The organism is Burkholderia sp. MSMB1835 (assembly GCF_001526365.1).
Classification (GTDB): domain Bacteria; phylum Pseudomonadota; class Gammaproteobacteria; order Burkholderiales; family Burkholderiaceae; genus Burkholderia.
Genome location: NZ_LOYP01000004.1, coordinates 228,547 through 285,356 on the forward strand (window position 1 = coordinate 228,547; position 56,810 = coordinate 285,356).

Consider the following 56,810-nt stretch of genomic DNA (forward strand, 5'->3'; position numbering starts at 1 on the left):
GCTGCGATTGCTGGAAGAGCCGCAGGCCGCGTTCTACGACTGGCTGTACGGCCAGCGCGACACGCTGCGCGACACCTTCGCCACCGCGCGGCGCGTGCTGATCTGCGACGTCGGCGGCGGCACGACCGACCTCACGCTCGTCGACGTCGCGCCGGGCGACGATGGCGAGCCGACCTTCACGCGCGTCGGCGTCGGCAATCACCTGATGCTCGGCGGCGACAACATGGACCTCGCGCTCGCGCGCCTGATCGAGACGCGGCTGACCGAGCCCGGTACGCGACTGTCGGCCGCGAGCCTGTCGCAGCTCGTCGAGCGCTGCCGCGCGGCGAAGGAGCGGCTGCTCGGCGACGACGCGCCGGCGTCCGTCACCGTCACGCTGCTCGGCGCGGGCAGCAAGCTCGTCGGCGGCGCGCGCTCGGCCGAGCTGACGCGCGACGAAGTCGAACGGATCGTCGTCGACGGTTTCTTTCCGCAGGTCGATGCCGGCGAGCTGCCGCGCCGTGCGCGCGCGGCGATCGTCGAATTCGGCTTGCCGTATGCGAGCGACGCGGCCGTCACGCGCCACGTCGCCGCATTCCTGACGCGTCATGCGGAAGGCCCGCTGCCGGACACGCTGCTGCTCAACGGCGGCGTGTTCCGCGCGGGCGCGCTCGCCGGCCGTCTCGCGCAGACGCTCGGCGCGTGGCGCGGCGCGCCGCTCGACGTACTGCACAACGCGCATCCCGACGTGGCCGTCGCGCGCGGCGCGGTGGCCTACGGGCTCGCGCGTGCCGGGCATGCGCCGCGCATCGGCGGCGGCTCCGCGCGCAGCTATTTCCTCGTGCTCGACGATGGCGCGGACGATGCGGCCGCACGCGGCGTCTGCCTGCTGCCGCGCGGCGCGGAAGAGGGCCGCGAGATCCGGCTCGACGATCGCACGTTCGCGCTGCAGCTCGGGCAGCCGGTGCGTTTTCACCTCGTGTCGACGGTGGCCGACACGCAATATCGACCGGGCGATCTCGTCGATCTCGACGGCGGCGATTTCGTGCGGCTGCCGCCGATCGCGACGGTCGTCGATGCGAAGGCGGGCAGCGACGCGCGCGCAACGCCGGTGAAGCTCACCGCGTCGCTGACCGAGGTCGGCACGCTCGAAATGCATTGCATCGCGACCGACGACGCGACGCGCCGCTGGCGGCTCGAATTCCAGTTGCGCGGCGATGCGCCGGTTCACGGCGACGATGCCGCGGTCACGCGGCATCCGCGTCTCGACCAGGCGATCGCGTTGATCGAGCGCTCGTTCGGCAGCAAGGCCGCGGGCGTGACGCCGAAGGACACGCGCCGGTTGCGCGCGCAACTCGAACAGGTGCTCGGCGCGCGCGAAGACTGGGACGTCGCGCTCGCACGCGAACTGTTCGACGCTTTGCTCGCGCGGGCGCGGCGGCGGCGTCGCTCGGCCGATCACGAGCGCGCCTGGCTGAATCTTGCCGGGTATTGCCTGCGTCCGGGTTTCGGCCATCCGCTCGACGCGTGGCGTATCGAGCAGCTGTGGCCGTTGTTCGACGACGGCATTCAATACGTGACCGACGCCCAGGTGTGGTCCGAGTGGTGGACGCTGTGGCGGCGCGTGGCCGGCGGCCTCGACGATGCTGCGCAGACGCAGGTGCGCGACGCGATCGCGTTCCTCGAACCGTGCGACGACAAGCGGCGCAAGCTGCCGTTCGATCCGGCCAAGGTCGGGCCGGCCGACATGACGCGGCTGTCCGCGTCGCTCGAACGGCTGCCCGTCGAGCGCAAGGTCGAGCTTGCCGAGCGCCTGATCGTGCAATTGCAGAAGCCGGCCGAACGTGCGTTGTGTGCGTGGGCGCTCGGGCGGATCGGTGCGCGTCGGCCGTTCTACGGCAGCGCGCACGGCGTCGTGCCGCCGGAAATCGTCATCGGCTGGCTCGATGCGCTGTTCGCGCTCGACTGGAAGCAGGTCGAGCCCGCGGCGTTCGCGGCGGCACAGATCGCGCGGATGACGGGCGACCGCTCGCGCGACCTGCCGGACGACACGCGCGAGGCCGTCATCAAGCGCCTGGCGGCCGCGAATGCATCGGCGGCGTGGATCGACATGGTTCGTGAAGCGATCGCGTTCGACGAAGCCGACACGGTGCGCGTATTCGGCGAGACGCTGCCGGCAGGGTTGAAGCTGTTGGCCGATTGAAAGCGCGACAGGGTGCTTCGATCTTGTTCGGAGACCGAAGCATCACGTCGAGCGTCAAGCGCCAACCGCGGCGCGATGCCGGAGCCTCGCTTCGTTCAGGCGTGCGACACCGCATCGTGCCGCTTTTCCGCCGGTTCGACTGCGACGCCGTCACGCGCCGCTGTCGAACGCCGCGCCAGATGAATCCCCGCGAGCATGCAGCGCACCGACCCGCCGGCCAGTTCGATCGTCGGCACGTCGAGCGGCAGCAATCGCGCGGAGCGCTCGATCGTCGCACGCTGCGCCGGCGCGAGGCAATCGTATGCGCGCCGCGACAATGCGAGCACGCGGCCATCCTTCCCCGACAATTCCAGCGTATTGCCCGCGAAATTCGCGATCTGCGCGTGATCGAGCGCGATCACCGCGCGCCCCGTTTCGGTCAGGCGTTGCGCGATCTCGCCGCGGCGGCGGCTGTCGGCGATCAGGTCGAGGCCGACCATCGCGAACTCGGTGGCGATGCTCATCATCACGTTCGTGTGATAGATCGGCTTGCCGTTCGCATCGGCCGTGTCGAAGCAGATCGGCTCGAAGTTGAAATTCGTGCAGAAGCGTTCGAGCGCGACCGGATCGGCACGGCGCGAGCGCGCGGCGTACGCGATCCGCGCGACGTGGTCGAGCACCATCGCGCCGGTGCCTTCCAGGAACACGTCGTCGTATTCGAGGCCCGAGTAGTCGATCACGTCCTGCACGCGATACTCGGCCTTCAGCATCTCGATCACGTCCGCACGCCGCTCGCGGCGGCGGTTCGGGCTGTGCATCGGATACAGCGCGACATGGCCGCCCGGGTGCGTCGAGAACCAGTTGTTCGGGAACACGGAGTCGGGCGTGTCGCGCTCGCCGTGGTCGTCGAACACGTGCACGCGCACACCCGCATCGGCGAGCGTGCGCGCGGCGGCCGTGACTTCGTCGCGCGCGGCGGCCGACACCGCCGGCGCGTCGCCCGCGCCGCCGCCGGCCGTGCGCTGGAACGCGTTGTCGGCCGCGGTCTGCGGGTTCGGCAGGAAGCGGTGCGGCCGGATCATCACGACGGCGGACGGCGCCTGGATCGATACGAGATTCATGAAGGGCGGGAGCGAAGAGCAGGAAAACGGGCGGCGCACGGGCCGCCCGCGCGGAACGGTCAGCGCGCGAACGCGGCGACGGCTTCGGTCACGAACGCCGCGTGACCGTGCGCGATCGCGGCCGGATCGTCGATCAGCGCGAACAGGTTCTTCGGATCGACGGCCGGCGGAATCAGCGCGATCTCGACGCCCGCGTTGTGCTGCCGCGCGAGCGCATACAGGTAGCGCAGCGCCGAGTAATCCTCGAGTGCGAACCCGACCGAGTCGAACACCGTGACTTCGCTCGCACGCTCGCGGCCGGCCGCCTCGCCTTGCAGCACGCGCCACAACTCGACGACGGGGAAGTCGGCCGGCATCTGCTGGATCTCGCCCTCGATGCGCGACTGCGGCTCGAATTCGACGAATACGCGGCCCGCGTTCAGCACGCCCGCCTCGAGCTCGGTCTTGCCCGGGCAATCGCCGCCGACGGCGTTCAGATGCATGCCGGGCTCGATCATGTCGGCCGTGACGATCGTCGCGTACGCCTTGTCGGCGGTGACGGTCGTCACGATGTCGGCGCCGCGCACGGCGTCGGCGGTCGATGCCGCGCGCACGACGCGCAATTTCGGGTACGCGGCGAGGTTCTGCACGAGCTTGTCGGTTGCGCGCGGATCGACGTCGAACACGCGGATTTCGTCGATGCCGAGCAGCGTGTGGAACGCGATCGCCTGGAATTCGCTTTCCGCGCCGTTGCCGATCAGCGCCATCGTGCGCGAATCGGGCCGGGCGAGCGCCTGCGCGGCGAGGACCGACGTCGCGGCCGTGCGCAGCGCGGTAGTGAGCGTAAGTTCGGCGAGCAGCAGCGGGTAGCCGGTATCGACTTCGGCGAGCGCGCCGAACGCCATCACCGTGTGCATGCCGCGCGCCGCATTGACGGGGTGGCCGTTCACGTACTTGAACGCGAACAACGACGCGTTCGCGACGGGCATCAGTTCGATCACGCCGTCGCGCGAGTGGCACGCGACGCGCGGCGATTTGTCGAAATCGGCCCAGTGCAGGTAATCGGCGCGCAGCGTGTCGACGAGTTCGCGCAAGAACGTCGTGACGCCGGTTCGGGCGACCAGGCGGGCGGTGGCGGGAACGTCGAGGAAGCGAGTCATCGGTCTGTCTCCATATTCGGTGCCGGTACGGGTGTCCGGGCGTTCGGGTCGGCCGGGCAGGGCGTCGGCGCGAATCCGGGCTTTCCGAAAAAGCGGCGGCGCGGCGCGTCGGCCGGTCGATGGAGTCATTATTTCCGCGAGTCGAGCCAACAAAAAGACGGCAAAAGTGGCAGATTCCTCGGTAGACTTTGCAGATTGCCAACCCATTCCGGCAGTTTGACCAGTTTGCGCGGGCCGCAAGCTGGCGGCCGGTTCACGCTCAACAGGAAGGCCGTTCATGATCACGCTCGACGACGTCGACCGTCAGCTCATCGCACTGCTGCGCGACAACGCGCGACTGCCCGTCGTCGCGTTGGCGAAGGCATTGCGCGTGGCGCGCGCGACCGTGCAGAACCGGCTCACGCGGCTCGAGAAGAACGGCGTGATCGTCGGCTATACGGTGCGGCTCAAGCCGGCGGCCGACCGGCACCGGATCCGCGCGCTGATGTCGATCGCGGTGCAGGGCAATCGCGGCGCGGAAGTGGTGAAGGTGCTGCGCGGGCACCCGAACGTCGCGTCGATCCACAGTACGAACGGGCGCTGGGATCTTGTTGCCGAACTGCATGCCGATTCGCTCGAGCACTTCGATCGCGTGCTCGGCGCGATCCGGTTGATCGACGGGATCGCGAATACCGAGACCAGCATTTTGTTGTCGACGCATAAGATGTGAGCGATTGGGGCGCGCGGTGTCGCACGCGTGGTATGGATGTTGCCCTTGAGCATGATGGCAGTCGGGTTCGATGGTCGTTTACGCTATATTTGATTCGGATAACGATGTATTTTATCGAACATGAAAAGGAAGCCGATAGACCATGAAGATGAAACCCGTCCTGACGAACGACGACGTGAAAATGATCGCCGCCGCATCGGAGGCCTATGCGCTCGCCCGTCGGTGGCCCGTGACGATTGCGATTCTCGATGATGGCGGCCACCTACTGCATCTGCAGCGACTCGACGGCGCGACGCCGAGTTCGGTCGATATGGCGATCGCGAAAGGGCGAACGGCCGCACTCGGGCGGCGCGAGAGCAAGGTCTACGAGGACATCGTGATGCAGGGCCGCGTGTCGTTCCTCAGTGCGCCGATGGCGGGTTTCCTTGAGGGCGGCGTGCCGATCGTCGTCGACGGCGAGACGGTCGGCGCGGTCAGCGTGTCCGGCGTGAAGTCGCCCGAGGATGCCGAGGTTGCCCGCGCTGGCATCGCGGCGCTTGCGTAACGCAGGTCCCGCCCGCTGCGGCGGGCGGGTGTCAGCGTCTGTCGTGTCCGAGCAGCGGCGCGATCCGGCGGTCGAGTGATGTGCCGGCCGCGCCGAGATCGAAGACGAGATCGAAATGGTTACGACCCGGAATCTCGCCGGACGAACACAGCAGTCCGCCGCGCGCGAGCCGTCCGACCAAGTTGCGGCTTTGCCGCCGGAATTCGTCGGTTTCATGTTCTCCCCAGCAAACCGTCACAGGCACTTGCGTGCGCAGCGGCCTGTATTGAGGGCTCAGATCGAATGCGTCGCGCTCGTCGAGCTGCAGCGCCTCGTTAATGTAGGTGCCGACGAGCGGGCGCAGGTCGTAGATGCCGGACAGCAGGATCGCACCGTCGAACGGCGGTGTGCCGGATGCACGCGCGCCCCAGTCGAGCGTCAGCAGCATCGCGGCGAGATGCGCGCCGGCCGAACTGCCGGCGATGACGATCCGGGGGGCAGGCATTCGCGGGGCGTCCGTAAAGCGTCGCAGCGCACTGACGGAATTGGCGGCCTGATCGACGATCTGCCGCAGCGTTGCGTGCGGCGCGAGCGTGTAGCCGACCGCTGCATAGGCGACGCGTCGATCGATGAAATCGACTGCCGGAAACAGTGAATCGTCCAGGGACAGTTCTTGCCAGTACCCGCCGTGGAAGTAGACGACCAGCACATCGGCTGCACCGTCGGTCGGTTCGAAAAGCACGATGCGCTGCGCGGCTTCGGCGCCGTAGCGCAGCAGCGTCGGCGGTGATAGGTGGAGCATTGCGGCTCGACTGCGCGCGCGATAGTGGGACAGGATCGCGCGGAAATCCGGCGCCTTCGAGCTCGGCGAATATTCGCGAGTGCGCTCGGCCTCGTCGAGCCTGCGCCATGCGGGCCGAATGCCGTCGGCCAGCGGTATCGCGGCAGCGGTCATGCGGCGGACAGCACCGGAAGGCGATCGCGAAGGTCGCGCTCGACGGCGCGCAGGTCGATCTGGTGGAACGTATCGCAGCCGGCCGTGCCGGCGCGCAGGATGTCAGCCTGGATCTTGCCGCGCTCGTAGGCCAGCGTATAGGGCACGCGCTGGAACGTCACCATGCTGTAGCGTGGTACGAAGCGCTCCGGATGGCGTTCGGCGAGCCACGCCGACAACTCGCGTTCGAGCGCATACCCCGGCGTCGCGACGCGCGCGCGCATTTCGATATAGTTCTCGAGCGCCATCGCTTGGATCGCCAGCGCGTTGGGGCGCCGTTCGGCTTCAAACGCAGCGAGCGCAGTGGCACGCTCATGCGGATGCGCGTCGAGTTGGCGGGCGAGCGCGACCGCGTCTTCCAGCGCGCAGTTCATGCCCTGACCATGGAACGGGACCATCGCGTGCGCGGCATCGCCGAGCAGCACGGTGTGCCCGTGCGCATGCCAGCGCTGCAGCCGCAGCGTACCGAGCGTGCCGACGGGATGCGTGTCGAAATCGGCCTCGAGCGCCGGCACGTGTGGTGACAGGTCGGGAAACACGCGCTCGAACAGCCGGCGCGCGGCGCGGCCGTCGGGCAGGCTCGCGAAGCTCGGCGTGTCGCGGTCGTCGTGATCGCTGCCGTCGACCGGCAGGAACAGCGTCGTCGTGAAGCTGCCTTCGGTATTCGGCAGCGCAATGCACATGTAGCCGCCGCGCGGCCACAGATGCAGCGCATGCGGCTCGAGCCGGAAGCCGCCGTCCGCCGTGGCCGGGATTTCCAGTTCTTTGTAGCCGTGCGGCTGACGCTCGCAGTCGATGCCCAGATCGGCGGTATGCGCGAGCGCGGCACGCACGCGCGAGTCCGCACCGTCGGCGCCGATCAGCAGGTCGAAGCGTGCACGCCGTCCGCTGGACAAGATCAGCTCGCGCGTGCGGCAATCGACGTGCTCGACCGCCGCGCCGTGATGCACGCACGCGCCCGCGCGCTCGGCTGCGTCGAGCAGCAGCCGGTTCAGGCGGCCGCGATGGATCGACCAGATCACGTCCTGCGGGTCTCGACCGTATGGATGCAGCTGCGGAAATGAGCCAGCCACGTGCACCATACGGCCGCGCATCGCGACCGTATGGCGCATCGTTTCGATGTCGAGCCGCGCGGCTCGCAGCGCATGGATGCCGCGCGTTGCGAGCGCGAGGTTGATCGAGCGGCCGCCCGAGTCGCCGTGGCGTCGCGGGTCGAGACGTCGTTCGAATACGTCGACGCGCCAGCCGCGCGCGGCGAGCAGGCAGGCGGTGAGGGTGCCGGCGAGACCGGCGCCGGCGATCGCGACACGACCACGCGAAGCGGGCCGGCCGGAAGGCATGGTCTCGATTTCGTGCATATCGATAGTCCGGTGATGAGCGGAATTCAGAGCGCGGTGCGCATTTGCCACAGCTCGGGAAACAGTACGACGTCGAGCGTCCTGCGCAGATAGTTCGCGCCTTCACTGCCGCCGGTGCCGCGCCGAAGGCCGATCGTGCGCTCGACGGCGCCGATATGCCGGAAGCGCCACTGGCGGATACCTTCCTCGAGATCGATCAGGCGTTCACCCAGCTCGTACAACGGCCAGTGCGCATTCGGGTCGCGATAAACCATGCACCACGCGGCCTCGACCGACGGATCGTAGCGGTGCGGCGTGACCGGGTCGGCGTCGAGTCGCGCGCGGGAAATCGGCAATCCGGCGCGCGCGAGTGCACCGACGACCTCGTCATAAAGCGACGGCGCGTGCAGCCGTTTGAGCAACGCATCGCGTGCGACCGGATGCGCGTCGTGATCGGCGATCAGCGCCGCATTCTTGTTGCCGAGCAGGAATTCGATCTCGCGAAACTGGAACGATTGATGGCCCGACGCAGACCCGAGTGCCGGCCGCATGGCGAGAAACTCGACCGGCGTGAGCGTCGCGAGCACGTTCCAGCCATGTACGAGATGCTCCATCGTCCGCTGCGCACGCGCAACGGTCTTCGATGCCTGGGGCAGCTGCGATGCGTGAAGCTGCTCGCATGCATGCGTCAGCTCGTGAAGCAGCAGTTTCATCCACAACTCCGACGTCTGATGCTGGATGATGAACAGCATCTCGTCGTGCGTGCCGGACAGCGGCGCCTGGCTGTCGAGCAGGCTATCCAGCTGCAGATAGCCGCTGTAGCGCAGCCCGGGGCGCGGCTTCGCGGCCGACGCGTCGAGCGTGCTCATGAAAGGACATTGCTGCATGGTCGGCTCCTTGACGAGGCGAGACGTCGCGGCGGCGAGGCTCAGTATCGGCCGCCGGCGACGGCCGGCAGGATCGTGATGGTGTCGCTGTCCGCGATCGCGGCAGACAGGCCGCCCTTGAAGCGAATGTCATCGTCGTTCACATAGACGTTGACGAAGCGGTGCAGTCGGTCGTCCTGGACGAGCCGCTGCCGAAGACCTGGATAAGCCGACTCGAGCGAGTCGATCACTTCACCGAGCGTGCCGCCGTGTGCCTCGACGACCTTCCGGTCGCCGGTCAGCGGGCGCATGATCGTCGGAATGCAGATGATGGCCATGGGTAATCCTTAATATATTCGAGTGATGGACGTCGGGATGACGCTTGCCGAACGCTATCCGTCGATACAGACGGCGACTTCGGTTGCCGTGCCGTCGACGATCCGGTAGCAGCGCAGAACCGGCGTGTAACGCGGATCGGTCGACACTATCAGGTGGTACGCGTCCGGATATGCGGCCGCATACGCGATGTCGGTGCGACTCGGGCGTGCGGCCGACGCGGTGTGCGAGTGATAGATCACCGACGGCGCTTCGTCGCGGGCGTCGAGGTCGCGCCACACGCGCAGTTGTTCGGCCGCGTCGAACTGGAAGAACGTGGCCGATTGCGCGGTGTTGCGCATCGGAATTACGCGCGACGGCGCGGCGTCGCCGGGCGCACCCGCGATGATGCCGCAGCATTCGATCGGATGCGTATCGCGCGCATGGCGGACGATCGCGTCGGCGATATTGGTCGACAGGATCAGCATAGGTGTCGCCTCAGTACTGTGGCAGCGAAGGGTCGACGATGCGGATCCACGACAGGATTCCGCCGTCGAGGTTGCTGACGTCCGCGAAGCCCGCGCCGCGCATCGCCTGTACGACATCGCGTGAGCGTGCGCCGCCCTTGCAGTACACGACGGTGCGACGCGTCTGATCGAGTCGGGCCAGCCCGTTTTCGTCCAGCAATTGCCGTTTCGGCATCAGCTTTGCGCCCGGAATGCGCACGAGTTCCCATTCGTTCGGCTCGCGTACGTCGATGAGTTCGACCGGCTGACCCGCGTCGAGAAGCTGCTTGAGCGCGAGCGCGTCGATGGCTGGCACGCGCACCGGCTCGGCATGTGTCGAGAGACCGCAGAAGCGCGGGTAGTCGTCGAGCGCAACGATCGGCCGGCGCCGCGGCGCACGTCGCAACGGCAGAAACCGGTAGCGCATGTCGAGTGCGTCATAGACGGCGAGGCGCCCGAGCAGCGAATCGCCGGCGCCCGTGATCAGCTTGACGGCTTCGGTCGCCATGATCGACGCGATCGATGCGCACAGTACGCCGAGCACGCCGCCTTCGGCGCACGATGGCGCGAGATGCGGCGGCGGCGGTTCAGGGTAGAGGTCGCGGTAGTTGAGGCCCGCGCTGTCCGGCGCGTCCTCCCAGAACACCGACGCCTGGCCTTCGAACCGGTAGATCGAGCCCCACACGTACGGCTTGCCGGCCAGCACGCACGCGTCGTTGACGAGGTAGCGCGTCGCGAAGTTGTCGGTGCCGTCGACGATCAAATCGTACTGCGAGAACAAGGCGATCGCGTTGTCGTTGTCGAGTCGTTCGTCGTGCAGCCGTACGTCGACGTGCGGATTGAGAGCGACGATCGCGTTGCGGGCGCTGGCCGTCTTCGGCATGCCGACTGTCGACATTCGGTGGATCACCTGCCGCTGCAGGTTCGATACGTCGACGCGGTCGAAGTCGATCACGCCGAGCGCGCCGACACCGGCGGCGGCGAGGTAGAGCAACGCTGGCGAACCCAGTCCGCCCGCCCCGACCACGAGCACTCGGGCGGCCTTCAGGCGTTGCTGGCCCGTCAGGCCGATTTCCGGCAGCAGGATGTGCCGGCTGTAGCGGGTCAACTCGTCGCCGGAGAGCGGCGCAAGCGTCGTGACGAGAGGTGGTAGTTTCATGATGGATCGGCGTAGGGCGGTTGAACGGAAAGACCTCGCGCGGCGCGCTCAGGCAGCGTTGCGCGCGGCCGGTTCGGCGAGTACCTCTGCGAGCGCTTCCTTCAGCGCGTCCATTTCGTCGCACGCGCCGATCGTGATGCGCATCCCGTTCGGCATGTCGGGCCAACTGCGGCCGACATGGACGCCGCGCGCGGCGAGCGCCGCGATTACGGGCGTTCCGGCGCGACCGAGATCGACCATCACGCAGTTCGAGCGCGATGGCAGGCACGCGAGCCCGCGTTCGGCGAGCCAGCCCACCAGGTTGTTGCGGAGGGTCGCCGTGTGGGCCTTGCGCGCGCCGAGCCGGTCGCGCAGCGCAAGGCTCGCGAGCCCCGCGGCGGCGGCGGGCACGGGCACGTCGTGCGGCGGCATCGTATGAATGCGCGCGATCGCGTCGGGCTGCGCGATTGCATAGCCGAGCCGCAGGCCGGCCATCCCGTAGATCTTCGAGAACGTGCGCGCGACGATCAGCCCGGGATCCGTGCGCACCGCATCAATCATCGACGGTTCGTCGCTGTATTCGATGTATGCCTCGTCGACGAGTACCGTCGTGCCGGGCCATCGGTCGCTCAGCAGGCGCCGCAGCGCATCGTGCGGCGTCACGGTGCCGGTCGGATTATTGGGGTTCGCGACGTAGATCAGTCCGCGCGGCGCGGCTTCGCACATCGCGGCGACGTCGTGCGCGCCATCCGCGCAAAGCGGCACGCGGCGTACGGGCCGGTGTGCGAGCCGCGCGGCCTGCTCGCACACCGGATAACCGGGACTGGCGAGCACGAGCGGTGCATCGGATGCGGTGAACGCGAGCGTCGCATAATGCAGCGCGCGGTTCGAGCCCGGGTACAGCGACACCCAGCCGGATGGCACCTTGTGCGCGTCGGCGATCGCATCACGCAGCCGTTCGACAAGCGGGAACTGGTAGCGACCTGCTTCGCGCAGCGCGCGGACGGCGGCAGCTTCGGCTTCGTCGAACGGACCGAACGGCGACTCATTGAGGTTCAGGAAGATCTCGCGCCGACCGGCGGCGCGGGCGGACATGGCGTGCGGTTCAGTCATGGTTGGCACATTCGGCGGATCGGGTAAAGGCCCGGCAGGATCGATTGCCGAGTACGGATTTCGGCGTGCGCCCGAAAAAGCGGGTGAACGCGGCGCTCAGGTTGCTCGGGTGCTGGTAGCCGACGCGATAGGCCGTTTCCGCGACCTGATGGCCGGCCTCGAGCAACTCCTGCGCGCGGTGCATCCGCAGTTCCAGCAAGTGCTGCGCGGGGCTCGTGCCGTACGCCTGCCGGAAGCACTCCTTCAGCTTGTATTCGCTGATGCCGAGCGCGGCCGACAGATACGCATTGCTGAGCGGCTTGTCGAGATGCGCGCGCATGAACGCCTCGACGTGCGCGAGCTTGTCGAGATCGCGCGCGCCGAGCCGGCCGCGTACCGGTTCCGGCGCGATCGTGCGCAGCTGGTCGGCCAGCAGGCTCAGCGCGTGGATGCGCAGGCTGAGACCGTCCTGCTGCAGCAGGTCCGGGCTGCGGAAAAAACGCAGATGAGGACTCGCACCGTTCGCCGTGAACGCGATCTGCCGGAAACCTTCAAAGTGCCCGAGCGCCGGACCGAGCAGTTCGCGGCTGCGCGCCTCGCCGACGAAGCTTGTCAGCGTACTTTCCGAGACGACGAGCCGGAGCTGGCGCACCAGCCGGTTGGCAGCATGGCGACGCTCGCCGCCGCCGCTGCGGAAGACCGACACCGTCGTGTGGCCGGCCGAGAATGGCAGGCGTTCGCCGCGTCGGTCGCGGAACTCCGAATCGCCGTCGAGCCCGATCGCGACGACGAGCTGCCGCTCGACGCCGTCATGGCTGCATGCCTCGGTCAACGCGCGCTCGGACAGCACGCTCGAGCGCACGACCGAGAAGCCGGGCTCGCAATTCAGGCGTTCGACCGCGTAGTTGCCGCCCTCCGCGCTTCCGCGGGCGACCGTCCATGTGTGACTCGGGGCGACGTCCATCGCGGACGCGCCGGGTACTGTCAGTGCGTGCATACGAACAACTCCTCTCAGGTTCTTCACGGCAGGCCGGGCGATTCGGACGTGATCCACGCTTCTCGATGGCCGCAAGACTAGCCACAAAGTTTTCGGGATGGAACGGCTTCGCCCGACCCGCATATGAAATTCGCCGATATCCATATGAAATGAGAATGATTCTCATTAGCTGCCAAAATATCATTGTGGCTGTTGACCAGCAACCGTGCCCGGCGGCTCGCGAGCGGTTCCGGCGTGTGCCCCGGCGGGGCCGCGGCCCGTGATCGATGCGGCGAGCGGCGGGGCGCTTTCGGGGCCTTCGCGGCCGGGAATACCGCCATGCTCATGACCGAAGTCGATCGAACACGCGCGCAAACTGCGCAGGCGCCGCTGGAGGGCGTCCGACTGGATCCGCGATCCGTGCCGGCCTGTTTTGCGCCGACATGGCGCGCGCTGCATCGCCGGACGATGGCCCTCGGTGTCCGCGCGGTACCGCTACCGCGCGATCCCGGCTTCCTCGCGGCATCGGCTGGACACGCTGCGCTTCACGCGCGGCTCGGCGATGGAGGCGGCGCGTGTGTCGACGTGACGGTGCGGGGCTGGCCGTCGGCCGATCATCCGGTGTCGGATGCGCTGTTGCAGGCGGCGACCGGCATCACGGGCTGGCATGCACGCGCCGAGAACGCATGGCGGCCGCTTGGCGTCGATTACGTGTCGACACTCGGGGCGTCGCTGGCGTCGGCCGCGGCGCTCGCCGTGCTGGCCGGACAGCGTCGCGGCACCGGTGCACAGCCTGTCGCGCTGACGCTGTGTCTCGCCGACGCGGCGTTGTTTGCGATGGCGCAATACCTCGCCATGGACCACGCGGGGCAACCCGCGCAGTTGCCCCGCGACGCGGGCGATCGGCCGCCGCCGTTTGAGAGCCGCGACGGCGTGCGTTTCGAACTCGAGGCGCTCGACCCTGACGCCTGGGGGCACTTCTGGCAGCGCGCGTCTGCTGCGGCCGACGATATCGCCGTGGGCTGGCGGCCGTTCATGCTGCGCTACACGCAAGCTCGCGCAGCGTTGCCGGCGGGGCTGTTTCATGCGGCGGCCAGGCTCGATTTCACCACGGTGCGGATGATCGCGCGCGAGACGGGGGCTTACGTCAGCGCAGTGCGCGATGCGGCCATCGCGTTGAGGGACGATGCGCGCTGGTGCACGGACGGACCCTGGCGATTCGATCGGCCCGGGCAGGCCATCGGCGCGCCGCTCGGCCCGGCAACAACGTGTACTGATCCCGCGCGGCCGCTGGCCGGCGTCACCGTGCTCGAGGCGTGCCGGCTGATCCAGGGGCCGCTCGCCGGCCATGTGCTGCGGATGCTGGGTGCGCACGTGATCAAGGTCGAGCCGCCCGGCGGCGATCCGATGCGCGCGATGCCGCCAATTGCGGGCGGCGTGTCCGCACACTTCGACGCGATCAATTGCGACAAGACTTGCATCGAGCTCGACCTGCGCACGCGCGCCGGACGCGACCATATGCTCGACCTCGCACGCGATGCGGACGTATTCCTGCACAACTGGGCGCCTGGCCGCGCGGAGCATCTTGCATTGACGGCCGCCGATTTCGCGCGCGTCGCGCCTACGCTCGTGTATGCGTCGGCGTCGGGCGCGGGCCGCATGCCGGGCCCCGACGATCCGGTCGGCACCGACTTCATGGTGCAGGCGCACAGCGGGCTCGCATCGTTGATCGGCGGCCGGCACGGGCGCGGGGGCGCATTGCTGACGCTGGTCGACGTGCTGGGTGGCGTCGCGGTTGCAGAGGGCGTCGCTGCTGCGCTGTACGGGCGCGCTGTCGACGGTCGCGGGCGCGCTTTCGATTCCGCGATGACGGGCGCTGCGGCGCTGCTCGTGGCGGACGCGAGCGATCAAGCTACCCGGCCCGCATGCGCCGACCCGCTGGTTGCCGTGCTCGGCCTGCCGGCCGCGTATCCGGCGCGCGACGGACGTCTGATGCTCGACGCGCCGTTGGACGAACGAGGCACGGTCCGGCTCGCGGCACTGTGCGGCGCAACCGCTGGCGGCGAGCCGCCGCCCGACGCGACGGCCCGCCTCGTCGCCGCGCTCGCGGCGCACGATGTCGCGTACTGGCAGCGCGACCTGGCCGGGCACGGCGTGCCGGCCGTCGCGATCGCGTGCGACGCGGCCGGCGTCGCGATCCATCCGCTCCTGGCGAACAGCGTTCGGCGCGATGCCGGCCGCCTGTCCGTTGCCTGTCCCTTCACCTTCACTCACTGAGACGCATCGATGACATTCGACCTTACGCTTTCTGCCACCCGGACGCGCTGCGCATATGAGGGTGCCGGCAATTTCCGCGACCACGTTCCGGCCGCGTTGCGGCGCGCCTGGGCCGACGCCGGCATCTACGAAGGGCGCGACCTGTTCAGGTCGTTCTCGGGTTTTGCCGATGCGCATCCGCTCGCGCTCGCGGTGTCCGACGGCGGTATTGCGCTTACCTATGCGCAACTGCGCGTGAGAAGCCTCGGGCTGGCCACTGCACTGCACGAGTGCGGCGTGCGCGCGGGCGATGTCGTTGCCGTGAACCTGCCGAACGGCTGGCGCGCATGCGCGGCCGATCTGGCCGCTGCCGCGCTCGGGGCGATCGTGCTCCCTTATCCGGTGGGCCGCAAGCGGCACGAGAGCCGCGCGCTGCTTGCGAAGTCCGGTGCGAAGGTGCTGATCTGCCAGCGGCGGGTGGGCGACATCGACTACGCGGCGCTGATCGACGGATTGCACGATGAACTGCCGAGGCTGGAACGCGTGTTCGTGCTCGGCGCGCGCTATCTCGACTGGCCCGACCTCGATCGCTGCTGGGAATGCGATCCGTATCCGTATCGCGCCGACATGCTCGACCCGGACGGGCCGGTGCGATTGATCGCGTCGTCGGGTTCCGAAGCGGAGCCCAAGCTGGTCGCGTATTCGCACAACGGACTGATTGGCGGGCAGGCGTCGTACCTGAAGAGCCTCGGTGCCGACGTGTCGACGATGCGCGCGATGTTTTGCGTGTCGCTTGCGTCGCCGTTCGGTTCGCTCGGCACGTCGTGCACGCTCGCCGCGCTGGGCGGCGCGCTGGTCAATCTCGAGCGGTTCGAGCCGACCGCCGTGCTGCTCGCAGTCGCCGCGTTGCGCGTCACGCATCTGTTCGCCGGGCCGAACATGGTCGACATGCTGCTCGAGAGTCCGCTGCTCGCCGGCGATGCGGTCGACGCGCCCGACCTGTCGTCGCTGAAGGCGATCGTCAGCGGCGGCTCGGCACTCAGCGCGCAGACCGCGCAGCGCGTGCGCGACGTGATCGGCTGCGCGCTGATCCAGTCGTACGGGTCGGCCGATGGCGTCGCTTGCCATACCGCGCTCGACGATGCGTTCGACACGATCGTCGCGACGGTCGGCCGTCCCGATCCGGCGGTCGTGACGGTACGGATCGTCGACGAGGCTGGCAACGACGTCGATGCCGGCGTGGAGGGGGAGGTGTGGGCGCGTGGACCGATGACGCCGCTCGGCTATTTCGGCGCACCCGAATTGAACGAACGGTATCGCGCGCCGGACGGCTGGGTGCGACTGGGCGATCGCGGGCGGCTCGACGCGGCCGGCTACCTGCAGATCGTCGGCCGTCGCGCGGACACCGTGCTGCGCAACGGTGTGAAAATCAATCTCGTCGAGATCGAGATGCTGCTGCACGGGCATTCCGATGTCGCGGACGTGGCCGTCGTGCAGGCCGTCACCGATGGGGGCGCGGGACGGCTGTGCGCATGCGTGGTGCCGCGCGCGGGGCGGCAGGCGCCGACGCTCGATGCGATCAATCGCCATCTCCTCGACGTGGCCGGCGTCGAGCGCTGCAAGCTCGTCGACGCGGTGGCGCCGTGCCCGCGGCTGCCGCTCGCACCGTCGGGCAAGGTCGATCGCGCGGCGCTCGCGCGCGAGGTGGCGACCGCGCAGGCCGCGCTTGCGACGTGCCTGCCGGGCACCGCGTCGTCCACGCTGTCGGCCGCACCGATCCTCGATCTGTTGATGGGGGTCGAGCGCGCCGGCGTACTACGCGCAGCGATCGAGCTGCGCGTGTTCGACCGGCTTGCCGACGGCCCGCGCGACGCCGGCGAGCTGGCGGGTGCGCTGGGGACCAGCGCGCGCGGGATGCGCATCCTGCTCGACGCGCTCGCGGGGCTTGCGCTTGTCGAGCACGACGCCGAGCGCGTGCGCTACCGGCTGAACCCGATGTCGGAGCGCTTTCTCGTGTCCGCGTCGCCGCACTACGTCGGCGGGCTGTCCGGCGTGTATACGGCCGACCTGATGTGGGACACGTTCCGGCATTTCAAGGACGCGGTCGTCGCGGGCGGCAGCGTGCTGCCGTCGAGCCTCGAGGCGGCCGACCATCCCTACTGGCAATCATTTGCGACCGGCATCGCAAACACGAGCCGTCGCACCGCGCGTCGCGTCGCGGACCTGCTCGCGCCATGGGCGGCCTCGCGCACGGCGGTCGCCGTGCTCGATCTCGGTTGCAGCAACGGCATCTACGGCTTCACGTTCGCACAGGCGCAGCCGAATTCGACCGTCTGCGGCGTCGACTGGCCGTCGATTCGCGACACATACGCGGATACCGCGCGCGAGTTCGGCGTCGATGCCCGCGCGCGCTTTATCGGCGGCGATCTGTTCGACGTGGAGATTCCCGGCCAGTACGACCTTGTGGTCCTGAGCCAGATCCTGCACCACTTTGACGAGGACGGGTGCCGACATCTGCTGGGGCGTGCCTGCGAGCGACTCGCGCCGGGCGGGCGGATCGCGGTGTGCGACTTCATGATTTCGGACGCGCCGGCCCAGAGCGAGCCCGTGCCGCGCCTGTTCGCCGCGCAGATGCTCGGGCTCACGCAGGCCGGCGACTGCTATCCGGTCAGGACGATCAATGCGCTGCTTGCAGAACAGGGGCTCGTCGACATCGTCGCGAAGCCGCTCAAAGGCGTGCCCGTGCACTGCGTGACAGGCGACCGCGGGATTGCGAACTGAACGCGGCACACGAGCGGAAAGGCGATGCGGTACATCCGCGTCGATCAATTAGCCCGATCAAGGAGGTGAACCCTATGCAACGTCAGTTATGGCGGCTCGCCGGAGTCGTCTATGCCGATATCGCGATCAGCGTCGCAATCGGGCTCGCGGTGACCGCATGCTACGCGGGACAGGCGTTATGTCTGGCGCTCGGGATCGCCGCCGTGTGGTCGGGCGCGTCGCTGTCCGGCCTATCCGGATGGGCATTCGGCTTCGCGGTGCTCGCGCTGGCGCGCATCGCGTTGATGTGGGCCGGTGAAGTCGCCGCGCTGCGTACCGCGAGCCGCACCAAGGCACGCCTGCGCGCGCAACTGCTCCCGCAGGCGCTCGCACTCGGCGCGCATGGCGGCGCGGGACGCACCGCCGAATTGCAGCACGCGATCGTCGGCGGCGTCGAAGCGCTCGAGACGTACTACGGTCGCTACATTCCAGCCGTCTGCGTCGCGCTGCTCGGTTGCGCTGCCGTAATCGGCGCGGTCGCGTGGATCGATCCGCTGTCGGCGGGCGTGCTCGCAGCCTGCGTGGCGGCGGTGCCCCTGATCGATCGCGTCTGGCTGCGGCTGTGCCGGCCGAAGGCGTCGGGGCTGATGGCGTCGATCGGGCGTTTCGGCGCGACGATGCTCGACAGCCTGCAGGGCATCGCGACACTGAAGGCGTTCGATGCGGCCGGCTCCCGCCGAGCATCGCTCGTCGCGGCGGCGGCGGGGTTGCGGCGCGAGGCGATGGGCATCCTGTACGCAACGCTGATGCGCAACGGCGTGACAGGCCTGTTCGGGCTCGGCTGCGTCGCGGCCGTCGCGGCGCTCAACGCGTCGCGAGCGGCGTCCGGCGTGCTGCCCGCGACGACAGCGCTGATCACGCTGTTTCTCGCGCGCGAGGCATTCCGGCCCGTCGACCGGCTCGACAAGACGTTCCATATCGCGTGGGGCGCCGCGAGCGCTGCCGGCCCGATCGCCGCACTGCTCGACGCCGAGCCGCCGGTGCGCGAGCCCATGTCGCCGCGCGCGCCCGGCGAGCACGCCGATGTCGCGTTCGACGACGTGACCTTCACGTGGCCGGGCAGCGACCGGCCCGCGCTCGAGCATCTGTCGCTCGCGATCGGCGAGCGCGAGTTCGTCGGGATCGTCGGCCCGTCCGGCGCGGGCAAGTCGACGCTCGGCACGCTGCTGATGCGGATGGCCGACCCGCAGCACGGTTCGGTGCGGATCGGAGGCGTCGATCTGCGCGACTTGCCGCTCGCGGCGATACGCGAGAAGGTGGGCGCGGTGTTCCAGGACATCGTGCTGTTCGACGGCAGCATCGAGGCCAACCTGCGGTTCGCGCGGCCCGACGCCGATGCAGACGCGATTCGCGACGCGGCGCGCGTCGCGCATGTCCACGACTTCATCGAAAGTCTGCCGCAGGGATATGCGACACCCGTCGGCGAGCGTGGCGCGCAACTGTCGGGCGGCCAACGTCAGCGGCTTGCGATCGCCCGCGCATGGCTGAAGAGCGCGCCGATCCTGCTGCTCGATGAAGCAACCTCGAACGTCGACCCGTCGAGCGAGCAGGCGATCCAGGCGTCGATCGAGGCGTGTGCCGGGCAACGTGCGCTCGTCGTGATCGCGCATCGCCTGGCCACGGTGCGGCACGCGGACCGGATCGTCGTCGTCGACGGCGGGCGAATCGTCGAGGAGGGCGATCACGACACGCTGAAGGCGCGCGGCGGACTCTATGCGCGTCTGCTGGCCGCGCAGGCCGGCGCCACCCGGGAGGAAACCGCATGAGCACGACCACGACTACGACGACGGCATCGCACGGCCGAGGCGGTGCGACGCACCCGCGCGACGGCGCGCCGGTCGCGCGCAGCGGCTGGGCGGATCTGCTGCAGCTCGCGCGCGGCCAGGAGCGGCTGATGCTGCTGACGATCGTCGCGACCTTGCTCGCGCAGGGCGGGATGGTTGCGACGCTCGCGATCTGCGCGTGGCTGATCGGCATCGCGATCGCCGGCGCGGCGGCCGACGCATGGCTGCCGGGCACATATGCGCTCGTCATGGCCGTGGCCGCCGGCGCGGGCGGGCGTTGGTGGCAGGCGCACGTTTCGCACGAGTTTGCGTTCGCGCTGATCGAGACGATGCAGATTGGCATTTACGACGGCCTCGAACGCGCGGCGCCCGGCTACGTGGCCGGGCGTCGCACTGGCGAACTCGCGGCGGTTGCGACGCGCGACGCGAACGCGATGGAGCATTTCTTTGCGCATACGCTCGCCGACGCGATCGCGGCCGGCATCGTCCCGTTGCTGGCACTCGTCGCGCTCGCGTTCGTGCAGCCGTGGCTGACGCTTGCGCTGCTGCCGTTCCTGCCGCTGCTTGCGTCGGTGCCGTTCTGGCTCGGCGATCGCGCGCATCGGCAGGGGCGTGCGCTGGCGCAGGCCGCTGCGAAGCTCGACGCGGACGTGATCGAAGGCATCCAGGGAAGAAAAGAGATCGCATCGTTCGGTCAGGCGCAGGCGTGGCTCGACCGCGTTGCCGCGCGCGTGCGCGCGATGGAGCGCGAGCAGCGCCGCTACGGCACGCGCGCCGGGCTCGAGCAGGCGGCCATCGAATTGCTGCAGGCCGGTGCGCTGCTCGCGGCCCTGCTGACGGGAGCCGTGCTCGTGCGGCACGGTTTGCTGGCAGTCGCATGGTTGCCGTGCGCGGTCGTGCTCGTCGGCGCCGCGCTGATCCCGCTTGCCGAAGTCGCGCAGGCCGCGCGCAAGCTCGGCGAACTGAAGGCGGGCGCCGAGCGGATTCTCGCGATCCAGCGGCAGCCCGCGCAGGTCGCCGACCGCGGCACCGCGGAGCCGGCCGATGCGACGGTGCGTTTCGAGCAGGTCGGCTTCGCCTACGACGACACGCGCGCGCCGGCTTTGCGTGGCGTCGATTTCCACGTGAAGCCGGCCGAGACTGTCGCGCTCGTGGGTGCATCGGGTGTGGGCAAGAGCACGTGCGTGGGCCTGCTGCTGCGCTTCAGGGACGTGCAGGCGGGCCGCGTAACGGTGGGCGGCGTCGACGTGCGCGACATGCCGCTCGCGCGGCTGCGGCAATACGTGTCGGTGGTGCCGCAGGACGTCTATCTGTTCGACGACACCATCGCGAACAACATCCGGCTCGGTCGGCCCGAGGCGGACGATGCGGCGGTCGAGCAGGCCGCGCGCGACGCACAGGCGCACGACTTCATCGTCGCGCTGCCGGACGGCTACGGAACGCGCTGCGGCGAGCGCGGCACGCGTCTGTCGGGCGGCCAGCGCCAGCGGATCGCGATCGCGCGCGCGTTGTTGCGCGACAGCCCGGTGCTGGTGCTCGACGAGGCGTCGTCGAGTCTCGACACCGAAAGCGAGCGCGCATTCCACGACGCGCTCGTGCGGCTGCGTCGTCACCGCACGGTGCTGATGATCGCGCACCGTCCGTCGACGATCCGGCAAGCCGACCGCATCGTCGTGCTCGACGACGGGCGCGCGGTCGAGCAGGGTACGCATGCCGAACTCGTCGCGCGCGGCGGGCGCTACGCGCGTCTGCTCGCGCGCGATGCCGGCCATGCCTGAGCGCGGCCATTCGATTTCATCGCAGTCACCATCACCACGCTTCACGGGGATCGCGACGAGGCCGCCTGCGGCCCGCCGCGATCGGAGCACCAGCAGAGGAAGGCTTCATGAGTCGTCGTTACTGTCGTACCGCCACCGCGAACCGGGCGGCATCGTGTGCTGCGCGATCGGATCGGTCCGCCCATCAATCCGTCCTTCAAGTCGTTGTCTCATCGCGCGACGCCGTGCATGGGCGCGCCCTTCGGCCGGACCGGCCGCTCGCGCGGCTGTCGCTCGCGCTGGCCGCGGCGCTGGCGTGGCCGCCGCTTGCCGAGGCGGCCGGCGATGACGCATCGGCGCAGGCTCCGTCATCGACACCGGTGGCGTCTGCCGAGCCGGTCACCGGCACGCAGCTCGAAGCCGTGACCGTCACCGCACGTCGTCACAGCGAGTCGCAGCAGAAGGTGCCGGTCAGCGTGACGGCCGTGAGCGGCGCCGATCTCGCAGTCGATGCCGCGCCGTCGGCCGGCAACGCGGGTCTCGCGCGCGCAGTGCCGAACCTCGCGTTCGCCGATATCGGCGCGACCTACGCGAACGTGTTCAGCATTCGCGGCGTGGGCTCGTTCATGCCGCTCGCCGCCGACGACGCATCGGTCGTGATGTACGTCAACGACGTGCCGCGCGCGACGACCGGCGCGCCGCCGACCTTCATGGACATCGATCGCGTCGAGGTGCTGCGCGGCCCGCAGGGCACGCTGTTCGGCCGCAACACGCAGGGCGGCGCGATCAATGTGATCACGAAGCAACCGACCTTCAAACGCGCTTTCACGGCGACGGCGGAAGCCGGTACGCACGGCCGCTGGCTCGGCGAGGTAATCGGCAACGGTCCCGTGTCGGACGACGTCGCCGCGCGGATCGCGGTAAGGATGTCGAATCTCGACGGTACCGTGCCGAACCTCGCGACCGGCGGTAGCGACGGGCGCGTGAAGGTTGGCGCCGCGCGCGGCACCGTGCTGTGGGTGCCGGACGACCGCACGTCGGTCACCGCATCGGGTTTCGTCGACCAGACCGAAACGACCGCGCCGCGCTTCGTGCTGATGCAGAACGGCGATTTCCCGCAGGTTCGGTTGAACCCGTCCACGTACGGCCGCTGGCGCGACGCGGGCGGCAGCGTGCGGGTCGACCGCGACTTCGACCGCTTCAGGCTGACGTCGCTGACGAGCTACCAGGATTCGCGCAACGTGCAGCAGTTCGACCTGACCGACGGGCTCATCTACTCGGCGCTGTCGAAGCGGCCGGCGAGCCTGTTCGACGTGCCGGGCGCGGACCAAACCGAGATGCGCTTCGGCGAATCGACGTTCCAGCAGGAAGTGCGGCTGAATTCGCGCGACGACAGCCCGGTGATGTGGACGGCCGGGATCAACTATTTCCATGCGCATTTCACGAACGACACGAACGCCGTCGCATCACCGGCTGCGTTCAACTTCGTGACGACGCAGAACGGCCAGCAGCACAACCGCATCAACACCGACAGCGTGTCGTGGTTCGGGGAGGCGACCTGGCCGCTGACGACGCGGCTGAAGGCGATCACGGGGCTGCGCGCGACCTACGAGCGCAAGGACGCCCGCTACGCGTTCGACGGCAACGGCAACCCGAAGGTCGTCACCCGGTTCCGCCAGGACGACAGCCTGAGCGACACGTTCGTCACCGGACGCACGGGCCTGACGTTCGACTGGACCGACACGCTGATGATTTATGCGACGGTGTCGCGCGGCGAAGCGTCGGCCGGCTATCCGGCCGTCACCGTGAACGGGCCGCAGGGCCGTCGCGAGTCGTCGTTTCCGGCGTCGACGAGCTGGACCTACGAACTCGGCCTCAAGTCGCTGTGGCTCGACCGGCGGCTCAGCGTCGACGGCTCGGTGTTCTACAACGACGTGAGGAACGGTCACCTCGTCGCGTTCTTCCCGTCGAGCGGACTGTTCATGCCCGCATCGCTCGACTATCGGACCTACGGCGCGGAGCTCGAACTGGGCGCGAAGGTGTCGCGCTATCTGCGGCTGACCGCGGGGCTCGGCTATACACGGGGCGAACTGCGGTCCGTGCCGGTCGGCGACGTGACCGGTGCGCAGTCGGGCAACCGGCTGCCGAACGTGCCGCGCATGACCGGCAATCTCGGCGCGCACGGCGAACTGCCGGGGACGATGGTCGGCCTGCCGGGGCGCTTCAATGCGGACGCGTCCTTGCAATATGTCGGCTCTCGCGCGGTCGACGTGCGCAACAGCTTCGATCTCGCCGCCTACAGCGTGGTCAACCTGCGCGTCGGCTGGACCTACCGAAATTGGATGCTGTACGGGTTCGCGGAGAACCTGTTCGATCGCCGCTACGTCGTTGCGGGACAGGGCTGGGCGCCGGGAGTCGGCTCGGTGCGCGTCGGTCAGCCGCGCGTCGTCGGCATCGGTCTCACCACGCAGCTTTGAAGGAGGCGCCGATGAGCGAACCGCTTCGTGTTGCCGACGATCGACCGCCGACCGTCGCCCCGGCGCACGGCCTCGCGCGCGTGCTGACGGTCGTCGCGATCCTCTACGTGGCGATCGGCAGCGTGCTCGGCTTCGTGCAGGGCGGCCTCGCGCCGATCCTGCGCGCGCAGGGCGTGCCGCTCGCGTCGCTGCAGTGGGTCTACGCGCTGTATCTGCCGTTCGGCGTCGCGTTCCTGTGGGCGCCATGGCTCGATGCACGGCGGCTGCGCTGGCTCGGGCATCGCACCGGCTGGATCGTCGCGGCGCAGCTCGTCGCGGTGGCGGCGACGCTTTGCATCGCGGCGCGGCCTGGCGCACCCGTCGCGTGGCTGTTCGCGCTCGGCCTCGTCGCCACGACGGCCGTCGCGACGATGGACCTGTCGCTCGACGCGTTGAGCGTCGAACAGACGCCGCCGTCGGGCCGCACGCTGGTTGCTGCCGCGAAGATGGGCGGGATGGCGGTCGGTTTGCTGCTCGGCGGCGGCGTGCTCGTATGGGGGTATCCGTGGCTCGGCTGGCGGCTCGTGTTCGTGGCGCTGGCGGCGATCCTCGCGCTCTCGGTGCTCTCGGTCGCGTTGCTGGTCGAGGCCGACCGCGCGACGCCGCGCGGCGCGGGCCGCTCGTTGTCGGGCTGGGGTGAGGCGTGGCGCGACCGTGCGATGCGCGCCCGCCTGCTCGCGACGATCGCGCTGACCGTCATGCTGATGATGCTCTTCAACTTCAACCGGCTGCTGCTCGTCGATCTGGGCATGACGCTGCAGCGGATCGGCGCGTTGCTCGGCACGCTGGTGCCAGCCGCGAACCTTGCGGCGTCGGTAGCGGCCGGCTGGGCCGCGCGCCGCTGGCGGCCACCGACGATCTGCGCGACGGGCGCGCTCGCGTGCATCGCGAGCGTCGCCGTGCTGGCGGTCGCGGCGTCGCGCGGGGATGCGACGCTGGCCGCGACCGGTGCGGTGCTGGTCGGCGCGGCCAGCGCGTGGACCTTCATCGGCATGGGCGGCGCGATCCTCGGCTGGGCCGCCGGGAGGCGGCCGGCGACCGTGTATGCGCTGTTCTACAGCAGCGGGCGGCTGGTCGGCACGTTCGGCCTGCTCGGCGTGCCGGGTCTGATTGCGGCGACGGGATGGCCGGCGTTCTATGCGGGCGCAGGAACCCTGTTCGCGGTGGCGGCGGCCGTGTTCGTCGCGATGCTGCCGAGAAGCGGGGCGGTGCCGGCAGAGTTCGGACGGCACGGTGCCGCATGAGCGTGTTTCCCCAATCCCGACCGCAACGAAAAACGACGCATCGCCCGATACATCGCCCGCGCTACCGGTCTTCCGCCTCCGCAAACACCGGTTCGCCGAGCGTCAGCATCAACCGGTTCGCCCACGCGAAGATCGCGATGGCGTGCGACAGGTCGAGAATCTCCTCGTGCGTCAACCCTTCGGCTTCGAGCGCCGCGATGTCGTGCTCGCCGACCGCGTCCGGCCGTTCGGTCAACGCGATCGCATAGCGGACGATCGCGCGTTCGCGCGCCGTCGTGCCGGCCGTCGCCGGATCGTCGAACACCTGTTCGATCGCATCGGTGCGTTTCGCGAGTTGCGCGAAGCGCTGCGCATGCACCGACGCGCAGTACACGCAGCCGTTCACGCGCGATACGGCCGTGCTCGCCAGTTCGCGCTCCGCGCGCGACAACTCGCCGGGGCCGTACATGATCGCGTTGAACACGGCCGAGCGCTGCCGCAGGATCTCGGGAAGATGGACGAGCAGCCGGTAATAGTCGGACGTTTTCGCTTGCGGATGGCTCGCTTCGAGCACCGCGAGCTGATCGGGCGTCGCCGTGTCGAGCGGCACCGTGTCGAGCCAGGCACGCCAGCCGAGCGTATCGGACGTGAAGCCGTGGGCGGCAGTCGTCATGCGGCCTCCTTCGCGGCACGTGTCTGAAGCGCCCGCGCGGCAGCGGCGACGCGCAACTGATACGCGACGAACGCGACGAGCTGCGACAGCGCGACGATCGCGGGCGTCGTGAGTCCGGCCGACTTCAACGCGTCGAGGTCGGATGCGCGCGCGTCGGCCGGCGCGTGCGTCAGGCGCTTCGCGTGCAAGAGGGTTGCGCCGAGGCGTCGAGGTAGCGCGTCGAACGCATCGGCATCCGCGCGTTCGATGTCGTCGAGCGTACCGCCTGCGTCGAGCAGCCGGGCGCGATAGATGTCGGCCAGCGCGTGCGCATTCGACTGCCGCGCGACATACCGTGCCGCATGCAGCCGTTCGATCGGCGAAAGATCGGGCAACGCGGGATCGAACAGCGCGGTTTCGCTCAGTTGCGTCGGCAGCCGCACCTTGTCGCGGGCGCGGCGCAGCGTGGCGACGGCGTCGCCTTCGCGCAGGCCGGCTGCCGCGTCGATCGTATCCGGCACGACGGCCGGCGTGATGGAGTCAGTCATCGTTTCGGTTTTCCTTCGTCGTCAAAGTGATCGAGGGCATCGGCGTCGCGCCATTCGTCGCCCTGCAACTCCGCGTTCGCGTAGGCGACGAGTGCGTCGTAGTGGCGCTCGCGATCGGCATCGAACAACCGGCTCGCGATGCCGCGTGCCAGCCGCTGCGCGCCCGCGCTGATGGCCGGGATATCGCCTGACAGCTTGCCGTGGCTCAGGCTCGCCGCATGGTTGAAGCAATGGATTCGCGTGACGGCCGGGCAGGCGCCGCGCTCGCGCTCCTGGAATGCGAACGCGGGGCCCAGATCGGGCGACTCGGCCAGCTCGTCGAGCCACAGCGCCGGGTCCGGCCGATAGCGATCCTTCCAGCGCCGCACGTGTGCGCCGAACGACGCGAATTCCTCGCGCGTGGCCCAGTCCGAATGAAACCCCGTCGCGAAGATCAGGAAGTCGACCGTGTAGCGGCCGCGCGGTGTCGTCACTTCCAGCCCGTCCGCCCGGTCGGCGAGCGTGTCGATCGGGCTGCGCGCATGGAAATGCGCGTGGCCGTGGCGCGACACGCGCAGTACGCTGTCGCGCGGCGGTGGCGTTTGCGACGTCAGCGCGTAGTGCATGAAGCGCCACTTCGTCGCGTCGTCGAGATCCGCGTAGCCGTGCACGAGCCCCGGGCTGCCGATGCCCGTCAGCTTGTTGATGCGCGGAATGTCCGCGCGGCGGAAGAACAGGTCGACGCGGGCGGCGCCGGCTTCGAGTGCGGTGCCCGCGTTGTCGAACGCGGACGCGCCCGCGCCGACCACGCCGACGCGCTTGCCCGCGAGCGCGGCGAAGTCGATCGGCTCGGACGAATGGGCCCAGCGCGTGCGCGGCGCGCGTTGCGCGACGGGCGGCACGTACGGACCGCCGAGCCCGTCGCGGCCGGTCGCGAGCACGACGTGCCGCGCGAGCAGCGTCCGCGCTTCGCCGTTGCCGCGCACGTCGAGCGCGAGCAGCCCGTCGTCGCGCGGGCGCAGCGCGACGAGCGTCGTGTCGTTGCGCACCTGCAGGTCGAGCACGCGCCGATACCAGCGCAGGTAGTCCATCCATTGCGGGCGCGGAATCTTGTAGAGCGCGTCCCATGCGTCGCGGCCGTATTGCGCTTCGAACCATGCGCGGAACGTCAGCGCGGGCAGGCCGAGCGCGGGGCCCGCAAGCTGCTTCGGAGAACGCAGCGTCTCCATCCGCGCGAACGTGACCCACGGGCCTTCGTAGCCGGCCGGCGCGCGATCAATCACGCACTGGTTGTCGATGCCGAGCAGGCGCAGCTCGGCGGAGGCCGCGAGCCCGGCCATGCCGCCGCCGACGATCGCGACGTCGAGCACGCGCGCGCCGTCCGCTTCGCGCGGCGGCACCCACGACGGCGCGGGCAGGTCGAGCCAGCGCAGGTCCTGCGCGAGCCGCGCTTCGAGTGCGTCGAGTGCGTCGAGCGGGGGCGTCATGCGGCCTCCGGGCGCGCGCGGCGAGTCCGTGCCGGGCGAGGCGGGCGCGTCGCGCGATCGGTGCGCAGCCGGTCGCCGCGCAGCAGCGCGTCGTGCGCGGCGGCGTCGTGAAAGATCACGTCGTCGAGCAGCGCGCGCGTCGTGCGATGCAGCGCATCGAGCAGCGCATCGACGGCCGCCGTGCGAGCCTTGCCGGCCGGTGTTGCGACGCCGAATGCGAACGGGATGTCGACGTCGAGCGGGCGCGCGACGACGCCGGCCACCGGCAGCGCGACGCCCGTGGCCGGATCGACGATGCCGATCCCGATGCCCGCGCGCGCGGCCATGACCGCATTCAGCGACGCATTGGTTTCGATGAATACGCGCGCCTCCACGCGCGCGGCGGCGAACGCCGCGTCGATTCGCTGGCGCAACCGGTGCCGGTTCGCGACCGTCACGATGCGGCGCCGCGCGAGGTCGCGCAGCGCGATGCGCGGCTTTGCCGCGAGCGGGTCGCCGGCGGGCAGCACGGCCACGCACGGTGTCTGCGCGATCCACTGCACGTCGAGCCCGGCATGCGCCATCGGCAGCGTGAGCACGCCGACATCGGCTGTGCCGGCCAGCACCTCGTGCACGACATGCTCGGCCGATTCGCTGCGCAATTGATAGTGCGGCGCATGCGCACCGTCGGGCAGCGCGGCGAGCGCGGCCGGTACGAGCGTGGCCGCGAGCGACGGCGTGGCCGCGATGCGCACGGGTTCGGCGCTTTCGTCGCCGAGCGCGCGCGCCCGCGCCTCGATCGCGCGCAGGCCGATCAGCGAGCGTTCGACTTCCTCGTACAGCAGGAACGCGCGTCGCGTCGGCGTGACGCGAGGGCCATGTCGGTCGAACAGCGCGTAGCCAAGATCGGCTTCGAGTTCCTGGATCTGCCGCGTGACGGCCGGTTGCGAGCGGCCGAGCAGTTCGCCCGCGCCGGTCACGCTGCCGGCCGACATGACCGCGGAAAAGGCTTCGAGTTGATGCAGCTCCATGACGCGTTCCGATGATGCAATTTGCGCATTGTAGGAGTGCGAGCATGCGCGATTCATATAATGATTTTTGCTATCGACAGCGGGAAAACTGCAAAGCGCGCGGCCGTCGCGTTGGCCCACCGTGTGCGCATGCGCGCCGGTTGCGCGGGGTGACGGGAACGAAACGTCAATCGAATCAACGCGATGCGATGGGTGTGCGCACGTCGCTCGATGGGCGACGGATGGCCGACCGTTCACGAGCGTCGCCTGCTTCGCGCCGCATGCGATATCGATATGCGCAAAACTTCGTTGGATCGTCCTGAACCGGATGGTTACATGCCCTCACTCTTTTCGACCGACTGAAGCTGGGGGACGCATGAACGTTTCGGGGAACGACGCGCGCGGCGCATGGCGACGCGTACTGGGCACGATGGCGGCGCTCGCTGCCGCATGGGGCTTGTCGACGGGCGGCGCGCTCGCGGCCGGCGTATCGGGCGAGCCGGTGGTGATCGGCGTGAGCGGGCCGCTCACGGGCCAGGACGCGCAATACGGCGAGCAGTGGAAGCGCGGCTTCGATCTCGCGCTCGACGAGATCAACGGCAGCGGCGGCATTCACGGCCGGCCGCTCGCGATCGACTTCCAGGACAGCCGCAGCGACCCGCGCCAGGCGGTGGCGATCGCGCAGAAGTTCGTCGCCGATCCGCGCATCGCGATCGAGCTCGGCGATTTCTCGAGCGCGACGTCGATGGCCGCGTCGCCGATCTATCAGCGTGGCCAGCTGGTGCAGTTCGGCTTCACGAATTCGCATCCGGACTTCACGAAGGGCGGCGACTATCTGTGGAGCACCGCGCTGAGCCAGGCCGAGGAACAGCCGCTGCTCGCGCGCTACGCGGTGAAGGCGCTCGGCTTCAAGCGGATCGCGGTGCTGTACCTGAATACCGACTGGGGCCGCACCAGCAAGGACATCTTCGCGAAGGCCGTGACCGGGCTCGGCGCGCAGGTCGTCGCGGCCGAAGGCTACCAGCCGGCGGAGAAGGATTTCCGCTCGACGCTCGTGCGGATCGGCGCGTCGCAGCCCGATTCGATCGTGCTGATCTCGTACTACGCGGACGGCGCGCAGATCGTGCGCCAGGCGCGCACGTCGGGCGTCGCGCTGCCGATCGCGGCGGTGGGCTCCGTGTATTCGCCGAAGTTCCTCGAACTGGGCGGCACGGCGGTCGAAGGCGTCTATACGGAATCGAACTTCTTTCCGGCCGAACCGCGCCCCGAGGTGCAGGCGTTCGTGCAGCGCTATCGTGCGAAATTCCACGCGGATCCCGATTCGTTCGTGGCGCGCGCCTACGATGCGCTGATCCTGTCGGCGGAAGTGCTGCGCCGCTACGGCACGACGCGCCAGGCCGCGCACGACGGCTTCGCGAAGGTCAGCGACGTGCCGAGCGTGATCTTCGGCAAGGTGCGCTTCGATCCGCAGACGCGCCGCGTCGCGGGCGCGCGCACCGTGTATCTGGTCGTGAAGCAGGGGCAGTGGGCGCTGTGGGACGGCGCGAAGCCGCAGCTCGCGGCGCGCTGAGCCCGACATGAACCGCCTGCACCTGACGGACGCATCGTGATGGCTTCCTGGCTCGACTACACGCTCAACGGCCTCATCGTCGGCAACATCTACGCGCTGCTCGCGGTCGGGCTCGCGCTGATCTTCGGCGTGTCGCACCTGATCAACTTCGCGCACGGCTCGGTGTACATGGTCGGCGCATTCATCGGCTGGCTGTGCCTGACGCGCTTCGGGCTGCCGCTGCCGCTTGCGCTCGCGGCGGTGGTCGTCGGTTGCGGCGCGCTCGGCATCGCGATCGAGCGGATCGGGCTGCGGCCGCTGCGCCATGCTGCGCGCATCGCGCCGCTGCTCGCGACGATCGGCATCAGCTTCATCCTCGACCAGCTCGCGCAACTCGCGTTCGGCGCGGATCCGCGCGCGGTGCCGACGCCGCTGCCCGACTGGCACGTGCGGATCGCCGGCGCGACGCTCGGCTCGCTCGACCTGCTGATCGCGGGCATCGGCCTCGCGGCGGCTGCGCTGCTGTACGGCTTCCTGCGCTTCACGCGGCTCGGCTGGGCCGTGCGCGCGACCGCGCAGGATCGCGACGCGGCGCTGCAGATGGGCGTCGACGTCGACCGCGTGAACCAGACCGTGTTCGCGATCGCGTGCGCGCTCGGCGGCGTGAGCGGGCTGCTGGTCGGCATGTACTACAACAGCATCGATCCGGCGATGGGCTTCCAGGCGACGCTGAAGGGCGTCGTCGCGCTGCTGATCGGCGGGCTCGGCAACGTGCCCGGCGCGATCGCCGGCAGCCTGCTGCTCGGTCTCGTCGAAAGCTACGGCGTCGCGCTGTTCGGCACCAGCTATCGCGACCTGTTCGCGTTCGGGCTGCTGATCGTGTTCCTCGTGTGGCGGCCGAACGGCTTGTTCAGCGCGAACCGCGCGCTGCCGCCGGAGCCGATGACGGGCACCTTCCTCGCCGCCGCGAAAGCCGTGCGCGTGCCGCGCCCGGTGCTCGTCGTGCTGATCGCGGCGGCGGCCGTGCTGCCGTGGCTCGGCGCATCGCCTTACGTGCTGCAGACGCTGACCAACGCGTGGCTGTACGGGTTGCTCGCGCTGAGCCTCACGCTCGTCGCGGGCACGGTCGGGCAGATCTCGCTCGGCCACGCCGCGCTGCTCGTGATCGGCGCGTATGCGTCGGCGCTGCTGTCGTCGGATCTCGGCTGGTCGCCGGCCGTGACGATTCCGTGCGCGGGCGCGGTCACGGCCGTGCTCGGCACGCTGCTCGTCTATCCGGCATTCCGGCTGCGCGGGCATTACGTGTCGATCGCGACGCTCGGCATCGGCGAAGTGGTGAGCCTCGTGATCCTGAACTGGGACGGCCTGACGCGCGGCCCGCTCGGCATCACCGGCATCGCGCCGCTGCCGTGGGCGACGACCGCGCGCGCCGTGTACTGGTTCACGCTTGCGGTGCTCGTCGTGTTCGCGCTCGTGCAGGTGCGGCTGCTGCGTTCGCATCTGGGCCGCACGCTGCGCGCGGTGCGCGAGGACGACGTCGCCGCGCGGGCGCACGGCATCGCGCCGAACCGCTACAAGGCGATCGCGTTCGGGGTCGGCGGCGTCGCGGCGGGCGTGAGCGGCGGGATCGCCGCGCACCTGTACAGCTACATCAATCACCAGACCTTCGATTCGCAGGTGTCGATCCTCGCGTTGACGATGGTGATCCTCGGCGGGCTCGGCAACGTGCTCGGCGGCATCGTCGGCGCGATCGCGCTGATCGGGCTGCCCGAGCTGTTCCGTTGGGCGGCCGACTACCGGATGCTGATCTACGGCCTCGTGCTGCTGCTGCTCGTCCGGTTCCGGCCGCAGGGCCTGCTCGGCACGGTGTGAGGAGGAATGCGATGACGACCACTCGACCCCTGCTCGACGTGCAGGGCCTGACACGCCGTTTCGACGGCGTGACCGCGCTCGACGGCGCGAGCCTGACGCTCGCGGACGGCGAGCTGCTGAGCGTGATCGGCCCGAACGGCGCGGGCAAGTCGACGCTGTTCAACCTGATCGCGGGCGCCGACCGGCCCGATGCCGGCCGCGTGACGTTCGACGGCCGGGACATCACCGGCACCGCGCCCGAACGGCTCGCGGCGCTCGGCATCGCGCGCACGTTCCAGCACGGCCGCGTGTTCGGCAACCTGAGCGTGCTGGACAACGTGCTGATCGGCGCGCATGCGCGGCTGCGTGCGGCGCGGCCGGGCTGGCCCGCGCTCGGCGCGGCTGCCGAAGTGCTGCGCGCGCTCGTGCGGCCGGCTTCGGTGCGGCGCGAGGAGGCCGAACTGCGCGAAGAGGCGCGCGCGATCGTCGCCGGGTTCGGCGAACGGCTCACGCCGCGCATCGATCATCCGGCACACAGCCTGTCGTATGCGAACCGGCGGCGCGTGGAGATCGGCCGCGCGCTCGCGCTGCATCCGCGCCTGCTGCTGCTCGACGAGCCGACGGCCGGGATGAACGAGACGGAGACCGCCGAGATGCTGCAACTGATCCAGTCGCTGAAGGCGCGCGGCCTGACGATCCTGCTGATCGAGCACAAGCTCGAACTCGTGATGCGCGTGTCCGACCGCGTGATGGTGCTCGACAACGGCGTGAAGATCGCCGAAGGCGCGCCGCGCGACGTGCGGCACGATCCGCGCGTGATCGAGGCCTATCTCGGCCGCCGTCATGCGGGCGGCCCGTCGGCCGATCGTGCCGCGCAGGCGGCTGCATGAGCGTACTTTCTTCGAGACCCGATACGACCATGACGGACGCACTGCTGAAACTTGAACACCTCGACACGTTCTACGGGCCCGTGCAGGTGCATTTCGACGTGAACGTCGAAGTCGGCCGCGGGCAGATCGTCAGCCTGCTCGGCGGCAACGCGAGCGGCAAGTCGACGACGATGAAGCTGATTCTCGGGTTGATGCGGCCGAAGCGCGGCGTCGTGCGTTTCGACGGCGACGACGTGACGGCGCTCGCGACGCCGCAGCGCGTGCGGCGCGGGATCGCGGCCGTGCCGGAGGCGCGGCGGCTGTTCGGCGACATGAGCGTGCGCGAGAACCTGCTGATGGGCGCTTACACGCGCGGCGATCACGCGGCGGTGACCGACGACTACGAACGCGTGCTCGATCTGTTTCCGCGCGTACGCGAGCGGCTCGCGCAGCGCGCGGGCACGCTGTCGGGTGGCGAGCAGCAGATGCTCGCGATGGCGCGCGCATTGATGGCGCGGCCGAAACTGATCTGCATGGACGAGCCGACGATGGGATTGTCGCCGCTCTACGTCGACAAGGTGCTCGAACTGATCGACGCGATCAACCGGCAGGGCGTGACGGTGTTCATGGTCGAGCAGAACGCGAGCCTCGCGCTGGAGATCGCGCACTACGGATACGTGCTGCAGACGGGCCGCGTCGTGCTGGAAGGGCCGGCGAAGGCGTTGCTCGACGACGAGCGCGTGCGCGATGCGTATCTCGGTGGGGAGGCGGTGGCGGTGTAGGGGGCCTTTGTTTTACGCGTGATTCGCGTGCGGCGTCGCCGGCCGCGGAAACGTCAACACCACCGCAAATCCGCCCGCATCGGGAAACGCGAACCCGACGCGCCCGCCATGCGCCTTCATCACTTCCTGCACGATCGCGAGCCCGAGCCCCGACCCCGTGCGCCGCTCGCTGCCGTCCGGCGCGATCCGAACGAACGGTTGCAAGGCCGCGTCCCAGTGCTCGCGCGGCATCCCGCGCCCGTTGTCGGTGACGGTCAGCGTCACCGCCCGATCCGCGTTGCCTTGGGTTGCGACCGACACGACGATGTCGTCCGCGTGGCCGTGCAGCAGCGCGTTGTGCAGCACGTTCGACAGCGCTTCCTGAAGACTGATCGCATCGCCGTCGATCCATGCATGCGGCGCGTCGCTCGCGAACGCAACGGCCACGTCGCGCTCGCCGGCGAGCGGAATCGTGCGGCCCAGCACCTCTTTCGCGAGCGCGACGAGTTCGACGGGTTGCAGCGGCACGGCCTCGGTGCGATGAATCACCATCGCATGATTGAGCAACTGACCGGTGAGCCGGCCGACGTCCGAACAGGTCGCGCGCAGCGCATCGAGCCGCGCCGCGCGGCGCGCGGGATCGGCCTCGCCGTCGAGCAGCTCGATCTGCGCGTCGAGCCGCGCGAGCGGCGTGCGCATCTGGTGGGCGGCGTCGGCGATGAAGCGCTGCATCGCGTTGATCCGCTCGGCGAGCCGCCGCATCAGCCCGTTGATCGACCCGATGATCGCGTCGATCTCGCTCGGCGTATCGACGGCCACGGGCCGCAGGTCGGCCGGGTCGCGCGCGGCGATGATCGTACCGATCCGCGCGAGCGGACGCAGGCCGCGCCGGATCGCGAGGCCGCTCGCGCCGATCGCGAGCACGCTCATCAGCAGGATCAGCGTCCACACCTTGATGCTCATGTCGTTCGTCAGCTGCTGGCGCGCGTTGGTTGTCTGCGCAACCGTCACGAGCGCCCAGCCCGGCGTGCTTTCCTCGGGCATGTAGCGCGCGATCGTCGCGGTGCGGATCGGGTGCCCCTGGTAGACGGCATTCGCGAACGCGGGGCCCTGCTTCGCGGCGGCGAGCGTCGCGGGGCTCGCGAGATCGTTGTAGCCGGCCACGACCACGCCGCGCGAATCGACGACCTTGTAGTAGACGAGGTCGTAGCGCGACAGCGTCGACAGCGCGGCGACCGGCGGATTCAGCGCGAGCACGCCGCCTTGTACGTAGAGGTTTTCCGCGACCTGGATCGACGCGCCCGCCAGCAACTGGTCGTACGCGCGTTCGGCCGCGACGCCCGCGTAGTAGCGCGCGATTGCCGCGAGCGCGAGCGCGCCGGTCGCGACGACGAGCGCGATGAACAGCAGCGTGCGCCCGAACAGCGTCTTCGGGAACCAGTCAGTGCGCGGCAATCTGATACCCCATTCCGCGCGCGGTGCGGATCTCGACGGAGCTGCCCTGCAGCTTCCGGCGCACGCGCGTCACGTATTGCTCGACCGCGTTCGCGGTCGGCTCGTTGCCGAAGCTGAACAACTGATTCAGCAGTTCTTCCTTCGAGAAGATGCGTTGCGGGCGGCTCGCGAGGATTTCGAGCAGCGCGAATTCCTGGCGCGACAGCGATAGCGGCCGGCCGTCGAGTTCCGCGAGGCGGCTGCTGCGGTCGATCGCGAGGCCGCCGAGCGTCAGCACGTCGTTCGCGTGACCGCTGTTGCGGCGCAGGAGCGCCTGCACGCGCGCGTCGAGTTCGCGATAGTCGAACGGCTTCACGAGGTAGTCGTCGGCGCCGAGGCCGAGGCCGCTCACGCGGTCGTCGATCGCCGAGCGGGCGGTGACGAGCAGCACGGGCGTCGTGCTGCCCGACGCGCGCAGGTTGCGCAGCACGGTGAAGCCGTCCATGCCGGGCAGGTTCGCATCGAGCACGACGAGATCGAAGCGCTCGACGCGCAGCAGCCCGTGCGCGGTCGCGCCGTCGGTTTCGAGATCGACGGCGTGGCCGAGCCGGGCCAGGCGGCTGCGGATCGCCGCGCCGATTTCCGCATCGTCCTCCACGACGAGAATGCGCATGGTGCCGTTTGCAGGTAGGTGGATTAGGGGTTTTCCCGGGGCCGGGATGTCAGCATTTTCTCAGACTCGGTCGATAACCTGTGTCGAGCCGGAAGCAGGATGCAAGGACGGCATTAATACCAGAAATATTCAAGGAGACGGCAACATGCAGCATGTCACGGGCACGACGAACGCGCGCCGCGGCGCCACGCCGGCCTGCGCGTGGCCGCTGGCCGCCCGCCGCACGGCGGCGTGCGCATGACGATGTCGCCGCGCCGCCGCGCACTGATCGCCGCCGGGCTCGGCGTGCTCGCCGCGCCGGCTCGGGTGCGCGCGACGCCGCGCACGGTGCGGATCTCGAAAGGCTATGGCGTGCTGTACCTGCCGCTGCTCGTGATGGAGAAGCAGCGGCTGTTCGAGCGGCATGCGGCGCGCCACGGCGTGCGCGACGTCGCGGTCGAATGGGTGCTGCTCGACGGCGGCAATTCCGTCAACGACGCGATGATGGCCGGCACGCTTGATTTCGCGGGCGCCGGCGCGCCGGGGTTCATCGAACTGTGGGCGCGGGCGCGCGGCATTCCGAACGTCGAGGTGATCGGCATCAGCGGGCTGTCGACCACGTCGCTGTCGCTGAACGCGAACCGGCCGGGCCTCGTGTCGCTGCGCGAGTTCACGCCGTCCGACCGGATCGCGGTGCCGGGCATCCGCACGTCGCTGTCGGCGGTCGTGCTGCAGATGGTCGCGAGCCGGCAGCTCGGCGCCAGGCATTTCGCGCAGCTCGATTCGATCACCGTGAACCTGCCGCATCCGCAGGCGATGCAGGCGCTGATCCGCCGCGAGAACGGCGTGACCGCGCATTTCACGTCGCCGCCGTTCTCGACGCTCGAATTGCGGCAGCCGGGCATCCATCGCGTCGTGAGTTCGGTCGACGTGCTCGGCCCGCTGACGCTCGACGTCGTGTTCGCGCCGAAGCGGCTCGTCGATACGCAGCCTGCGCTGGCCGTCGCGTTTCTCGGCGCGCTCGACGAAGCGAACCGCCTGATCGCGCAGGATCCGCGCGCGGCGGCCGCGCTCTACGCGGCGTCGTCGGGCGTCGGCGTGTCGCACGACGACGTGATGCGGATGCTCGCCGCGCCCGACACGCGTTTCTCGGTGCTGCCGAACCAGCTGATGGACTACGTCGAATTCCTGTATCTGGCCGGCACGATCAAGGCGAAGCCGCGCGCGTGGCACGAGATGTTCGCGCCGATGCTCGACGACTACCGGTCGGGTTGAGCCGCGTCCGCCGCGATCCGATTCCATTCGTCGAACCACCCGACGCCGGCGCGTTCGTCGCGCGCGGCGCCGTTTCAACCGATATGCAACCGATTCACGCAAGGAGCCTGAAGTGAACGCTACCGATACCCTGGACCCCGCGTCCGCCGAAGAACGGCGCATCATGTCGAAGATGGCGCGGCGCCTGATGCCCATCCTCGTCGTGATGTTCCTGATCGCATTCATCGACCGGCAGAACGTCGGTTTCGCGAAACTGCAGATGGTGCACAGCCTCGGCATGACGGAAGCCGCGTTCGGGCTCGCGTCGTCGCTGTTCTTCATCGGCTACCTGCTGTTCGAGGTGCCGAGCACGCTCGCGCTGCATCGCTACGGCGCACGCGTGTGGCTCGCGCGGATCATGCTGACGTGGGGGCTCATCACGGTGCTGATGGGCTTCACGACGTCGATGCCCGTGTTCTGCTCGCTGCGCTTCCTGCTCGGCATCGCCGAGGCCGGCTTCTACCCGGGCGTGATCTATTACCTGACGCTGTGGTTTCCGCAGAGCTACCGCGCGAAGGTGCTCGGCATCTTCACGCTCGGCAGCGCGCTCGCGAACATGCTCGGCTCGCTGGTCGGCGGCGTGCTGCTGAGCCTGAACGGCGTGTGGGGGCTGGCGGGGTGGCAGTGGGTGTTCGTCGCGACGGGCATTCCGGCGGTGATCGTCGCGATCGTCGTGTTTCGCGTGCTGCCCGCGTCGTTCCGCGAAGCGCCGTTCCTCGACGAGCGCGAGAAGCAGATCGTCGCGGCCGCGCTGGAGCGCGAGAAGCCGGCGCAGGCCGAGCACGGCCAGCCGTGGAAGGCGCTGCTCGATCCGCGCGTGATGCTGTTCGCGGCGACCTACATGCTGATGTCGACGTCGCTGTACGGCGTCACGTACTGGCTGCCGACGCTCGTGAAATCGTTCGGCGTGTCGAGCACGACGAACGGGTTCCTGAGCATGCTGCCGTGGGCGCTCGCGGTGGTGCTGCTGCTGTGGCTGCCGGCGAAGCTGCGTCGCGCGAAGAGCATCCTGCGTACGATCGCGATCGTCGCGGCGCTGGGCGCGCTCGGCTTCCTGCTGAGCCTCGTGCTGCCGTCGACGCCGCTGCGCTTCGTCGCGCTCGTGCTCGGCGGCGCGTGCATTCCGCTGCTGTATCCGTGCTTCTGGTCGATGCCGCCGCGCTATTTCACCGGCGCGCGCGCGGCCGCGAGCGTCGCGGCGATCAACTCGATCGGCAACCTCGGCGGCTTCTTCAGCCAGAACCTGATGCCGTTCGCGGGCAAGATGACGGGCACCGCGTTCGGGCCGATGATCGTGCCGATCGTGTGCCTCGCGCTGCTCGGCATCGGCGCGCTGGTCGCGTGGACGCGCTCGGAGCGGGGGATGGTGGCGGCGCGGGCGTGATGGGGGGCGTCGCTGTCGCAGCTACCGCAGCGAAGCCCCGAGCTCGCCATGCCCGACCGGCGCCGGCGACAGCGGAATCTCGACCTCGACCGTCGTGCCTTCGCCGAGCGTCGTCGCGATCCGCAGTGTGCCGCCGACCAGGTACGCACGCTCGCGCAGCCCCACCAGCCCGAACGAACCCGACTTGCGCGGCACCGCGGGATCGAATCCCGCGCCGTCGTCGCGTATCGTCAGCGCGATCGCTTCGCTGGCGGACACGAGTTCGACGCTCGCGTGCGACGCGGCCGCGTGCCGGGCGACGTTCGCGAGCGCTTCTTGCGCGATGCGGAACACGGCCGTCGCGTACGGCTCGTCGAGTTGCAGTTCGGGCGGCTCGACGTGCAGCGAACAGGCAATCCCGTGACGGTGCCGGAAATCCTCCACGAGCCATTGCATCGCCGCCGCGAAGCCGAGATCGTCGAGCATCAGCGGGCGCAGGTCCGACGCGATGCGGCGCGTCGCGGCCACCGCGCCGCGCGCAAGCGCATGCATTGCCGCGATCTTGCGCGCGAGCGATGCGTCGTCCTGCGGCACGCGGTCGATCAGCCATTCGAGATCGTTCTTCAGCGTCGCGAGCGTCTGCGCCAGTTCGTCGTGCAGTTCGCGTGCGATGCGGCGCTGCTCGGCTTCGCGCGCGCTGGCGCTGATCGCGGCGATCTCGCGCAGTTCCTCGCGCGACGCCTGTAGCGCCCGTTCCGCGCGCACGCGCTCCTCGACTTCGCGCCGCAGGTCGCGGTTCGACGCGCTTAGTTGCGCGGTGCGCGCGGCGACGCGCTGTTCGAGCCGTTCGTTCGCATCGTTCAACTGCGCGCTTTTCTGCGCGACGAGCAGATGCTGGTAGCGCGCGCCGGCCAGCGCGCGCACCGTTTGCGCATGCAGCCGGCCGTTCTCGAACAGCATCGCGAACAGCACGACGCCCGACGCGACGAGACCGTACGCGCGCCCCGCATAGAAGCCGAGGTCGAAGCGGCCGTGATTCAGCATCGACGACAGCGCGATGTCGAACAGCCACGCGACGAGCACCGTCATCACCCACAGGTCGAGCACCGAATGGCGGCGCCGCTGCCGCCACATCAGCATCAGCGCGACGAGGTTCAGCCCCCAGACGACCGTGATCGCGTTCGTCATCGTCGCGGTCATCCGGTTGCCGCTCATGATGCGCGGCAGCAGGTCGTGGCCGGCGGTCGCGAACAGCGCGAGCGCGACGGTCGCGCCGACCGCGGCCGCGATGCAGAGGACGACCGGAATCGCCGCGCGCCGCTGCGGGGCCGGGGCCGGGCGCCCGCGCGGCGTCGCGCGCAGCAGCGCGTACGCGGCGACCGACAGCGGAAAGCCGCCATGCCAGAACAGGTACAGCCAGGCGGTGGTCTGTTCGCCGGCGCCGAGCAGGCCGGTCGGCGCGAACAGGCCGGGGAAGGTCAGCATGTGCGTGCCGGCCATGAACGCCGTGAACAGGTAGCCGCCCGCCAGCACGAGCAGCGGCTTCTCGCGCAGGATCGCGTACTGGCCGAGCAGCAGGCCGGCCGTCACCATGTCGTTGACGACGATCGCCGACTGGTACACGGGAATGAACGCGCCGCCCGGCGCGAGCGGCAGGGCCGCGAACGGCGCGAGCGCGGCGAAGATCACGGCCGAGACGAGTACCGTCGCGAGCGCGAGCCGCCGCTCGCGCCGGCCCGGCGGCAGCGACGACATGAACAGGCGTGAGGTGTCCGGATCGTCGTCGTCCGGCGGCGGCGGTGCGGGCGGGAAGCGGAAGGTGGCCGTCATGCGTCGTCGGCGTCGAAGTCGAGATCGTGGCGCACCGCGTAGCGGATCAGCGCGGCTTCGTGCGGCAGCGCCATCTTCTCGAGAATCCGCGTCTTGTACGTGCTGACCGTCTTCGCGCTCAGCGCGAGTTCGGACGCGATCTGCGTGACGGTCCGGCCCGCGACGATACGGTGCATCACGTCGAGCTCGCGCGCGGACAGTCGCTCGTGCGGCAGCGCCTGAGCCGGCTCGTGCAGCGTGTGAGCGAGGCTTTCGGCTGCGGACGGGCTCACGTAGACGCCGCCCGCCGCCACCTTGCCGACGGCCTCGACGAGCTCGGCGGTCGCACTGTCTTTCGTCAGGTAGCCGGTGGCGCCGGCCTTGAATGCGCGTGCCGCGTACTGGGTTTCCGCGTGCATCGTCAACACCAGCGTGCGCAGCGACGGCGCATGGCGCCTGACCAGCCGGATCAGCTCGATGCCGGTCGGTGCGGGCATCGACAGGTCGAGCAGCAGCACGTCGGCGGCGGCGCGCTCGGCCAGCGCGAGCGTGCCCGCGCCGTCGCTTGCCTCGCCGACGATCTCGAAACCGCCGGCCCGCTCCAGGATGTGACGCAGCCCGTCCCGCATGACTGCGTGATCGTCAGCCAGAATTACCCTGATCATCTTCCAGCGATCCTCTTCGGGATGACGCCGCGAATTGCTGTCCGGGTTGTCGCCGCGGCCGTTCTTCTGATCAATATATGCCCCCGGACCCGAAAACGGTACGCGTTCGCGAAATTTTCGGGAGGGTTGATCGCGGACTGTGCACCGCGGCGAAATAATTCACGGGAAAGCATACCGTGCGCAGCCCATGCGAATCAGGGTATTCCCGGTGGTCGTTGCCGCCGGCTCGGGCCCGCGCGGCAGCGCCGGAACCACCCCGCGAACCGTTCCGATTCGGGACTAAACTGGTGCCCGATGCCACCCGCGCGAACCGAGGAGCCCCTGCAATGATCGACCTTGCCGATATCCTGCCGTCCGCATTGCCCGCCGCCGTCGCGTGGGCCGAAGCGGAGGCGGCGCGCGGGCTCGCGCTGGGGGCGCCGCTGACGCCGGCGCAAGCCGACGACGCGCGCACGGTGGGCGTCGTGCAAGCGGACCGGATCCGCGTGGTGGCGGTCGACCGCATGCCGTTTCCCGACACGCCGACGCTCGCTGCGATCGCCCGCGACACGGGGCTGCTGTCGCCGGGGACGATCGGCCTCACGCTCGGTCACGCGGTGTACGTGCTGCGCGGGCAGGACACACGCCGCCTGCTGACGCACGAATTCCGGCACGTGCATCAATACGAGGCCGCCGGCTCGATCGGCGCGTTTCTTGCGCGCTATCTGCACGAGATCGCGACGGTCGGCTACCGCGACGCACCGCTCGAGGCCGACGCGCGGCAACACGAGTTCGATTGATCCCTGACCCCGCCACCGGCGCGAGCGTGCGCATGTCGCGATGAACGTATCCGATCCCCCTGCCGGCCCGCCGTTCGCGCGCCGGGCCGCCCCGTCCGGGAGTGTGCGATGAGCGACACGATCCACGCGTGGATCGGCGCGATCGGCGCGCATCCGCTGCTCGTGCTGGCGATCGTGTTCGTGGCCGCCTGCGCCGAGGCGATCGCGCTGATCGGCACGATCGTGCCGGCCGGCGCCGTGATGTTCGCGGCCGGTGCGTTGATCGGCGCGGGCGCGCTCGACGCATGGGCGACGATCGGCGTCGCGGCCGTCGGCGCGGTGATCGGCGACGGGATCAGCTACGAACTCGGCCGGCGTTACCGCGGGATGATCCGCAACGCGTGGACGCGCTTCGGCTATGCGAGCGCCTATGCGCGCGGCGAGGAGTTCGTGCTGCGTCACGGGATGAAGAGCATCGTGCTCGCGCGCTTTCTCGCGCCGGTGCGTGCGGTCGTGCCGGTCGTCGTCGGCTGCGCGACGCTGCCGCGCCGGTCGTTCTATCCGGTCAACGTGATCTCGGCGCTCGTATGGGCGCCTCTCCACATCGCACCCGGCATCCTGTTCGGCGCGTCGGCCGCGCTCGCCGCGGCGATCAGCGTGCGGGTCGCCGCGATCCTGCTGGTCGTGGCCGCGCTGGTCGCGCTCGTATGGATCGGCGTGCGCGTCGCGCTGCGGCGCGGCTGGCCGTTGTTGCGCCGCGCGCTCGCCGAAGCCGTGCATGCATGCGTGCGCCGCTGGCCGCGGTTCGGCGCGCGGCTGCACGACGGCATCGCGTACCTGCGCGGGTTGCCGGGCGCGGTGCCCGTGCTCGCGCTGTTGTTCATCGGCTGCGTGTGGCTGTTCGCGGGGATCGTGCAGGACGTCGTCGCGAACGATCCGCTGATGCATGCGGACATCGCGCTGTATGCGTTCCTGCAGAACCTGCGCACGCCGCCCGCGGACGCCGCGATGAGCGCGCTCGCCATCCTGCATGGGCACGACACGGGGCTGATCGTCGCGGCCGCGTTGCTCGTCTGGCTGATGATCCATCGCTGCTGGCTGACGGCCGCATGGTGGCTCGCGACGGTCGGCGTCGCCGTCGTGCTCGTGCCGGCGTTCGGCGCGGGCGTGCCCGGCGCGACGCCCGCGAGCCTGCCGCCCGGTGCGCTGCACGTGCCGCTGCCCGATGCCGACGCCGCCTTCGCGATCCTCGCGAGCAGCGGCCTCGGCTGGCTGCTCACGCGCGACCGGCCCGCGCTGTGGCGCATTCCGGTCGTGACGGCGGTCGTGCTGTGGATCGTGCTCGGCGGCTTCGCGCGGCTGTACGTCGGCGATACCTGGCTGTCGGGCCTGCTGGGCGGATGGAGCCTCGGGCTCGCGTGGTTCGCGTTGCTCGCCGGCGCCTATGCGTACTGGCGCGTGCGCGAGTACGTGCAGCCGCGCGGCGCGCTCGTCGCGGTCGTCGTCGTGCTCGCGACGGCCGGCGTATGGACGGTGCCCGCGCAATGGCAGCGCGATCGCGCGGCGCGTCCGCATGTCGGCGATGTGGTCGCGATGACCGTCGACCAGTGGCTGCGCGGCGGGTGGCAGCGCGTGCCGACGCGGCGCACCGAGATCGGCGGCGACCGCGAGGAATATCTGCCGCTGCAATGGAGCGCGACGTCGGACACGCTCGTCCGTCATCTCGCGCAGGCCGGCTGGCAGCGCGCGACGCCATGGTCGCCGGCCACCGCGCTGCGCTGGCTGGCGCCGCAGGCGCCCGTCGACACGCTGCCCGTGCTGCCGCGCTACACGCATGGCGAAAGCACGCGGCGCGTGTTCGTTCGCGTCGATCCGGCCCACCCGGAAAGCCGCTTCGTGCTGCGGCTGTGGCGTTATCCGTACGTGTTGCAGGATGCGCTCGGCATGCGGCCGCTGTGGTACGGCGCGCTGTATCGCGAAACGCTGCGCCGGCCGGCGCGGCTGATGACGCTCGTGCACACGACGACGATCGACGATGCGGCGGCGATGGCGCACGCGCTGGCGGTCGAGCCGACGATCGCACATCGGCCGGCGGGGACGACGGCCGGGCCGGACGAGATGTTGCTGGTCTGGATGGTGACGCCGTGAATGGGCAGGGCGTGACGTACGCGTCTTACGCGTGCGACGGCTGCGCGGGCACGACGGACAGGCGCAGGCCGACGGTCTTGAGCACCGCGAGCAGGGTTTTCAGCGTCGGGTTGCCGCTCGGGGACAGCGTGCGATACAGCGATTCGCGGCTGATGCCGGCCTCGGCCGCGACGGCGCCGAGCCCGCCGTACGCTTCCGCGACCGTGCGCAGCGCGAGCAGGCCGGCCGCGCGGTTCTCCGGATCGTCGAGCGATTCCATCGCGACGCGCAGATAGGCGACCGCGAGCTCGCGATCGGCGCCGAGTTCGGCGACTTCCGCGTCGTGGTGCGATACCGCGCCTTTGAGCTTGTTCATGTTTGCCTCCGTTTCCAGTTCGACCAGTGTTCCTTCGCGCGCCTGATGTCGTCGGACTGACCGGCCTTGTCGCCGCCGGACAGCAGCAACACCAAGGCGCCGCCGTGCCGACCGAAATACACGCGGTAGCCGGCGCCGACATGGACGCGCAGTTCGATCACGCCTTCGCCGACCGGCTCGCAGTCGCCGAAATTGCCGGCCTGCACACGGCGCAGGCGCTCGCGGATTCGTGCCTGCGCGAGCTTGTCGCGCACGGCGTTCAGCCATTCGGTGAAAGGCTCGCGACCGTCGTCGCGCTGATAGCGAAGCAGTTCGAACCTGGAGGGCATTGTAACTTATAAACTACAAAGAAGTAAATGGAGCGAGACGGTTCGCATCGCAATGGCTCGGTGGCCGACGCGCATGCGGCGTCGCCATGGCTCGGGATGTCAGCGCATGGCGCTCGCTTCCCGGCCGACGATCATTCTTTCATCCGGTATCGCGCGTGACGATTCGGCCAAACGGCCGGTATCGATGGGGCGATGAAGGGGCGCGCGCCGTGGCCGAGCGGCTCGGCTTGGGCGATCCGTCCAGCTTCTCGCAGGCGTCCACGCGTTGACGCGGCGTGCCGCCGGGCGCGTGTCGCGGCGCGACGCCGCGCGGCGTGGCAAGCAGGCGACCCGCGACGAATCGCGGTACGATCGCTCGTTTGCCCGTCTTGCCTGTCTACATCACCGTCACGAGAGCCCCCGCATGATCACGATCCGCCCGATGACCGACGACGATTTCGCGCGCTTCTGGCCGACCTATCGCGCCATCGTCATTGCTCAGGAAACCTATGCATTCGATCCCGACCCGACGCCGGAAGCGGCGCGCGCACTGTGGCTCGACGCGCCGCTCTGCACGTGGGTCGCCGAGGAGGACGGCGTGGTGCTCGGCTCGTATTACCTGAAGGCGAACGCGGCCGGCCCCGGCAAGCACGTGAGCAACTGCGGCTACATGGTGAGCGAGGCCGCGCGCGGACGCGGCGTCGCGCGCCTGATGTGCGAGCACTCGCAGCAAGTGGCGCGCGAGCGTGGTTTTCTCGCGATGCAGTTCAATTCGGTGGTCGCGACGAACGAGGTCGCGGTCGCGCTGTGGCAGAAGCTGGGATTCGAGATCGTCGGCCGGCTGCCGCGCGCATACCGTCACGCGCGGCTCGGCTTCGTCGACTGCTTCGTGATGTTCAAGTGGCTCGGCGACGCGGCGGCCGCCGAAGCCTGAGCAATCCGCCGCTGCGTCAGACGGCGAACGCGCCGTCGAACACGATCCGTTCGTCGAATGCGAGCGTGCCGCGCGCGAAGATCAGGTCGAGATGGTGGCTGCCGTTTTCGCCGCCGCCGAGCCCCAGATGCAGCCCCGGATGGCGTTCCTCGAACCCCGCGTTGCGGCCGTACAGGCCGCGTATGCCGAGGTTCGTGCCGATGCCGAATTCCTCGATGCGCCGGTGATTCGCGTGCCGGTCGAGATAGGTCGAGAAATCGCGCCGGAAGCCCGCATCGTCGGTGTCGAAATCGACGATCGTGCTGTGTTCGACATGCAGCGTCGCGAGCCGCTCGGCCACCTTGTACTTGATCGCGAACGGCACGGTGCCGAGAAACGTGCCGCTGAACACGACCGAGCCGTTGAGGTCGGTCACGTGCGTCGCGATCTCGCCGGGCACGACGTCGAGGTTGCCCATGCCGTCCACGCTCGTCCATTTCCGGTCGGGCGCGAGCGAGCCCGTCAGCGCGTTGCCGGCTTCGTCGACGAAGCGGATCTGCGACGCGCGTGCGGCGGCCTCGATCAGCCGGCCGTTGCGTGCGGCGATGTCGTCGAGCGATTCGGCGAACGCCTCGTCGAGATGCGGGCCGTAATCCTTGAACAACACCGACTTGCTCCAGTGCTCGACGATCGCGGGGCGGATCGCGGCGAGGAACGGCGGCCCGCTCGGCGATGGCGTCGGCAGGCACGACGAGTCGTACAGCAGCACGAACAGGTCGGCGTCGACGAGCGCGGCGGCGATGTCGGCGGGCGGGGTGCTTTCGAGGCAGAGGGTGGTCGCGGCGAGTGAGTCGGGCAGGGCGGAAAAGGCGCGCAACGCGACGTCGCGATTGCGGGTGTCGTAGCCGACCAGCAGTTTTCCCGATTCGCCGCGTGCCAGCTTGTCGCGCAGCGCCGGATGAAAGCCGAGCGCGCGGTGCAGGTTCAGCATGCGTATCTCCGGAAGCGGCGGAAGGGCCGCGGCCCTTCCGCGAGAACGGGTGGCCCGCTCAGACCGGCCAGAGCGCGGTGCCGAACGGCACCACGGCGTCCTCGACCATCATGTCGACGGCCTCGGGGTGCGTGTCTTCCTGCATCCAGTCAAGCAATTCGATCTGCCGAGTTTCCTGCATGTCAATTCTCCTGTGGTGAACATGAGTGATTCAACATGAAAGCGCGGCAAAAATATTGCCGCTCCTCGTTCCGGATTTTGTGAATGCCGGACGAGTGGCGTCGATATTAGTCTGGTGAATTTGCGAATGCAATGTGTTGCAATGTTTTTAGCCATGACATGCTAAACACGAGTCAATGGCGGTTCACATATTGGAAAAGCCGGATAAAACGAGCGACGGATCGCGCATCATTTTTTATTTGAAGAAATCCGGGTCGACGAAATCAATTCGGTCATTTTTAATTTGAATTCAATTGCCTGGATTGATGCGCTTTATGTCATTCGCGAAAACCGCGTGCGCGATCGCCTGGCGCTCGAACCGGCCCGCCGATTCATGTGTCACTCGGCCGATCCGCACGTCATCCCAGCAACGCCTTTCCGATCGCCTTGGTCGGTTCGGAGCGCAGCACCAACGAAGTCGTGACCGCGCCGAAGCGGGCAATCGCGTCGATGAGGGTTTCGAGCTGGCCCGGTGTCGGCACCAGCACCTTCAGCAGAAAGCAGTCGTCGCCGGTCATGCGGTGGACTTCGATGACATGCGGCATCTCGGCGAACGTGCGCAGCGCCGGCTTGATGTGCGCGTGAGTCGTTTTGAGCCGGACGATGGCCATCATGCCCAACCCCAGCGCCGCCGGATCGATCCGTGCGCCGTAGCCGGCGATGATGCCGCGTTCTTCCAGCCGCTTGACGCGCTCCGAGGTCGCGGGCTGCGACAGCCCGATGCGCCTGCCCACTTCCGATAGCGGTGTTCGCGCGTTCTCCTGCAGCGCTTCGAGGATCGCAAGATCCAGGCGATCCAGTGCTTCGTCCGGCATGACGGTCCTCCGGTACCGTTGATTCATCGGCATTTTGTCTCAATAACCGATGACTTGCCATTCCGTGCCGGCCGGCGCGTGGTCACACTCGGGCTTTTCGTTGACGGAGGGCGTGATGGATCAGGCGATCGTGATCGTGCCGGGTATCGGCAATTCGGGACCGGATCATTGGCAGAGTCATTGGGAGGCGATGTTTCCCGGCGCCGCGCGCATCGCGCCGGCTTCGTGGGATGTGCCCGACCTGGCCGACTGGACAGCGGCGCTGGACGAGGCCGTCGCGAACGCCGGGGCGGCCCCGCTCGTGGTTTGTCATTCGCTGGGCTGCTTGTTGTTCGCGCATTGGCATGCGGTGTCGGCGCGCGCGGTGCGCGGCGCGTTTCTCGTGGCCATGCCCGATCCGGCAGGGCCGCGCTTTCCGGTTGCCGCCGCCGCGTTCGCGAACCTGCCGAGCGGTCGGTTCGGGCGCATGCCGGTGCTGGCGATCGCGAGCACGGACGATCCGTACGATCCGTCGGGGCGCGCGCTGGAATGGGTCGCGGAACGGGGCGCGACGCCGCTTCTGCTTGGCGCACGCGGCCATCTGAACGCGGCGTCGGGGTTGGGCGGATGGCCCGAAGGGCGCGCGCTGCTCGCGGCGTTCGTGGCCGGACCCGGGCGGTAGTGCCTGCCAGCGCCGGCTGGCGGGTTTTTGCCGGCGGCGCGCGCCGGTTTCACGGCGGCTCAAGTATGATCGACCGACGGCGGCGAAAGCCCCGGAATCGAACAACGATGGAGACACTCCCGATGCGCGCAGTGCCGCAACCGGAGCGTGCCGGCCGCTCGCGGCCGGACGCCGGCGCAACCGATCCCGGCCGTATGGCCGCGTGGCGGCTCGCAATCCGTCTGTCGCTCGGCAGCGCGATCGCGCTCGGCCTCGCACGCTTTTCGTATGCGCTGCTGCTGCCGCCGATGAAGGCCGATCTCGGCTGGACGTTCGCGCAGGCCGGCGCGCTGAACACGGCGAACGCGGCCGGCTACCTGATCGGTGCGCTGGCCTTTCCGCTGCTGTCGCGGCGCTGGCGCGCGGGCACGCTGCTCGCGGCCGGTTGCGCGCTGACCGCCGTACTGATGGCCGCGGGCGGGCTCACGTCGGACATGCACGCGCTGCTCGCGCAGCGGCTGGCGACGGGTATCGGCAGCGCGTCGATCTTCATCAGCGGCGGCGTGCTGGCCGCGCGGCTCGCATCCGCCGCGCCGCGCGACGCAGGGCTGCTGCTCGGCCTCTATTACGGCGGCACCGGATGGGGCATCGTCGCGTCGTCGCTGCTCGTGCCGGCGACGCTCGTGCATCGCGTACACGGCTGGCAGCCGGCATGGTTCGCACTCGCGGTCGCGTGCGTGCTGTTCTCGGCGGTGGCCGTGTCGGCCGCGCGTCGCATCGAGCGCGTGCATGCGGCGCCGGTCGCACCGGCCGACGGCGCGAAACCGGCAGCGACCGCGAGCCCCGCCCGCTTCGCACTCGCGCTGGCCGGCTACGGCCTGTTCGGCGTCGGCTATATCGGCTACATGACGTTCATCGTCGCGCTGCTGCGCGGCGCGGGGATGAGCGGCACGGTCGTTGCCGCGTTCTACGTGATGCTCGGCGTCGCGACCGTCGTGTCGGCGCGGCTGTGGTCGGGGCTGCTCGACCGGATGCGCGGCGGCCAGGCGCTCGCCGTGCTCGACGCGCTGCTCGGCGTCGCGACGCTGATGCCCGCGCTGTTCGTGCATCCGGCTGCCGCGTTCGCGTCGGGCTTGCTGTTCGGCGCGACGTTCCTGTCGGCGGTTGCGTCCACGACGGCCTTCGTGCGGCACAACCTGCCGCCCGACGGCTGGGCGAAGGGCATCAGCGCATTCACGACGGTCTTCGCGTTCGGGCAGATCGCGGGGCCGGTCGCGATCGGCTGGGTGTCGGACAGTGCGGGGCTCGCGCGCGGGCTCGTGTATTCCGCGCTGACGCTGTTCGCGGGCGCTGCACTGGCAGCCGGGCAGCGCGCATTGCGGGCGTCCGCGTAGTCCGCTCGAACGCGCATGCCGCGCCGCGTGCCGGCATCGTTACCGCACGCAAGCGGTGCGCGAGACGCGATGAAACGCGCGGCTGAAGTAGATGAGGCTGTCGCCGTCGTCGCGCACGCGGATCGACGTCGCCTCGATGAACATCACCGAATGCGAGCCGACTTCCTTCATCTCCGCGATCGTGCCCTGCAGGCTCGCGAGCGCATCGCGCAGCACCGGCACGCCCCGTTCGCCGCGATCCCACACGGGTAGCTCGAAGCGCTGTTCCATCGGCAGGTCGGTGAGCCCCGCGAAGTGTCGCGCGAGCAGCTCGTGCTCGGCCGGCAGCACGTTGATGCAGACCTGACGGTTGCGCTCGAAGGTCGCATGCATCGCACTCGACCGGTTCAGGCACACGAGCAGCGTCGGCGGCGCATCGGTGACGGAGCACACGGCGCTCGCGGTGATCCCGCAGCGGCCGTGCGGCCCCGCGGTGGTGATCACGTTGACGGCCGCGCCGAGGTGGGCCATCGCCTGGCGGAAGGCCTTCTGCGCGTCGGTCGGTTCGACGCGCGCCGGGCGCGGGATATCGGTCGTGGAAGACATGGGCGCTCCTGAGTGGACGAAAGCGGCGAACGGCGCAGCGCGGCGAGCGCAGCGACGGATCGCCGACGATGATCCAAGCGTACGTCGCGAAAATGCGGCCGACCATTCGCACGATTGACGATCGGGATGGCGTTCCTGCCAACGCGTCTAAAGGTTCTACCTAGCTGCGCGTCGCCGCGCGCGAAAAAAACCGCGATGGCGCGTTCGTGCGGCACGTGCAGGGGTTTTCAGCGGGTTTTCGGCTCGTTATGATGTGCCGCACATCCCCCACGCGAACGACGCGCGCGACACGCCGGCCACCGGCCTTGCGTGCGGCGCGTGCGATACCGATACCGATATTCAGCGAGACCCCCCGCGATGACGTCACCCGCACCGATCGTATACATCGTCGACGACGACGGCGGCATGCGGACGTCGCTCGCGTGGTTGCTCGAATCGGTCGGCATCGCGTCCGAGGGCTTCGCGAACGCTGCCGACTTTCTCGCGCGCTTCGACGTGAACCTGCCGGCCTGCCTCGTGCTCGACGTGCGCATGCCCGAGAAAAGCGGCTTCGACGTGCAGGCCGAACTGAATGCGCGCGGCGCGACGCTGCCGGTGATCTTCGTCAGCGGGCACGGCGACATTCCGATGTCGGTGCGCGCGCTGCAGAACGGGGCGATCGATTTCGTCGAGAAGCCGTACAACTCGCAGCAGATGCTCGAGCGCGTGCAGCGTGCGCTGCGGCTCGCGCAGCAGCGGCACGCGGTGAGCCAGCGCCACCGCGAACTGCGCCAGCGGCTCGATGCGCTGACCGCGCGCGAGAAGGAAGTGCTGCGCGGCGTCGTGGACGGCAAGGGCAGCAAGCAGATCGCCTCGGATCTGTCGATCAGCGTGAAGACCGTCGACGTGCATCGCGCGAGCATCAAGGAGAAGCTCGGCGCGACGTCGATCGCCGCGCTGGTGCGCGACGTGATGGTCGTGTGGGGCGACGACGCGGAATCGTCGCGATGAGGTTCGGCGCGTTCAGCGCATGTACAGCCCGCCGTTGATGTCCCAGCATGCGCCGTTCGCGAAATGCGCGTCGCCCGACGCGAGCAGCACGGCGGCATCCGCGACGAAACCGGCCGACCCGAGCTTGCCGCCCGGCAGGCTCGCGAGCACCTGGCGCAGTTTTTCGGGCGCGACGCTTTCGTACACGATCGGCAGATCGAGCGGCCCCGGCGAGATCGCGTTGACGGTGACGCCGTGCGCGGCGAGATCGCGTGCGAACACCTTGGTCAGCGTCAGCGTGCCGCCTTTCGCCGCCGCATAGTGCGCGCCCGTCGCCGAGCCGCCGTTCTGCCCGGCGAGCGACGCGATGTTGACGATGCGGCCCGCGCCGCGCTGCGCGAAGTACTGGCCGAACACCTGGCAGCCGAACAGCACGCTGCGCAGGTTCACGTCGATCACCTGGTCGAACTGCTCGGCGGTGATTTCCATCGCCGGCACGACTTTCGATGCGCCCGCGTTGTTGACGAGCACGTCGACCATGCCCCAGCGCGCGACGAGCGCATCGCGCGCCGCTTCGAAATCGCGTTTCGACGTCACGTCGAGCGGCAACGCGATCGCGCGTTCGCCGCTCGGGTCGAGTTCGCGCGCATGCGCGTGAATGGCGTCGGTGGCGATGTCGGCCAGCGCGACGCGATAGCCGGCCGCATGGAAGCGCTCGGCGATGACGGCGCCGAGGCCGCGTGCGGCGCCGGTGACGAGGACGACTCGGTGTGACATGGTGTGGGTCCCGTGGTTCGAGGGCGCACGTCGGCGAAAGCGGCGCCCGTATCGTGGTTCATGCGGCCAGTGCCGCTTCGAAGTGTGCCGCGATCGCGCAGACCCGTTCGTCCGCGCCCTTGCGTCCGACGATCTGCAAGCCGGCTTTCAACGGCGAACCGGCGAGCGGCAGCGGCAGGCTGAGCGCCGGATGGCCGCTGAGGTTGAACGGCCGGATCAGCGACGACATCGCGATGACCGATACGCCGTCGCGCGCCTGCTGCAGCGTGATCGGCAACGCGGGCAGCGTCGGCAGCACCAGCACGTCCGCGTGTTCGAGCGCGGCATCGACCTGGGCGGTGAAGCGTGCGCGCACGGCTTCGGCTTGCGCGAGCGCGGCCGGTGTCGTCGTCGCGGCCGTGCGCAGTCGCGCGTCGAGATCGGCGCCGAGCCGGCCCGTTTCGACCAGATGGCCGAACGCGCGCGACGTTTCCGCGTTGATCACGGTGAGCCCCGCCGCGAACGCGGCCGGCATTTCGTCGAGCACGATCGTGTGCGAGCGCAGGCCCGACGCGCGAACCGCCGCGTCGAGCGCGGCGGCGATCGCCGGATCGGCTTCGACGGCGACTTGCGCGACCGTGCAGCCGGCTGCGCATGCCGCCGCCTGCGCACGGTCGAAGCCGGGCGCGATCGCGGCCATCGCCGCGACGAGCGTGCGGATCTCGCGGGCGAACGGCCCGACGCAATCGAGCGTCGTGTCGGCGGGCGCGACGCCGCGCCGCGACACGCGGCCGAACGTCGGTTTCAGCCCGGCCACGCCGCAGCACGCGGCCGGCCCGCGAATCGAGCCGCCGGTGTCGGTGCCGAGTGCCGCGTCGACGACGCCGAGCCCGACGAGCGATGCGGAGCCGCTCGACGAGCCGCCCGGAATGCGCGTGGCGTCCTGCGGATTGACGGGCGTGCCCGTGTAGTCGTTGATGCCGGTCATGCCGAACGCGAGTTCGTGCATGTTCGCCTTGCCGGCGATCTGCCAGCCGGCGTCGAGCAGCAGGCGGACCACGTCCGCGTGCCGTCCGGCCGGCGGCGCATCGGCGAGCGCGCGGCTCGCCGCGCGGGTCGGATGGCCGGCGATGTCGATCGTGTCCTTGATCGCGATCGTCGGGCCGGGGCCGCCGAGCGTGAAAGTGTCGATGAAGCCTGTCATGGTCGGTATCGTGCGAAAGCAGCGGGAAACATCAGGGCCGTGGCGCGGCGGCGAGCGGCCACGGGCCGTCGAGCACGCGTTCGGTGCGGAAATGGCGGATCAGCCAGGCGGCGCCGTCGGCGGCCGGCGCGAAATCGACGGTCAGCCGCGCGGCGATCAGTTCGGCCGAGCCGTCCGCATAGCGCGACGCCTGCAGCATGATCCAGCGGCCGCGCGCGCTTGCGTGGCCGGCGCCGATTTCGATCGACTCCGACGTCAGGAAGTGCAGGTTCGCCGCGAAATGCGGATCGGGCGGCAGATAGCGGCCGAGCATCGCGACGATCGCGGCGGGGCCTTCGATGCGGCCGAACTTCCGCGCGTACTGCGTGCCGACGCCTTCCCACACGGCGTCGGCCGTGAACAGCTCGGCCAGCGACGGGCCGGCGCCGGCCTCTTCGGGCACGTCGCACAGCGCCATGTAGCGCGTGAGCGTCGCACGCACCGCGCGTTCGGCGTCGAGCGCCGCGACGCGCCGTGCGAGCGCGTCGATCGCGGCAGGTGACGAGTCGGCCATCGCGCGCCTCACGCCGCGGGCTGCGCGGCCGGCGGCACGGTCAGCGCGCGGCCCACGCGTGCCTCGATCTTGCCGTAGCGCCACAGGTTGTATTCGCCGACGGGTGTCGTGCGGTACAGGTTGCACACGGCGACCGTCGTGTCGAAATCGGCGACGTCGGCCATGATGTAGAAGGTCCACGGCGCGCCGTCGGCCTGGCCGACCACGAGGCGGTCGTCGTCCATCACGCCGAGCACGCGCACGCCGGGCATCGCTTCGACGGCCGCGAGCATCGCGCCGTACGCCTGCCACACTTCGCCGATCCGCTCGCGCGACAGGTCGAAGAAATTCTGCGACACGCCGCAGCAGAACAGCACGCGCAGCGGCAGCGGATTCGAATCGGACATATCGGGTTCTCCAGAGGAATCGGTCGGGTGCATGAACCGGCCGGCGACGGCGCGTCGGGTCCGGCTTCATGCGCATTCGTCAAAGGCGTCGGTCGATGCGGGTCACAGATAGCCGGGAAACGGCGTGACGCCGGTAAACACCGCGCCCGCGCCGTCGAAGTTGCCTTCGGCGAGGAACGCATGCTGCGTGACGACCATCGCGTCGCGCAGCAGCCGCTGCAGCGGATGCGTGCGATAGATCGCCGCCGTGCCGCCGAGGCGGTACGCGCGCTCGACGACGCTCGCGCCTTCGCGGGCGATCTGCGTGGCCGCGAGCCGCAGCAGGCTGACCTGGTCGGGCGTCACCGGATTGCCGGCGAGGATCGATTGCCAGACCGAGTCGGTCGCATCGTAGAAGAACGCGCGCGCCGAGCGCAGTTGCGCCTCGGCCTTCGCGAGCTCGATGCGGAAATACGCGCGATCGGCGAGACGCGGCGCGCCGGTCGTCGTCTGGCGGCCGCCCGACATGCGGTTCACGACGTCGAGCGCCGCGCGCGCGAGGCCGAGATTGACGACGGCCAGCACCTGCGCCGCATACGCGACGGTCGGGTAGCGGTACAGCGGCTCGTCGACGGTCGGCTCGCCGCCGCGCACGAAGGTCCACGCTTCGGGCACGAAGCGGTCGTTCACGCGCAGGTCGTGGCTGCCGGTGCCCTGCATGCCGACCACGCTCCAGTTCTCGACGATCTCGACGTCGGCGGCGCGGAACACGGCCGTGCGCGGCTTGTTCGGTGCGGCGTCCTGCGCGCCCGGCACGGCGATGCCGACGCCGAGCCAGTCGGCGCCCTTGCAGCCGCTCGCGAATTTCCACGTGCCGTTCACGCGCCAGCCGCCCGGCGCGGCCAGCGCGGGCTGCACCGGGAACAGGCCGCCCGCGAACACCTGGTCGGGGCCGCTCGCGTACAGCTCGGCCTGGGTCGCGAGCGGCAGCGCGGCGAGGTAGACGTTCGCGGAGCCGAAGCTCGCGACCCACGCGGCCGAGCCGTCGGCGGTCGCGATCCGTTCGATCGTGTCGAGGAACGCGGTCGGCGCGAGCGCGTCGCCGCCGAAGCGGCGCGGCGTGCCCGCGCGATAGATGCCGGCCTGCTTGAACAGCGCGATGACGTCGCGCGGCACGTGCGACAGCCGCTCGAATTCCTCGCGGCGCGCGGCGACGGTGTCGATCACCGCGTCGAGCGGCGACGACGGTCCTGCCGCAGGACTGGCCGCGGGCGGCGAGGCCGGCGCGGATTCGATGGCGAGGGCGGCTTGCGGCATGAAAGTCTCCTGGGAGTGGGGCGATGTCGGGCATTCGCATGTGCGTTTCATATGCAAACAGACCCTAGTCTAGAAACGCCGAAAACACGCAGCAATTGGTGCGTTGGGCCGCGCGACTGGTGACGCTCCGTGCCGGCCTAAAGAAATCTTCAGATGCGATCGGCGCGCGCCGGTGCTATGTTGGGTTTCCGGCCGCGCGACGCCGCGCGCCTTCCTCCGAATCCGATCATGAGTTTTCCCGACGAAGACGATTTCCACCGGCTGCTCGACGCGCTGACCACGTGCGTGCTGCTGCACGACGCGCGCACCCGGGCGATCGTGTGGGCGAATCGCGCGGCGTGCATCGCGCTCGGCTTTTCCGTCGAGGAACTGCTGCCGTTGAAGGCGCCGGACATGACGCGCCCCGAGCCGAAGTACCGGCGCGAGATCGCGGTGAGCGCATGGGATCGTGCGCGCGTGGACGGGCCGCAGGTGTACGAATGGTGCTATCGATCGCGCACGGGCGTCGACATGCTGTCCGAGGCCACCGCGACCTACGTGCCGCTGCGCGGGCGCGACGTCGTGATGGTGCAGTTCCGCGACATCAGCGCGGAGGAGGCGGTTCGCCAGCAGTTGCGCCGCTACGAGGCGCGGCTGCGCGAGTTCATGCAGGATCTCGACGAAGGCATCGCGGTCGTGACGCCGCACGGCGGCGTGCAGTTCATCAGCGAGTCGGGCCGCCGCGTGCTCGGGCTCGCGCCTGACGAGCCGCTCGGCGAGGTGCTCGACTACTGCTGCGCGGCCGATCGCGACCGGCTCGTCGCGCAGTTGCGCGATGCACCGTCGGCGCATCCGTCCGCGCCGCAGCGCTACCGGATCGTGCGGCGCGACGGCTCGGCGTGCTGGCTGCGCATCCTGTGCCGGCAGGTCGAGATCGAAGACGATCTCGACGGGCTGCTCGTGCAGTTCCGCGACGTGAGCGACGAAGTCGCGATCGAGGACGCGCGCCGCGCCGAAGCGCGGATGCTCGAATACGCGGGCCGCTACAACGCGATGGGCGAGATGGCGACCGTGATCGCGCACGAACTGAGCCAGCCGCTCGCGGCCGTGCGCAATTTCATCGAAGGCGCGGTGCGGCGGCTGAACGGCAACGGCGCCGTCGACGACGCGATCTGGGGGCTGCGCAGCGCGGACCGGCAGGCCGAGCATGCGGCGCTGATCATCAAGAGCGTGCGCGAATTCATCGTGAAGCGCGAGCCGGTCGTCGTGCGGGCCGACCTGCGCGACATCCTCGCGGATGTCGCGTACTTCATCGAGCTGCGCGCGAAGGAGGCCGGCGTGACGGTCGCGATCGTGCAGGCCGACGCGCCGCTGCCGATCCGCTGC

51 protein-coding genes (2 of these 51 only partly in view) are annotated in these 56,810 nt (G+C 69.5%); 22 read left to right on the forward strand and 29 right to left on the reverse strand.

The genetic code is table 11. The features are described 5' to 3' along the window. Positions 1–2,182 carry the 3' portion of an Hsp70 family protein gene (locus WS96_RS02755; protein ID WP_059830453.1) on the forward strand. It extends 620 nt beyond the left edge of the window, so only the last 2,182 of its 2,802 coding nucleotides appear in the window; its start codon lies beyond the left edge, outside the window; it ends in the stop codon at positions 2,180–2,182. Between the two features lie 95 nt (positions 2,183–2,277). On the opposite strand, the gene ctlX is transcribed toward WS96_RS02755, so the two are convergent. Both ctlX and WS96_RS02765 read right to left on the reverse strand, forming a co-directional pair. Continuing rightward, positions 2,278–3,282, reverse strand: coding sequence for a citrulline utilization hydrolase CtlX (gene ctlX, locus WS96_RS02760; RefSeq protein ID WP_059830456.1), 1,005 nt, complete (start codon positions 3,280–3,282; stop codon positions 2,278–2,280). Positions 3,283–3,341: 59 nt separating this feature from the next. Further along, positions 3,342–4,421 (reverse strand): ornithine cyclodeaminase, encoded by a 1,080-nt coding sequence (locus WS96_RS02765; RefSeq protein WP_059830458.1) that lies wholly within the window; start codon positions 4,419–4,421, stop codon positions 3,342–3,344. Between the two features lie 277 nt (positions 4,422–4,698). On the opposite strand from WS96_RS02765, the gene WS96_RS02770 reads away from it, so the two are divergent. Together WS96_RS02770 and WS96_RS02775 are read left to right on the forward strand one after the other, a co-directional pair. Further along, positions 4,699–5,130: an Lrp/AsnC family transcriptional regulator gene (locus WS96_RS02770; protein WP_059830460.1), complete on the forward strand. Its 432-nt coding sequence runs from the start codon at positions 4,699–4,701 to the stop codon at positions 5,128–5,130. 142 nt (positions 5,131–5,272) lie between these two features. Then, on the forward strand, positions 5,273–5,674 hold the full coding sequence (locus WS96_RS02775; RefSeq protein ID WP_059830462.1) for a GlcG/HbpS family heme-binding protein: 402 nt from the start codon (positions 5,273–5,275) through the stop codon (positions 5,672–5,674). Between the two features lie 31 nt (positions 5,675–5,705). Here the strand turns inward: WS96_RS02775 and WS96_RS02780 are convergent, their stop codons facing one another. The 8 genes from WS96_RS02780 to WS96_RS02815 are packed head-to-tail and all read right to left on the reverse strand — an operon-like array spanning position 5,706 to position 13,042. After that, positions 5,706–6,608 carry an alpha/beta hydrolase gene (locus tag WS96_RS02780; RefSeq protein WP_059830464.1) on the reverse strand — a complete coding sequence of 301 codons (903 nt, stop codon included), beginning with the start codon at positions 6,606–6,608 and terminating at the stop codon, positions 5,706–5,708. Further along, positions 6,605–7,987, reverse strand: coding sequence for an FAD-dependent oxidoreductase (locus WS96_RS02785; RefSeq protein ID WP_059830630.1), 1,383 nt, complete (start codon positions 7,985–7,987; stop codon positions 6,605–6,607). The genes WS96_RS02780 and WS96_RS02785 overlap by 4 nt, the downstream gene beginning before the upstream one ends. Before the next feature lie 44 nt (positions 7,988–8,031). Next, complete coding sequence (locus WS96_RS02790; protein ID WP_082720165.1) at positions 8,032–8,871, reverse strand: tryptophan 2,3-dioxygenase; 840 nt, start codon at positions 8,869–8,871, stop codon at positions 8,032–8,034. A gap of 41 nt (positions 8,872–8,912) precedes the next feature. Then, entirely contained in the window at positions 8,913–9,188 is a 276-nt protein-coding gene (locus WS96_RS02795) for a MoaD/ThiS family protein (protein ID WP_059830467.1), read from the reverse strand. Between the two features lie 54 nt (positions 9,189–9,242). Further along, entirely contained in the window at positions 9,243–9,653 is a 411-nt protein-coding gene (locus WS96_RS02800; RefSeq protein ID WP_059830469.1) for a Mov34/MPN/PAD-1 family protein, read from the reverse strand. A 10-nt stretch (positions 9,654–9,663) separates the two neighbouring features. After that, positions 9,664–10,830, reverse strand: a complete 1,167-nt coding sequence (moeB, locus tag WS96_RS02805) for a molybdopterin-synthase adenylyltransferase MoeB (RefSeq protein ID WP_059830471.1) — start codon at positions 10,828–10,830, stop codon at positions 9,664–9,666. Between the two features lie 48 nt (positions 10,831–10,878). Further along, the gene (locus WS96_RS02810; RefSeq protein ID WP_082720166.1) at positions 10,879–11,922 is read right to left on the reverse strand and encodes an aminotransferase class I/II-fold pyridoxal phosphate-dependent enzyme; all 1,044 of its coding nucleotides are present in this window, start codon (positions 11,920–11,922) and stop codon (positions 10,879–10,881) included. Then, positions 11,915–13,042 carry a helix-turn-helix transcriptional regulator gene (locus WS96_RS02815; protein WP_257127922.1) on the reverse strand — a complete coding sequence of 376 codons (1,128 nt, stop codon included), beginning with the start codon at positions 13,040–13,042 and terminating at the stop codon, positions 11,915–11,917. The genes WS96_RS02810 and WS96_RS02815 overlap by 8 nt, the downstream gene beginning before the upstream one ends. A gap of 303 nt (positions 13,043–13,345) precedes the next feature. On the opposite strand from WS96_RS02815, the gene WS96_RS02820 reads away from it, so the two are divergent. From WS96_RS02820 to WS96_RS02845, 6 genes are all read left to right on the forward strand, one after another. Further along, positions 13,346–15,154: a CoA transferase gene (locus WS96_RS02820; protein ID WP_179949909.1), complete on the forward strand. Its 1,809-nt coding sequence runs from the start codon at positions 13,346–13,348 to the stop codon at positions 15,152–15,154. A 9-nt stretch (positions 15,155–15,163) separates the two neighbouring features. Then, positions 15,164–17,914: an AMP-binding protein gene (locus WS96_RS02825; protein ID WP_082720167.1), complete on the forward strand. Its 2,751-nt coding sequence runs from the start codon at positions 15,164–15,166 to the stop codon at positions 17,912–17,914. Between the two features lie 74 nt (positions 17,915–17,988). Next, positions 17,989–19,719, forward strand: a complete 1,731-nt coding sequence (locus tag WS96_RS02830; protein WP_059830481.1) for an ABC transporter ATP-binding protein/permease — start codon at positions 17,989–17,991, stop codon at positions 19,717–19,719. Continuing rightward, positions 19,716–21,515 carry an ABC transporter ATP-binding protein gene (locus WS96_RS02835; protein WP_059830482.1) on the forward strand — a complete coding sequence of 600 codons (1,800 nt, stop codon included), beginning with the start codon at positions 19,716–19,718 and terminating at the stop codon, positions 21,513–21,515. The genes WS96_RS02830 and WS96_RS02835 overlap by 4 nt, the downstream gene beginning before the upstream one ends. Positions 21,516–21,739: 224 nt before the next feature. Further along, positions 21,740–23,971, forward strand: a complete 2,232-nt coding sequence (locus WS96_RS02840) for a TonB-dependent receptor (RefSeq protein WP_059830484.1) — start codon at positions 21,740–21,742, stop codon at positions 23,969–23,971. Positions 23,972–23,982: 11 nt separating this feature from the next. Next, positions 23,983–25,254: an MFS transporter gene (locus WS96_RS02845; RefSeq protein ID WP_059830486.1), complete on the forward strand. Its 1,272-nt coding sequence runs from the start codon at positions 23,983–23,985 to the stop codon at positions 25,252–25,254. A gap of 61 nt (positions 25,255–25,315) precedes the next feature. Here WS96_RS02845 and WS96_RS02850 read toward each other — a convergent pair whose 3' ends face one another. Genes WS96_RS02850 through WS96_RS02865 form a run of 4 tightly spaced genes read right to left on the reverse strand, consistent with a single transcriptional unit; the run spans position 25,316 to position 28,909 of the window. After that, complete coding sequence (locus tag WS96_RS02850; RefSeq protein WP_059830488.1) at positions 25,316–25,906, reverse strand: peroxidase-related enzyme; 591 nt, start codon at positions 25,904–25,906, stop codon at positions 25,316–25,318. Beyond that, on the reverse strand, positions 25,903–26,433 hold the full coding sequence (locus WS96_RS02855) for a CMD domain-containing protein (protein WP_059830489.1): 531 nt from the start codon (positions 26,431–26,433) through the stop codon (positions 25,903–25,905). The genes WS96_RS02850 and WS96_RS02855 overlap by 4 nt, the downstream gene beginning before the upstream one ends. Continuing rightward, on the reverse strand, positions 26,430–27,899 hold the full coding sequence (locus WS96_RS02860) for an NAD(P)-binding domain-containing protein (protein ID WP_059830491.1): 1,470 nt from the start codon (positions 27,897–27,899) through the stop codon (positions 26,430–26,432). The genes WS96_RS02855 and WS96_RS02860 overlap by 4 nt, the downstream gene beginning before the upstream one ends. After that, positions 27,896–28,909: a LysR family transcriptional regulator gene (locus WS96_RS02865; protein WP_059830493.1), complete on the reverse strand. Its 1,014-nt coding sequence runs from the start codon at positions 28,907–28,909 to the stop codon at positions 27,896–27,898. The genes WS96_RS02860 and WS96_RS02865 overlap by 4 nt, the downstream gene beginning before the upstream one ends. A 355-nt stretch (positions 28,910–29,264) precedes the next feature. Between WS96_RS02865 and WS96_RS02870 the strand changes: the two genes are divergently transcribed. From WS96_RS02870 to WS96_RS02885, 4 genes are read left to right on the forward strand one after another with little or no spacing between them, the layout of a single operon-like run. Further along, complete coding sequence (locus WS96_RS02870) at positions 29,265–30,458, forward strand: ABC transporter substrate-binding protein (protein ID WP_059830494.1); 1,194 nt, start codon at positions 29,265–29,267, stop codon at positions 30,456–30,458. Positions 30,459–30,497: 39 nt separating this feature from the next. Continuing rightward, positions 30,498–32,309, forward strand: a complete 1,812-nt coding sequence (locus WS96_RS02875) for an ABC transporter permease (protein ID WP_059830496.1) — start codon at positions 30,498–30,500, stop codon at positions 32,307–32,309. A gap of 11 nt (positions 32,310–32,320) precedes the next feature. Next, positions 32,321–33,178, forward strand: a complete 858-nt coding sequence (locus tag WS96_RS02880) for an ABC transporter ATP-binding protein (RefSeq protein ID WP_059830498.1) — start codon at positions 32,321–32,323, stop codon at positions 33,176–33,178. After that, positions 33,175–33,939 (forward strand): ABC transporter ATP-binding protein, encoded by a 765-nt coding sequence (locus tag WS96_RS02885; RefSeq protein ID WP_059830500.1) that lies wholly within the window; start codon positions 33,175–33,177, stop codon positions 33,937–33,939. Before WS96_RS02880 ends, WS96_RS02885 begins: the two co-directional genes overlap by 4 nt. A 12-nt stretch (positions 33,940–33,951) precedes the next feature. Here the strand turns inward: WS96_RS02885 and WS96_RS02890 are convergent, their stop codons facing one another. After that, positions 33,952–35,373 carry a sensor histidine kinase gene (locus tag WS96_RS02890; protein ID WP_059830502.1) on the reverse strand — a complete coding sequence of 474 codons (1,422 nt, stop codon included), beginning with the start codon at positions 35,371–35,373 and terminating at the stop codon, positions 33,952–33,954. After that, complete coding sequence (locus tag WS96_RS02895) at positions 35,360–36,025, reverse strand: response regulator transcription factor (protein WP_059830503.1); 666 nt, start codon at positions 36,023–36,025, stop codon at positions 35,360–35,362. Before WS96_RS02895 ends, WS96_RS02890 begins: the two co-directional genes overlap by 14 nt. A 237-nt stretch (positions 36,026–36,262) precedes the next feature. Between WS96_RS02895 and WS96_RS02900 the strand changes: the two genes are divergently transcribed. Together WS96_RS02900 and WS96_RS02905 are read left to right on the forward strand one after the other, a co-directional pair. After that, entirely contained in the window at positions 36,263–37,279 is a 1,017-nt protein-coding gene (locus WS96_RS02900) for an ABC transporter substrate-binding protein (RefSeq protein ID WP_059830505.1), read from the forward strand. Between the two features lie 112 nt (positions 37,280–37,391). Beyond that, on the forward strand, positions 37,392–38,702 hold the full coding sequence (locus tag WS96_RS02905; RefSeq protein ID WP_059827948.1) for an MFS transporter: 1,311 nt from the start codon (positions 37,392–37,394) through the stop codon (positions 38,700–38,702). Between the two features lie 21 nt (positions 38,703–38,723). On the opposite strand, the gene WS96_RS02910 is transcribed toward WS96_RS02905, so the two are convergent. Both WS96_RS02910 and WS96_RS02915 read right to left on the reverse strand, forming a co-directional pair. Continuing rightward, the gene (locus WS96_RS02910; protein WP_059830506.1) at positions 38,724–40,511 is read right to left on the reverse strand and encodes a sensor histidine kinase; all 1,788 of its coding nucleotides are present in this window, start codon (positions 40,509–40,511) and stop codon (positions 38,724–38,726) included. Beyond that, the gene (locus WS96_RS02915; protein ID WP_059830508.1) at positions 40,508–41,155 is read right to left on the reverse strand and encodes a response regulator; all 648 of its coding nucleotides are present in this window, start codon (positions 41,153–41,155) and stop codon (positions 40,508–40,510) included. The genes WS96_RS02910 and WS96_RS02915 overlap by 4 nt, the downstream gene beginning before the upstream one ends. A gap of 326 nt (positions 41,156–41,481) precedes the next feature. Here WS96_RS02915 and WS96_RS02920 point away from each other — a divergent pair, with 326 nt between their 5' ends. Together WS96_RS02920 and WS96_RS02925 are read left to right on the forward strand one after the other, a co-directional pair. After that, positions 41,482–41,934, forward strand: a complete 453-nt coding sequence (locus tag WS96_RS02920) for a hypothetical protein (RefSeq protein WP_059830510.1) — start codon at positions 41,482–41,484, stop codon at positions 41,932–41,934. A gap of 108 nt (positions 41,935–42,042) precedes the next feature. Continuing rightward, positions 42,043–44,061, forward strand: a complete 2,019-nt coding sequence (locus WS96_RS02925) for an LssY C-terminal domain-containing protein (RefSeq protein ID WP_059830512.1) — start codon at positions 42,043–42,045, stop codon at positions 44,059–44,061. Positions 44,062–44,086: 25 nt separating this feature from the next. Here the strand turns inward: WS96_RS02925 and WS96_RS02930 are convergent, their stop codons facing one another. Then, entirely contained in the window at positions 44,087–44,416 is a 330-nt protein-coding gene (locus tag WS96_RS02930) for a helix-turn-helix domain-containing transcriptional regulator (protein WP_034205450.1), read from the reverse strand. Continuing rightward, on the reverse strand, positions 44,413–44,745 hold the full coding sequence (locus WS96_RS02935; protein ID WP_059830514.1) for a type II toxin-antitoxin system RelE/ParE family toxin: 333 nt from the start codon (positions 44,743–44,745) through the stop codon (positions 44,413–44,415). Before WS96_RS02935 ends, WS96_RS02930 begins: the two co-directional genes overlap by 4 nt. A gap of 403 nt (positions 44,746–45,148) precedes the next feature. Between WS96_RS02935 and WS96_RS02940 the strand changes: the two genes are divergently transcribed. Further along, entirely contained in the window at positions 45,149–45,658 is a 510-nt protein-coding gene (locus tag WS96_RS02940; protein WP_059830515.1) for a GNAT family N-acetyltransferase, read from the forward strand. Positions 45,659–45,674: 16 nt separating this feature from the next. Here the strand turns inward: WS96_RS02940 and WS96_RS02945 are convergent, their stop codons facing one another. The 3 genes from WS96_RS02945 to WS96_RS02955 form a co-directional block, all read right to left on the reverse strand. After that, positions 45,675–46,628, reverse strand: a complete 954-nt coding sequence (locus WS96_RS02945) for a hypothetical protein (protein ID WP_059830517.1) — start codon at positions 46,626–46,628, stop codon at positions 45,675–45,677. Between the two features lie 58 nt (positions 46,629–46,686). Beyond that, positions 46,687–46,809 (reverse strand): hypothetical protein, encoded by a 123-nt coding sequence (locus WS96_RS34315; protein ID WP_006752127.1) that lies wholly within the window; start codon positions 46,807–46,809, stop codon positions 46,687–46,689. Between the two features lie 397 nt (positions 46,810–47,206). Further along, entirely contained in the window at positions 47,207–47,662 is a 456-nt protein-coding gene (locus WS96_RS02955) for an Lrp/AsnC family transcriptional regulator (protein ID WP_059830519.1), read from the reverse strand. A 115-nt stretch (positions 47,663–47,777) separates the two neighbouring features. Here WS96_RS02955 and WS96_RS02960 point away from each other — a divergent pair, with 115 nt between their 5' ends. Together WS96_RS02960 and WS96_RS02965 are read left to right on the forward strand one after the other, a co-directional pair. Further along, the gene (locus WS96_RS02960; RefSeq protein ID WP_059830521.1) at positions 47,778–48,323 is read left to right on the forward strand and encodes an RBBP9/YdeN family alpha/beta hydrolase; all 546 of its coding nucleotides are present in this window, start codon (positions 47,778–47,780) and stop codon (positions 48,321–48,323) included. A gap of 122 nt (positions 48,324–48,445) precedes the next feature. Continuing rightward, positions 48,446–49,696 carry a YbfB/YjiJ family MFS transporter gene (locus WS96_RS02965; protein ID WP_059830523.1) on the forward strand — a complete coding sequence of 417 codons (1,251 nt, stop codon included), beginning with the start codon at positions 48,446–48,448 and terminating at the stop codon, positions 49,694–49,696. Positions 49,697–49,735: 39 nt separating this feature from the next. Here the strand turns inward: WS96_RS02965 and hpaC are convergent, their stop codons facing one another. Next, positions 49,736–50,281, reverse strand: coding sequence for a 4-hydroxyphenylacetate 3-monooxygenase, reductase component (gene hpaC, locus WS96_RS02970; RefSeq protein ID WP_059830525.1), 546 nt, complete (start codon positions 50,279–50,281; stop codon positions 49,736–49,738). A gap of 357 nt (positions 50,282–50,638) precedes the next feature. Here hpaC and WS96_RS02975 point away from each other — a divergent pair, with 357 nt between their 5' ends. Continuing rightward, positions 50,639–51,271, forward strand: a complete 633-nt coding sequence (locus WS96_RS02975) for a response regulator transcription factor (RefSeq protein WP_034205443.1) — start codon at positions 50,639–50,641, stop codon at positions 51,269–51,271. A 12-nt stretch (positions 51,272–51,283) separates the two neighbouring features. On the opposite strand, the gene WS96_RS02980 is transcribed toward WS96_RS02975, so the two are convergent. From WS96_RS02980 to WS96_RS03000, 5 genes are all read right to left on the reverse strand, one after another. Continuing rightward, on the reverse strand, positions 51,284–52,027 hold the full coding sequence (locus WS96_RS02980; RefSeq protein WP_059830527.1) for an SDR family NAD(P)-dependent oxidoreductase: 744 nt from the start codon (positions 52,025–52,027) through the stop codon (positions 51,284–51,286). Positions 52,028–52,085: 58 nt separating this feature from the next. Continuing rightward, positions 52,086–53,210, reverse strand: coding sequence for an amidase (locus WS96_RS02985; RefSeq protein WP_059830528.1), 1,125 nt, complete (start codon positions 53,208–53,210; stop codon positions 52,086–52,088). A 31-nt stretch (positions 53,211–53,241) separates the two neighbouring features. After that, entirely contained in the window at positions 53,242–53,763 is a 522-nt protein-coding gene (locus tag WS96_RS02990) for a nuclear transport factor 2 family protein (protein ID WP_059830530.1), read from the reverse strand. Between the two features lie 8 nt (positions 53,764–53,771). Beyond that, entirely contained in the window at positions 53,772–54,149 is a 378-nt protein-coding gene (locus WS96_RS02995; protein WP_059830532.1) for a hypothetical protein, read from the reverse strand. A gap of 102 nt (positions 54,150–54,251) precedes the next feature. Beyond that, entirely contained in the window at positions 54,252–55,445 is a 1,194-nt protein-coding gene (locus WS96_RS03000) for an acyl-CoA dehydrogenase family protein (RefSeq protein ID WP_059830534.1), read from the reverse strand. Between the two features lie 153 nt (positions 55,446–55,598). Between WS96_RS03000 and WS96_RS03005 the strand changes: the two genes are divergently transcribed. Continuing rightward, on the forward strand, positions 55,599–56,810 hold the 5' portion of the coding sequence (locus WS96_RS03005) for a sensor histidine kinase (protein WP_059830535.1). It continues 342 nt past the right edge of the window; 1,212 of the gene's 1,554 nt are visible here — the first part of the coding sequence; its start codon is at positions 55,599–55,601; its stop codon lies off the right edge, out of view.

Coding starts and splice junctions, on each gene's coding strand:
- ctlX (WP_059830456.1), bottom strand. CDS start 3,282: ATGAATCTCGTATCGATCCAGGCGCCGTCCGCCGTCGTGATGATCCGG.
- WS96_RS02765 (WP_059830458.1), bottom strand. CDS start 4,421: ATGACTCGCTTCCTCGACGTTCCCGCCACCGCCCGCCTGGTCGCCCGA.
- WS96_RS02770 (WP_059830460.1), top strand. CDS start 4,699: ATGATCACGCTCGACGACGTCGACCGTCAGCTCATCGCACTGCTGCGC.
- WS96_RS02775 (WP_059830462.1), top strand. CDS start 5,273: ATGAAGATGAAACCCGTCCTGACGAACGACGACGTGAAAATGATCGCC.
- WS96_RS02780 (WP_059830464.1), bottom strand. CDS start 6,608: ATGACCGCTGCCGCGATACCGCTGGCCGACGGCATTCGGCCCGCATGG.
- WS96_RS02785 (WP_059830630.1), bottom strand. CDS start 7,987: ATGCCTTCCGGCCGGCCCGCTTCGCGTGGTCGTGTCGCGATCGCCGGC.
- WS96_RS02790 (WP_082720165.1), bottom strand. CDS start 8,871: ATGCAGCAATGTCCTTTCATGAGCACGCTCGACGCGTCGGCCGCGAAG.
- WS96_RS02795 (WP_059830467.1), bottom strand. CDS start 9,188: ATGGCCATCATCTGCATTCCGACGATCATGCGCCCGCTGACCGGCGAC.
- WS96_RS02800 (WP_059830469.1), bottom strand. CDS start 9,653: ATGCTGATCCTGTCGACCAATATCGCCGACGCGATCGTCCGCCATGCG.
- moeB (WP_059830471.1), bottom strand. CDS start 10,830: ATGAAACTACCACCTCTCGTCACGACGCTTGCGCCGCTCTCCGGCGAC.
- WS96_RS02810 (WP_082720166.1), bottom strand. CDS start 11,922: ATGACTGAACCGCACGCCATGTCCGCCCGCGCCGCCGGTCGGCGCGAG.
- WS96_RS02815 (WP_257127922.1), bottom strand. CDS start 13,042: ATGGATATCGGCGAATTTCATATGCGGGTCGGGCGAAGCCGTTCCATC.
- WS96_RS02820 (WP_179949909.1), top strand. CDS start 13,346: ATGGCCCTCGGTGTCCGCGCGGTACCGCTACCGCGCGATCCCGGCTTC.
- WS96_RS02825 (WP_082720167.1), top strand. CDS start 15,164: ATGACATTCGACCTTACGCTTTCTGCCACCCGGACGCGCTGCGCATAT.
- WS96_RS02830 (WP_059830481.1), top strand. CDS start 17,989: ATGCAACGTCAGTTATGGCGGCTCGCCGGAGTCGTCTATGCCGATATC.
- WS96_RS02835 (WP_059830482.1), top strand. CDS start 19,716: ATGAGCACGACCACGACTACGACGACGGCATCGCACGGCCGAGGCGGT.
- WS96_RS02845 (WP_059830486.1), top strand. CDS start 23,983: ATGAGCGAACCGCTTCGTGTTGCCGACGATCGACCGCCGACCGTCGCC.
- WS96_RS02850 (WP_059830488.1), bottom strand. CDS start 25,906: ATGACGACTGCCGCCCACGGCTTCACGTCCGATACGCTCGGCTGGCGT.
- WS96_RS02855 (WP_059830489.1), bottom strand. CDS start 26,433: ATGACTGACTCCATCACGCCGGCCGTCGTGCCGGATACGATCGACGCG.
- WS96_RS02860 (WP_059830491.1), bottom strand. CDS start 27,899: ATGACGCCCCCGCTCGACGCACTCGACGCACTCGAAGCGCGGCTCGCG.
- WS96_RS02865 (WP_059830493.1), bottom strand. CDS start 28,909: ATGGAGCTGCATCAACTCGAAGCCTTTTCCGCGGTCATGTCGGCCGGC.
- WS96_RS02870 (WP_059830494.1), top strand. CDS start 29,265: ATGAACGTTTCGGGGAACGACGCGCGCGGCGCATGGCGACGCGTACTG.
- WS96_RS02875 (WP_059830496.1), top strand. CDS start 30,498: ATGGCTTCCTGGCTCGACTACACGCTCAACGGCCTCATCGTCGGCAAC.
- WS96_RS02880 (WP_059830498.1), top strand. CDS start 32,321: ATGACGACCACTCGACCCCTGCTCGACGTGCAGGGCCTGACACGCCGT.
- WS96_RS02885 (WP_059830500.1), top strand. CDS start 33,175: ATGAGCGTACTTTCTTCGAGACCCGATACGACCATGACGGACGCACTG.
- WS96_RS02895 (WP_059830503.1), bottom strand. CDS start 36,025: ATGCGCATTCTCGTCGTGGAGGACGATGCGGAAATCGGCGCGGCGATC.
- WS96_RS02900 (WP_059830505.1), top strand. CDS start 36,263: ATGACGATGTCGCCGCGCCGCCGCGCACTGATCGCCGCCGGGCTCGGC.
- WS96_RS02910 (WP_059830506.1), bottom strand. CDS start 40,511: ATGACGGCCACCTTCCGCTTCCCGCCCGCACCGCCGCCGCCGGACGAC.
- WS96_RS02915 (WP_059830508.1), bottom strand. CDS start 41,155: ATGATCAGGGTAATTCTGGCTGACGATCACGCAGTCATGCGGGACGGG.
- WS96_RS02920 (WP_059830510.1), top strand. CDS start 41,482: ATGATCGACCTTGCCGATATCCTGCCGTCCGCATTGCCCGCCGCCGTC.
- WS96_RS02925 (WP_059830512.1), top strand. CDS start 42,043: ATGAGCGACACGATCCACGCGTGGATCGGCGCGATCGGCGCGCATCCG.
- WS96_RS02930 (WP_034205450.1), bottom strand. CDS start 44,416: ATGAACAAGCTCAAAGGCGCGGTATCGCACCACGACGCGGAAGTCGCC.
- WS96_RS02935 (WP_059830514.1), bottom strand. CDS start 44,745: ATGCCCTCCAGGTTCGAACTGCTTCGCTATCAGCGCGACGACGGTCGC.
- WS96_RS02940 (WP_059830515.1), top strand. CDS start 45,149: ATGATCACGATCCGCCCGATGACCGACGACGATTTCGCGCGCTTCTGG.
- WS96_RS02945 (WP_059830517.1), bottom strand. CDS start 46,628: ATGCTGAACCTGCACCGCGCGCTCGGCTTTCATCCGGCGCTGCGCGAC.
- WS96_RS34315 (WP_006752127.1), bottom strand. CDS start 46,809: ATGCAGGAAACTCGGCAGATCGAATTGCTTGACTGGATGCAGGAAGAC.
- WS96_RS02955 (WP_059830519.1), bottom strand. CDS start 47,662: ATGCCGGACGAAGCACTGGATCGCCTGGATCTTGCGATCCTCGAAGCG.
- WS96_RS02960 (WP_059830521.1), top strand. CDS start 47,778: ATGGATCAGGCGATCGTGATCGTGCCGGGTATCGGCAATTCGGGACCG.
- WS96_RS02965 (WP_059830523.1), top strand. CDS start 48,446: ATGCGCGCAGTGCCGCAACCGGAGCGTGCCGGCCGCTCGCGGCCGGAC.
- hpaC (WP_059830525.1), bottom strand. CDS start 50,281: ATGTCTTCCACGACCGATATCCCGCGCCCGGCGCGCGTCGAACCGACC.
- WS96_RS02975 (WP_034205443.1), top strand. CDS start 50,639: ATGACGTCACCCGCACCGATCGTATACATCGTCGACGACGACGGCGGC.
- WS96_RS02980 (WP_059830527.1), bottom strand. CDS start 52,027: ATGTCACACCGAGTCGTCCTCGTCACCGGCGCCGCACGCGGCCTCGGC.
- WS96_RS02985 (WP_059830528.1), bottom strand. CDS start 53,210: ATGACAGGCTTCATCGACACTTTCACGCTCGGCGGCCCCGGCCCGACG.
- WS96_RS02990 (WP_059830530.1), bottom strand. CDS start 53,763: ATGGCCGACTCGTCACCTGCCGCGATCGACGCGCTCGCACGGCGCGTC.
- WS96_RS02995 (WP_059830532.1), bottom strand. CDS start 54,149: ATGTCCGATTCGAATCCGCTGCCGCTGCGCGTGCTGTTCTGCTGCGGC.
- WS96_RS03000 (WP_059830534.1), bottom strand. CDS start 55,445: ATGCCGCAAGCCGCCCTCGCCATCGAATCCGCGCCGGCCTCGCCGCCC.